The following is a 41,330-nucleotide window of genomic DNA, read 5'->3' on the forward strand; positions in this document are numbered from 1 at the left end:
CTCTTTTGTTCTTGCCTTCTTTCGGCACACAAACTCCTCCCCTTTCGGGGCACACCCCCACCCCCCCCGGGCCCCCCCCCTCAACAGGGGACCGCCCCCTCGGCCGTACGGGTCGAGACGGACCGGACGCGGCCTGAGTCAGCGGACCGGCATGCCCTGCTGCTGCGGCGGGGCGATGCCGAGCGCCGTCGTGTACTTGCCGAGCGCCAGCTTGCCGATCGCCGGGTACGGGCCGAGAGCCTCGGCGGCGGAGCACCCCGCCTCCGTCGCGGCGTCCTCGATCAGGGCGGCGTCGATCTCCGGCCCGATCAGGTACGGCGCGAGGGCGAGCTGCTGGGAGCCCGAGGAGCGCAGCTGCTCGGCCACCGAGGTGATGGAACCCTCCTGGTCGAGCGCGGCCGCCATCACCGGCACCGCGAGCCGCGCGGCCAGCAGCATGCCCGTGATACCGGCCGCCTGCACGGCCTCCTCGCCGCCCACGGAGGCGAGGATGATGCCGTCCGCGGCGGTGGCGACGGTGAACAGCCGGGCGCGGTCGGCACGCGCCAGACCCGCCTCGGACAGCCGCACGTGCAGCGCTTCGGCGAGCAGCGGGTGCGGGCCGAGGACATCGGTCAGCTCGGCCGCGATCCGGCTCTCCATGACGGCCTGGCGGATCTGGCGCAGCGTCGCGTTGTCCGGGCCGGCCAGCAGGGGCACGACGACGGCGACGGGGCCGTCCGGCTCCTTGACGTCCAGACCGGCGGCGCGCGCCTGCTCGTAGCGGGCGGTGCGCTGCTCGGCGGCGCCCGTGAGCACCGACTGCAGGGTGGGGAACTCGTCGTCGCCGCCGTCGACGTAACCGATGCGGGCGTCGAGACCGGGCAGCTCGGAGCGCGCGATGCTCACGACCTCCTCGGCGAGGCTGCGCGTGGCGGCGCTGGGCGTGCCCGGCACCGCGAGGAGCAGCGCGGGCGCGCCCTCGGGAGCCGCCAGGGGTTCCGGTCGGCGGTGCCGGCCGGGCTGGCGGGGTCGCGGCATTCGTACTGGCAGGCCGGACGCGGGCCCAGTGGGGGAGCTCATGGCGCCGCATGTTACTTGTTTCCGGGGTTCCCCTGTTCGGGGAGGGTGCAGGTGAGCGGTATCCGTCCGGATTTGTCTGATGAGTTACGTGTCGATCAGCCTGTTCGATTCCGCATTTATCTGCTGAGCAGTGCTCTTGACCGACCACGGTGGCGCTTGTCCGACAGGCTGCATTGGTCCGTATTTCAGATACTACTTTTCGGCCACGGCATACAACAGCTGCTCGTCGTACGGCACTCGGAGGCCGCCGGTGGCCAGATCGGTCGCGATCCGCACGGCCCCGTGCAGCGGATCGCCCTCCGCGGGCACCCTCCGCGCATGCGGCAGCCGCTCGGCCAACTCGGTCTCCAGCGGTACGAGAAGGGGTGCGCCCAGCTTGAACAGCCCACCCGTGAGCGCCACCAGGGGCTCGCCCGACGCCGGGCAGACGGCCGCCGCGGCGTCGGCCATGTGCCGGGCCGCCGCGCGCAGGATGTCCTCCGAGACCGGATCGCCGCCCACGCAGGCGGCCACTTCAGGGGCGAAGGAGGCCAGCACCGCCGGTCGGTCCGGCCGGGGGTAGAGCTGCGCCGGCAGCCTGTCCGGCGGGCCGAACACCGCCTCCGCACGCGCCAGGAGCGGCTCCGAGCCACCACTGCGCCCGTCATGGGCTCGCAGCGCCGCCTCCAGGCCCGCGCGCCCGATCCACGCCCCGCCGCCGCAGTCCCCGAGCAGATGGCCCCAGCCGTCCGCCCGGCGCCAGGACCGCAGATCGGTGCCGATCGCGATCAGTCCCGTACCGGCGGCGATCACGGCACCGGGCCGCGCGCCCAGCGCGCCGGTGTACGCGGTGACGGCGTCGGCCACCAGTGCGACGCGCCGGACTCCCAGTTCACGCCGGAACGCGGACGGCAGCTCGGCCCGCAACCGCTCCCCGAGCGTGGCGAATCCGGCCGCTCCCACGGTGACCGCGTCGGGACGCTCCCGTCCCGCCCCTGCGAGCAACTGCCGCGCCCTGGGGAGCACCAGCTCCAGCAGATGCCCGGCATCGATGCCCCGGTCGCCGGTGCGCACCGGCGACCCGGAAGCGAGTGCCTCTTTGACCACCGTGCCACCGACGGCGAGCGCCACCCGCAACCCGGACCCACCGGAGTCCACCGCGAGGACGACGGGGCCGTCCCCGTCGCTTCCCGAGGCGGACACCGATCCCGGCCGCTCCTCGGACGGCGCCCCGCCGGTCGTCATGGCAGTCGCCAGTCCACGGGGGTGCCGCCCTGCCGGGCAAGCAGGTCGTTGGCGCGGCTGAAGGGGCGCGAGCCGAAGAAACCGCGGTCGGCCGACATGGGGGAGGGGTGGGCCGACTCGATGGACGGCAGGTCGCCCAGCAGGGGCCGGAGGTTGCGGGCGTCGCGGCCCCAGAGGATCGACACCAGGGGGCGTCCGCGCGCGGCCAGCGCTCGTATCGCCTGCTCGGTGACCTCCTCCCAGCCCTTCCCCCGGTGCGCCGCCGGCTTGCGCGGGGCCGTGGTGAGTGCCCTGTTGAGCAGCAGGACGCCCTGCTCGGTCCAGGGCGTCAGATCGCCGTTGCCGGGCGGCGGCAGCCCCAGGTCGTTGCCGAGCTCCCGGTAGATGTTGATCAGGCTGCCCGGCAGGGGCCGCACCTCCGGGGCAACCGAGAAGGACAGCCCCACGGCGTGCCCCGGGGTCGGGTACGGGTCCTGGCCGACGATGAGGACACGGACGTCGTCGAAGGGCTGCTGGAAGGCGCGCAGGACGTTCGGTCCCGCCGGGAGATAGGTGCGTCCCGCGGCGATCTCCGCGCGCAGGAAGTCGCCCATGCGGGCGATCTGTCCGGCCACGGGCTCCAGCGCCTTCGCCCAGCCCGATTCGACGATTTCATGCAACGGTCGTGGTGCCACGGCGTCACCCTACTGCCGAGGCGGCGATGTCGATCAACCACCGGTCGCAGTGCGACCGGAGCTGACCGTTTCTATGCCGAACCACACGCAATTCGGGCCGAGTTGGCGGTCGGCAGGCGTGCGAGGACGACGAGGTGAGACCTGAGAACGACATGGACGATGCGCTTTCCCCCGTCCGTCCCCGGCCGTCAGCCGATCACCGCCGCCCGCACGCACAGCACATCCGGCAGATGGGACGCCAACTGCCGCCAGCTGTCCCCGTCGTCCGCCGACGCGTACACCTCGCCGTTGCGGTTGCCGAAGTACACGCCCGCCGGGTCGGCGTCGTCCGTGCACATCGCGTCGCGCAGCACCGTGCCGTAGTGGTCCTCCGTCGGCAGGCCGGTGGACAGCGGCTCCCAGCTCCTGCCCGCGTCCGCCGTGCGGAAGACGCGACAGCGGTGGTCGGCGGGGACACGGTCCGCGTCCGCGTTGATGGGGAACACATACGCGGTGTCCCCGCGGTGCGGGTGGGCCGCCGCTGCGAACCCGAAGGTGGAGGGCAGCCCCTCGCCGATGTCCGTCCAGTGCGCGCCGCCGTCGTCGCTGCGGTAGACGCCCCAGTGGTTCTGCAGATACAGCCGGTCGGGGGTCGCCGCGTCCCGCGTGACCTTGTGCACGCACTGACCGAACTCCGGGTCCGGGTCCGGCAGGAACACCGCGGAGACCCCGGAGTTGGACGGTGACCAGCTCGCTCCGCCGTCCTCGGTGCGGAACACCCCGGCGGCGGAGACGGCGACCGTCATCGCGCGCGGGTCGCGCCGGTCGGTGAGGATGGTGTGCAGCCCTTCGCCACCCCCGCCCGGCTGCCACTTGTCGCGGGTCGGGTGCTCCCACAGGGGCCGTACCAGCTCGAAGGTCTCGCCGCGGTCCTCGGAGCGGTACAGCGCGGCCGGCTCCGTGCCCGCGTACACCACGTCCGGTTCGGCGGCCGACGGGTGCAGCTGCCAGACCCGCTCCAGGGAGGCACCCGTGTCCTTGGGGAACTTCACGGCCGGGCGGGCCGGTTCGGTCCAGGTGCGCCCGAGATCGTCGGAGTGGAACACGGAGGGGCCCCAGTGCGCGCTGTCGCCCCCGACGAGCAGGCGGGGCGTGTCCGCGCGGGTGTCGATCGCGACCGCGTAGACGGCCTGCGCGTTGAAGTACGGGCTGTCGTCGAACTCCCAGGCACCGCCTCGCCGCCGCCCGATGAACAGGCCCTTGCGTGTGCCTACGGTGAGCAGTACCTCGGCCATCCCGGCCACCTCCTGGACATCGTCGTCTCAGTCACGGGCCAGTCTGCACCCAGCCACTGACAGTCACCCCTTGTGGCGGTATTTCCGCAGGTCAGACGGCATGTGGCGGGTGGGCGCGAGGGGTCGGACCGGGCCATGGGGCGGACGGGGTGACCCACGTCGCATGAGCAGCGCCGGGACCGGCGCCGTATGGGAGAGCGGTCCGGCTGTCCTGTGTGCGTGAGGGAGGGTGCCCCCGATGGTGGCATTCCGTGGTCCGAAGGTGTGGCTGTGGCGCTGGCGGCGGAACCCGCTCAAACGGCGCGCCGACCGGCTGGAGTCCTGGGTCGTGCTCGTCGCCTGGGCCCTCACCGTGTGCGGCGGCGTGGCCGCGGGACTGCTGTCCGCGGACTCCGTCGAGTCGGGTCTGGCCCGGCAGCGTGAGGAGTGGCGCCCTGTGGAGGCACGGCTCGTCGAGGACGCGCCGGAGCCGGGCGCCGGCAGCGGCGCGGGGGCCGAGAAGGTGTGGGCGAAGGTGCGCTGGGCGGCGCCGGACGGCTCCGCGCGTGAGGGTCAGGCCCGGGTCGACCCGGCCGACGTCACGGGCACCCCGGTCACGGTGTGGACGGACGCCGAAGGCCGGCTGGTGACCAGGCCCGCCGGACAGTCCCAGGCCCGGCTGCGGGCCACGCTGGTCGGCGGTCTGGCGGGGCTCTTCGTGGCGGCCGTGCCCTATGGGGGCGGCAGGCTCGTCCGCGGCCGCCTGGAGCGGCGGAGGATGGACCAGTGGGACGAGGCGTGGGAGCGCATCGCTCCCCTGTGGGAGCGCAAGATCTGGTGAGGGAGCCCCGGCCCCGTGCCGGCGCCCGGCGCGGTCGGCGGCGCCCGGCGCGGTCGGCGGCGGCCCGCGCGGTCGGCGCCCCGGTCGACGGCCGGGGGCCGGACGGGGCCCGTGGGGGGAGGCTCCGTCCGGCCGTGGGGAGTGGACTCACCGGTGGGTGGCGAGCGGCCTCACCTGTAGGTGATGTCCGAGCTGGAGTACAGGCAGTTGGTGCTGTCGGGTCCCGTACCGACGGCCGTGTTGTTGTTGTACTTCTGGCAGGGGACGACCTTGCGGCCGCTGTCGTTCAGGATCGTGATCCTGCGCAGTGTCGCCACGTCGCCCCGGTTGACGTTGATGCCGACGAGCCGGGCGGTGGAACCCGTTCCGGTGACCTCGATGTTGTTGAGGTTCACCTTGCGGGTGTACTGCGTGGAGCAGTCGCCGCAGGAGCGGTACAGCGTCTTGAACTCGCTGACGGCGAAGTTGGAGATGTTCAGGGTGCCCGGCCCGTTGTGCTGGAACACCTTGTCCGCGGCCTTCCTGGCGCCGCCGCCGGTCACCGTGTAGGTGGATCCGCCGCGGAAGGTCGCGGCGTCCTCGCCGACGTCCTCCCACCACACGTTCTGCAGGGTGCAGTTGCCCTCGCAGTGGATGCCGTCGGCGCCGGGCGCGCCGATGATGACGTTCTTCAGCGTCGCGCCGGCCGAGAGCTTGAAGATCGGGTCCTGGCCCTCCTCCTGCCCGTCGCCGGCCAGATCGCCGCTGCCGTAGTAGCGCTTCATGCCGCCGTCCCGGACGCCGGACACCGAGATGGTGGAGGACACCGGCTGGTTGCCGGAGGCCGTCGGCCAGGTGGCGGCGCTCGCCGGAGTGGCGCCACTAGTCATGATCATGCCAAACGATAGTCCGAAGGCGGTCATCGTCCCGGTCAGAGCGCGCGTGCGGGCGCGCGTACGTGCCGCAGAAGTCATGTCCCGATTCCTTCTGTCTCCGAGCGGATGGGGGGTGTCAGAGCTTTCCGGGGCCGCACCCGACGTCACCGAGGTGACGACGGACGAGGCGGGCACCGCTGTGTAGCCGTAGGGCGTGGATGTGAAGGTCCCCGTCCGTGACACCTCGGCGGCGGCCCCGCCGAGGTCGTTGCCGCGCAGATCGGCGTAGCCGTTCACGTCACTGCCGCGGTTCGTGGTGACGGCGACCTTCGTGTCGCGGAAGACGTTGTTCTCCACGAGCGTCTGGGCGCCCATGCGCGAGTGGCTGGCGGTGTCGGCGCCGTCCACGTCGAGCGGACGTCGTTGAAGTGGTTGTGGGTGGTACGTGACCTTCAAGTGGCCGGTGCCCTCGGAGGCGTTGTTGTCGCTGTGGCCGACGAGTGAGCCCTTGAAGGTGTTCTTGAAGGTGTTCCAGGACACCGTGACGTTGTCCGAGCCGTGGTTGACGTCCGGCAGGCCGTCGTAGTGGTCCTTGTCGTGATCGCGGTCGGCGGGGAAGGGGTTGTGGTCGATCCGTACCCTCGTCGACTCCTGGACGGTGACCCCGTCCGCGGGCGCGACCGGCTTGCTGAGGTTCAGGTTGCGGACGACGACGTCGGTCTCCTCCTTGATCCGCAGACCGCCCCCGGTGAACCCGGAGGACGAACCCACGCCCAGCACCGTCGTACGGGAGCCCGATGTCGACCTGGCCGCTGAGCGCCATCGGGCCGCTGACACGGACGGCCTTGGCCGCGTCACCGGTGACGGCGCTCTCGAAGGCGGCCAGGGTCGAGACGGTGACCGGGGAGGCGCCGGTGGCGCCGGCGCCGTAGCCGGTCGGCGAGGTCTCCGCCGCCCCCGCGGACTGCGGCAGGGCGACCACGGCGGCTGCCGCGAGAGCGGTCGCCGCGCCCGTCAGGGAAGTTCTGTGCGCCCGTGCATGTGGGGGGACGGTGCGCATGCGGATGCTTCCCTTCAGTCAGAACCGGCGAATCATGTACATGAATGCCGTACGTCATGGTGATCGCTATGGCCGGGTCGGGTGGCCGAGGTGGGGGACTCGGTCTCCCTTGAGGTGCCTCTTCTCGGGTGTACCAGGCTGCCGGTGCCCATCGTCTGCCATCTGGAGCCGAGGGTGTCCGGTTCACACTGCTGAACGGAACGTAGGGGGTAAGCGCTTTCTAGTCAATGTTTCGCGCACAAGGCCTTGCCGCGTCCCTGGTGAGGCGCGTGCCTGCCTCGCCGCGCGCGGTCAGGGGTTCCGGCGGGTGCGTCGAAAGCGAATTCTTTCGACGTGTGGGAGCGCTTCCAGGGGGACCATGTGCATGTCACGATGCTCGGCGGACGCTTCCCTCCCGGGCTCGCTGAAGGGACAACGACGTGCCCAGAACCCCCCACCGCACCGCGTGCCGACCACTCCGTACGGCCCTCGTCGCGCTGCTCACAGCCCTGGTGCCGTTACTCGCGGCCACGCTCCTCACCGCGCCGGCGGCCTCGGCCGCGCCGCCCCCGAACCCCTCGTCGCTCGCGCACGCCGCGCCCGGCGCGGACGTCGCGCGGGACACGAAGGCCGAGGCGGCGCCCCGCGCGGCGCTCACCGAGATCACCGGCTTCGGACAGAACCCGAGCAACCTCCGGATGTATCTGTACGTGCCGAACAACGTCGCCCGGAGACCGGCGATCGTCGTGGCCGTGCACTACTGCACCGGCTCCGGGCCCGCCATGTACAGCGGCACCGAGTACGCCTCCCTCGCCGACCGCTACGGCTTCATCGTGGTGTACCCGTCCGTCACCCGCAGCAGCAAGTGCTTCGACGTCGCCTCGCCGCAGGCGCTGCGCCGCGGCGGCGGCAGCGACCCCGTGGGCATCAAGTCGATGGTCGACTGGACGGTCCGCACCTACAACGCGGACACCAGCAGGATCTTCGCCACCGGCATCTCCTCCGGCGCGATGATGACCAACGTCCTGCTCGGCGACTACCCGGACGTGTTCGCCGCGGGGGCCGCCTTCGCGGGCGTCCCGTTCGCCTGCTTCGCCACCACCAACGGCTCCGAGTGGAACAGCGACTGCGCCAACGGCAGGATCATCCGCACCCCGCAGGCCTGGGGCGACCTGGTCCGCGGTGCCTACCCCGGTTACAACGGCCCCCGGCCGCGGATGCAGCTGTGGCACGGCACCCAGGACGACGTGCTGCGGTATCCGAACTTCGGGGAGGAGATCAAGCAGTGGACCAATGTGCGCGGCGTCGGCCAGACGCCGAGCGCCACCGACTCACCCCAGAACGGCTGGACCCGCACCCGCTACGGCGGCACCGGTGACCGCGCCCCCGTGGAGGCCATCAGCCTCCGGGGCGTCGGCCACAACGTGTACGCCTGGGGCATGGGCCAGCGCGTCCTCACCTTCTTCGGCATCACCGGCTCGTGAACCGTGCCCCAGCCCTCGGCGGGCCCTGAGCGGTGAAGGGCTGACCACCGGACCGTCATCAACGGCTGGGGCGCCACGTACGGCCCCGCGAGCGGCGCCGTGACCGCGACCGACGCCACCCCGCACAACGGCGCGATCGCGCCGGGTGCCGGCGTCGGACACCAGGCCCACCACTCCGGCAACGGCGCCGCACCCACCGCCTGGACCTTCAACGGCACAGCCTGCACCTGACCCGCCGGCCCCGCCGCACCATCGCCCACCGCCGGGCGCGTGCCACCCGGCGCGCGCCCGTCGACGGGTGCCGGACACCGCGCGCCTTCGCGCCGGACCCGCTGTCAGACCCCCTTCCGCCCAGCCCCCTCCCGGAGAAAGGCATCGCCCGTGCAGCCGTCCAAGACGCCGAGCAGAGCGTCGCTAGCACCCCTCGTCGCCGCATGCGTCCTCGCGCTGGCCCTCGTCGTGACGGCGTCCGCCGTGGTGGCGCTCGTCAGGAGCCCACAGCGGACCGCCGGCGCCGGTGACGCGGTCACCTCCGCCCGGCACTGGGTCAACACCTGGTCGGCGATGCCGCAGCTCACCGAGGCGCACAACATGCCGCCGGCGCCGTTCACCGGCGACCGGGCCGTGCTCGTCGACACCACCCTGCGGCAGACCGTTCGCGTCACCACCGGCGGCGACCGCGTCCGGCTGCGCTTCTCCAACGCCTTCGGCGGCACCGCGCTGCCGCTGACGGCGGTCACCGTCGCCCTCCCGAAGGGCGGGCAGGCCGGGGTCGGCGCGATCGAACCCGGCACCACCCGGACCGTGACGTTCGGCGGGCGGCAGGCCACGACCGTGCCGATCGGCGCCCAGGTCGTCTCCGACCCGCTCGACTTCACGGTGAAGCCCGGCTCCAACCTCACCGTGACCACGTATCTGGCCGACGGGCAGGCGTCCCTCGCCCTCACCTCGCACCCCGGCTCCCGCACCACCTCCTACCTCCAGCACGGCGACCGCACCCGCGACGAGGACCTCCCCGGCGCCACCCCCACCAACCACTGGTACCTGCTCAGCGACGTCGAGGTCCTCTCCCGGCCCGCCACCACCGCCGTCGCCGTCCTCGGCGACTCGCTCAGCGACGGCCGGGGCTCCACCACCAACGGCAACAACCGCTGGCCCGACCAGCTCTTCGACCGCCTCCGGCAGAAGCCCGCGACCCGGCACATCGCCGTGGTGAACCAGGCAGCCGGCGGCAACCGCGTCCTCAACGACGGCCTCGGTCCCAACGCGCTCGCCCGACTGGACCGCGACATCCTCGCCCACAGCGCCGTCGAACAGCTGATCGTCTTCGAGGGCATCAACGACATCGGAACGGCCGAGGCCACCCCTGCCGCCCAGCAGCGCGTCACCGCCGACCTCATCGCCGCCTACGACCAGATCATCGTCCGCGCCCGCGCCCAGGGCATCCGCGTCTACGGCGCGACCCTGCTGCCGTTCGACGGCAACACGCTGTACGACGACGCCGCCGGGCACCGCGAGGACGCACGGCAGGCGGTCAACACCTGGATCCGCACCAGCGGCCGCTTCGACGCCGTCCTCGACTTCGACCGCGCCGTCCGCGACCCGCAGAACCCGAGCCGACTGCTCCCGACCCTGCACGACGGCGACTGGCTCCACCTCAACCCCGAGGGCTACCGCGTCCTCGCCGAAACCGTCCCGGCCCGGCTGCTCCAGCGGAGGTGAGCCGGCCCGTATGCGTCCGGGAGGCGGTCCGCGGGCTGGAGGCCGACCGCCTCGGTGATCACACGCGCCGAACACCGCCTCATCGACCACATATGCATGGATGACGAGCGGATTCCCGGGAACCCGGCTCACCCGGAGGGCATCTGCGCGAGGGTGAGGGTGAGCCATGGCACGAGGTGGACGGTGGGGTGGTGCACAGGCGGAGCGGGGGCGCACCGGGACGCTCGGACTGCTGACACGTCCGACGACCGCCGCCACCGGGCTCGCGCTGGCCGGTCCCAGGCTGCTCGCCCGGGGCGCGGGGCCCGCCGTGGGCATGGCCGCCGGAGCCGTGGCCGGAACCGCACGGGCGGGCGTACGGGGCGCGGACACTGCCGCTCGGGTCGCGCGCGTCGCCCGCAACGCGGTGCCGGGCGGAGCGCGCCCCTGGCGCTCGGGCGCACGGGCACATCTCGCACTGCGCCCCGAGACAGCCGAACACGTTCACCGCGAGGGCGGCGCGGAACACGCGGCCCGCAAGGTGGCCGCCGCCCTGGCCGAGCGGCCGGACGTGGCGCTGGCCTACTGGGACCGGGGGCTGGCTCGGCTCGTGGTGTCCGCCGCGGAGGAGGCCCTCGGCGACAAGGTGGTGGACGAGGCGACCGAACTCGCCGCCCGGCACGGGCTCTCGCTGACCGACGAGGACGTCGAGGGGTTCGCCCACCCCGGCGACCCGGCTGGGATACGGGCCGCCACGATGGCTCTCGCCGCCGATGTCCTCGGCACCGGCATGGCCCTGGCCGGCTCCTTCCTGCGGCTGCCGCCCTCACCGCGTACGGTCACGGCGGCGGCGACGCTGCTCCGCGAGAACCCGCGCTTCCGCGGCTTCCTGCGTGACCGGCTCGGCGCGTCCCGCATGGACGTGCTGCTGGCCGCCGCCAACGCGGCCGTGCACGGCGCGGGCCAGACCCCGATCGCCCTGCTGCTCGACGGGGCGCTGCGCGCCTGCCAGCTGTGGGACACCCTGGCCCGCGCGACCGCCTTCGACACCGTCCACGACCAGGTGTGCACCCCGAAGCGGGTGGGCCTGCCCCCACGCCCCTCCGTGCGGCCGCCGCTGCGGTCCACCCCCGCTCAGGACTACGCCTCCCACGCCTCCACCGGCAGTGTGCTGGGCGCCGCGGCGACCCTGCTCGTCAAACACGACGGGAAGGAGGCCGCGGAGGCCGTCCTCGCGGGCTCGCCCAAGGCCGCCCGGTACGGACCCGCCGCCTTCCACCACGTCCTCAGCGCGGCCCTCGCCCGGACCGGAGTACTGATCCGCGACGCCGAACGGCTGCGGCGGCTGGAGACCGTCGACACCGTCGTGCTGCACCCCAGCGCGCTGCGCAGCCCCGGCGCGGGCGCCGACGCCTGGGCCGAGACCGTGCTCGACGCCGCCCGCCGGGCCGGGCTCGCCGTCGTCATGGTGGACGACCCGGCGCTGCGCGACTTCACGAGCCTCGCCGACCAGGTCGTGACCGGCGGCCGGCCGTTGCGCGAGGTGGTGCGGGACCTGCGCGACGACGGCGCCACCGTCCTGACGGTCGCCCGCTTCCCCTCCGCCGATCCCGAGGCGGGCGTGGAGGACACCCACGTACGGGACGACGCCACGCGTCCTCGGGACGGCGGCACCCGAGACCGGGACGAGAACACGGGGGGCGCACGGTCCGCGGCCACCCCGGCCCGTGACGGCATGGACGTCCTGGACGGCCTGCTCGGCGGTGATGTGGCCGTCGCCCTCGCGGACCGGGACTCCGCCGTCGTGTGGGGCGCGGACGTCCTCGCCCTGAACGGCCTCGCCGACGTGTGGCGGCTGCTGACCGCGGTGCCGGTGGCCCGCGCGGTGGGCCGCCGGTCGCAGACCCTCGCCCGGTCCGGTGCCGCCCTCTCCGGGCTGCTCGTGGCCATCGGCGAGTCCAACGGGTCGCGACGCCGTGCGCCCCTGCCCGGCCTGCGCCACGTCCCCGTCGATGTCGGGGCCGCGACGGCCCTGCTCAGCGGCGTGCGCAGCGCCCTCGGCGTGGCGCTGGCGCGGGCGCCTCACCCCCAGCCGCGCACGGCCTGGCACGCCCTCCCACCGGACGACGTCCTCGACCGGCTCGAACGCGTGGCCGGCGAGGAGCACGACATGACGGTGGTCGAGCAGGCGACCAGCCGGCTGCACGAGGTCGCCGACACGGTCGGCCACACTCCGGCCGGCACTCCGGTGCGCTGGACGATGGAGCTGGCGCAGGCCGTCCGGGGCGAACTGGACGATCCGCTCACCCCGGTCCTGGCGGTCGGATCGGCCGCCTCCGCGATCCTCGGCTCGGTCGTGGACGCCCTGCTCGTCTTCGGCGCGCTCGATCTGAACGCCCTCGTCGGCGGTCTGCAACGGCTGCGCGCCGAACGGGCCCTGTCCGGACTGCTCGCCGAGCAGCAGCGGAAGGCCCGCGTCGCGCCCCGGGACACGGCCGAGCCGACCAGCCCGCCCACCGAGGGCAAGTCGGCCGATGACTTGTCGGCCGAGACCGTGGACGCCGCCGTGCTCAGCCCCGGCGACGTGATCGAGCTGAAGGGCGACGACGTCGTCCCCGCCGACGCCCGGCTGCTGTGGGAGGACGGCCTGGAGGTGGACGAGTCGGCGCTCACCGGTGAGTCCCTGCCGGTGGACAAGCAGACGGCGCCGACGCCCCGCGCTCCGGTGGCCGACCGGAGCTGCATGGTCTTCGAGGGCACCACGGTCGTCGCGGGTCAGGCCAGGGCCGTCGTCGTGGGCACCGGCGACCGCACCGAGGCCGCCCGTGCCGTCGCCCTCGCCGCCCGGACGCCCCCGGCCGCCGGAGTCCAGGCCAAGATCCACGAACTCACCCGCAAGGCGCTGCCGTTGACCCTGGCCGGTGGTGCGGCGGTGACAGGGCTCTCGCTGCTGCGCGGCACCCCCATCAAGGAGGCGGTGAGCGGCGGCGTCGCGGTCGCCGTGGCCGCCGTTCCCGAGGGACTGCCCCTGGTCGCCACGGTCGCACAGCTCTCGGCCGCCCGTCGGCTGAGCCGCCGCGGCGTCCTCGTCCGCACCCCGCGCACCCTGGAGGCCCTGGGCCGCATGGACACCGTCTGCTTCGACAAGACGGGCACCCTCACCGAGAACCGCCTCCATCTGGTCCGCGTCACCGAGGCCGACGGCACGGTCCGCAGGCCCAAGGAAACGGCCGGCGACGATTCGCCCCGCACCCTGCGCGTCGCCGCCCGTGCCTGCCCCCGGCTGAACGGCGGCTCGCACCGCCCGATGCACGCCACGGACGAGGCGGTGCTGGACGCGGCGGGCGCCGACCCCGAGTGGGAGCAGACCGAGGGCCGGCCCTTCGAGGCGGCCCGCGGCTATGCCGCGGCCGTCGGCACGACCAGGGACGGCGCCGGCGTCCTGGTGGTCAAGGGTGCACCGGAGACGGTCCTGCCCGCCTGCGCCGACCTTCCGGACCACGCGTCCGGGACCGCCCAGTCGCTCGCCCGTGACGGGCTGCGCGTCCTCGCGGTCGCCGAACGCCCGCTGCGCGCGGGCGAGGACCCGGCCGCCGCCCTCGAAGAACCGCTGGCCGAGCTGGAGTTCACCGGTCTGCTCGCCCTGGCCGACGTACCGCGTGAGACGTCCACGCACCTCGTGCGCGGGCTGCGCGAGGCAGGCGTACGACCGGTCATGCTGACCGGCGACCACCCGCAGACCGCCCGCGCGATCGCCGCCGAACTGGGCTGGCCCGAGGACACGGCCGTCGTCACGGGCGACGAACTGGCCTCCGCCGACCGGTCCGTACGCTCCCGGATGCTCCGGGACGCGGGCGTCGTGGCGCGGGTCGCCCCCGAGCAGAAGCTCCAGGTCGTGGAGGCGCTGCGGGACGCGGGCCGGGTGGTCGGCATGGTCGGCGACGGCGCCAACGACGCCGCGGCCATCCGCGCCGCCGACATCGGCGTGGGCATCCAGGCCCGCGGCTCGGCCGCCGCCCGGAACGCGGCAGACCTGGTCCTGACCGACGAGGACCTGTCCGTGCTGATCGAGGCGGTCACCGAAGGCCGCTCCCTGTGGCACAGCGTCACCGATGCCATCGCCATCCTGATCGGCGGCAACGCGGGCGAGATCGGCTTCGGCATCCTCGGCACGCTGCTCGCCGGCCGCGCCCCGCTCTCCACCCGGCAGATGCTGCTGGTGAACCTGTTCACCGACCTGTTCCCGGCGATGGCGGTGGCGGTGACCCCCAAGGAGGAGCCGGACGGCGGGAACGACGACGACACGGAGGGCGCCGCCCCGGGCACGGAACCTTTGGGCACCGAACTCCTCGGCGCGCCCCTGATGCGGCAGATCCGCCATCGTGCCCTGACCACCTGTCTGGGCGCCACCATCGCCTGGCTGTTCGGCCGCTTCACACCCGGCACCGCGCGGCGCTCCACGACGATGGCCCTGTGCGGCGTGGTCGGAACCCAGCTGGCCCAGACCCTCGCCGACCGTCGGCACAGCCCACTGGTCCGCACCACGGCCCTCGGCTCCGCCGCGGCCCTCGTCGCCCTCGTCCAGATCCCGGCCGTCAGCCACTTCTTCGGCTGCACCCCGCTCGGCCCGTTCGCCTGGGCGGGCGTCGCCGCGGCGATCGCCCTCGCGGTGGCCGGCCAGCGAACCCTGCCCGACCTGGAGAAGACGGTCCAGCGGCTGGTGCGGACCCGCACCGCGGCCGAACCGGGCCCCGCCTGAGGCCCCGCCCCCGGAGCGCGCCCGAGGGGCGGGCGCCAGGGACGCCGGGATCGCCTTCTTCTTCGAGAAGCATCACCCTTGCGCGCTCCGTGTTCGCCCCGAAGGCCGGCGATCGTCCGGACGAACCGGCCAGGACTCGATCACGAGTACGGCGATCTCATGGACGGATCCGGAGACGTGCCGGGCAGCGGCGCAGCGCGGCACCGAACAGCGCGCCGCCGAGGAGGAAGTACCCGTCGACGGCGCGCATCGACCAGACCGTGTACGCCGACGGGTCGGCCTCGCCGTACACCTCGGCCACCGTCAGTCCGCTCACACCGTTGTCGAGCACACCGGTCGTCCTCAGCAGGTCGTCGACGACCCCGATGCCGCCGCGCAGGAGCAGCAGTCCCGCCGCGGCCCATGCCGCGCCGAGCAGGACCCACCTGGGCAGGAACGAGCGCCCGGCTCCCCGCCCCAGTTCCACCGCGACCACCGCCCCCGCCAGGCTCAACACCGCCACGACCAGGTCGTAGACGAGGAAGCCTCCGGAGACGCCTTCCTCGGAGACCTTCCCGTCGCCCAGTCCGAAACCGCCGCCCAGCGCCCAGTAGATGTGGAACGCGGCGAAGATCACTGACCAGATCGCGGCAGCTTCTGCGGCCCGAGCCCGCCCGGTCGCCGCCCACCGCTTCGTAGGCATATTCATGACACAAACATGTGTCCGGTCCCCCTCGCGGCACATCGAGCGGGATGCGGAGCCTCGTCGCGCGGCGTACTCCTCGCGGGGGACTCGGCCCTCCACCCGATGGCCGATGGCGAGGCTGGAGGGGACCTCGCCAGGCGCCCGCCCGTGGTGCGCGGCCAGGTCCTGAGAGCGGGTGCTGGTCGAGGATGCCGAGGGGCTGGTCGGGACGGCAGCGGGGGCATGGGCCCGTGGGCCCGCGGCGAGGAGGCGGCGGGCTTCGGCCTGGTCGATGGTGTGGTGCCGTCTGCCCGCGGCGTGGCAGTCGCGTGTGGAGTTCGGTGGACGGGGCGCCGACGCCGAATTCAACGAGCCGGTCGGGCCGTGGTGGCCGGCTGCGGCGCCCCTGCTCCTGCTGGGCCTGGCGCTCGGCGAGGGCGAGGGGACAGCCTGGGGGGTGTTGTGAACGTCCAGTGCGGTGCCCGCGGTGTCCGGCACGCACCCTCGCCGCACCGGCCAAAGACCCACGTAGCGCCACTACGAGGGCCTTCGTCCGGCACGCCGAGGCCACGCACCGGACACCGCGGGCACCGCACTGGACGTTCACAACACCCCCTAGACCGACCGGTGGTACTGCTCGGGGACATGCACCTCGCCCCCGAGCTCCCGGGCGGCCTGCCGGGCCCACGAAGGGTTGCGCAGCAGCTCACGGCCCAGCAGCACGGCGTCGGCCTCCCCGTTGGCGAGGATCTTCCCGGCCTGCTCGGCCTCGGTGATCAGACCCACCGCCGCGACGGGCATCGTCGTCTCGTTCCGGACGCGGGCGGCGAAGGGCACCTGGTAGCCGGGGCCGACGGGGATGCGGCCCCCGGGGGCGTTGCCGCCGGTGGACACGTCGAGGAGGTCCACGCCGTGGGCCTTCAGCTCGACCGCGAGCCGGACGGTGTCGTCGGCCGTCCATCCTCCCTCCTCCAGCCACTCGGTCGCGGAGACCCGGAAGAACAGCGGCTTGTCCTGCGGCCACACCTCCCGCACGGCGTCCACCACTTCGAGTGCGAAACGGATCCGGTTCTCGTACGACCCGCCGTAGGCGTCGGTACGGCGGTTGGAGTGGGGGGACAGGAACTCGTTGATCAGGTATCCGTGGGCACCGTGGATCTCGACGACCTCGAAACCGGCGGCGAGCGCGCGGCGGGCCCCCTCCGCGAACTTCCCGACGAGCGCCCGGATCTGCTCGACCGTCAACTCGTCCGGTACCGGGTGCTTCACGTCGAACGGCACCGGGCTGGGGGCGACCGGCTGCCAGCCGTGCGCGTCCGGGCCGACCGGGGCTCCGCCCTGCCAGGGCCGGTCGGTCGAGGCCTTGCGCCCCGCATGGGCGAGCTGCACCGCCGGCACCGTCCCCTGCCGCTTGAGGAAACCGGTGATCCGGCGGAACGCCTCCATCTGCGTGTCGTTCCAGAGGCCGAGGTCGTACGGGGAGATCCGGCCCTCGGGGGCCACGGCGGTCGCCTCCACGACGATCAGGCCCGTACCGCCGGTGGCGCGCGCCGCGTAGTGGGCGAAGTGCCAGTCGTTGGGCGCACCTGTCTCCGGGCCTTCCGGTGCGGCCGAGTACTGGCACATCGGGGGCATCCACACCCGGTTCGGGATGGTCAGTTCACGCAGGCGGTAGGGCTCGAAGAGCGCGCTCACGGCCGGACTCCAATCGTCAGGGATGCCGTCTCGGGACGGTGTGCGACCCGATGCCTCGTACGATAGCCATCGTAGTACGGCGAATGTCAAACTACGAGGGTTCTCGTACAATGGGACTCCCTGAAAGGCCCGACGCAGTGGAGCCGCCGTGACCTCGCCCGCCGTCAGCAGCCGTGATCTCCCGCACCCGGAGCCCGCGGAGATCCGGCTGGAGGCCGTGCTGCACGCGCTCTCCGACCCCATGCGGCTGCGCATCGTGCGAGAACTCGCCGCCGACGGCGACGAGCTCTCCTGTTCGTACTTCGACCTGCCGGTCACCAAGTCCACGACCACGCACCACTTCCGGGTGCTGCGCGAGAGCGGGGTGATCCGGCAGGTGTACCGGGGCACCGCCAAGATGAACGGCCTGCGCCGGGAGGACCTGGACGGTCTCTTCCCGGGGCTGCTGGACGCCCTCCTGGACGCCGCCGAACGGCAGGCCGCCCGCGTCGGGGACCCCGACGACGCCTGAACCGGGGCTCCGCCGGAAGGTGGTTGAACCGCTGGATGCGTGCTGCCCCGATGCGCCTGGGTAGGCCGTTTCGTTTGGATCAGTGGGCCGACCACAGGAAGATGCCGGCGATGTGGGGTCCGGCCAGGTAGATCATTGCGGTCTTCTCGTAGCGGGTGGCGATGCCTCGCCACTGCTTGAGGCGGTTGATGCACCGCTCGACGGTGTTGCGCTGCTTGGACGTAGACGGAAGTCGTGCGCTCGTCGACGAAAGGCGGATGCCCGGCGGTCGGCGGTCACTCTAGTGTCGACCGGACCGATGACGACCCGGACCGCTGAACCACCAACGCAGAGGATTCTCATGCCCGAACTGTCCGCCCCTGCCGCACTGCCGCGGTTTCGGCACCGCTGGGCGGCCGTGGCGGGCCTGCTGGTGCTGTCCCCGATCAGCGCGGAGTACCTCATCGGCTACGGCGAAAGCACTGGTCGGCCGCTGGAGCTGCTGGCGGGCCTGCTCATCCTCGCGCCGCTCTACGGAACCGTCGCGGTGCTCATCCGCGAGATCACTCGGCGCACCGGCCGCGGCTGGCCGACGGTCCTGCTGTTGAGCGCGGCCTTCGGGGTGCTCCAGGCCGGCTTGATCGACCAGACCCTGTTCGACAATGAGGTCGACGCCGATGGCCCCGACTGGGCGACCCAGGCGCTGGTCACCCTCATCCCAGGCCTGGGGGTCGATGCGGCGAGACTGCTGAACTATGTCGGAGGGCATGTGATCTGGAGTTTCGCCGCTCCGATCGCGGTGGTCGAATCCTGTGCCCCGCGCATCGCGAACCTGCGGTGGCTGGGTCCGGTCGGAGTCGGCGTCATGGTGGTGCTGTGGGCGCTGAGCGCCGCACTGATCTACAGCGACACGGCAGCGGACTCCCCCGTGCGCCCGGCACAGCTGATCGGCGCCGCAGTGGTCGCCATCGCCCTGATCGCCGCCGCGTTCACCGTCCGGCCTGTGAGGACCGAGTCGTCTGCGAAGGCGCCGTCGTGGTGGCTGGTCGGCGGTGTCACAGGGATCGCATGGTGTGCCAGTCAGCTGCTGCCGGCGACCTGGGCGGGCGTAGCGGTGAACGTCGTCGCGATGGTCGTACTCGGCTGGCTGCTGCTGCGCTGGTCGCGCCGCCGGGACTGGGGCCGTCGGCACGTACTGGCCGCCGCGGGTAGTGCTCTCGTCGTCCGTGCCGGGTTGTCCTTCCTGGTCGAACCGCTCGGCGACAACGTGGATCTCACGATGAAGTACGCGGTCAACGCCGCGATGCTCGGTGGAGTCGCCGCCCTTCTCCTCATGGCCGCCCACCGTCTGCGTCGACAGGAGCCGAGCGCATGCTGACCGTCCGCGGCATCTCCTACCTGGTCGGCGAGGCAAGCACCGATGACGTACGGCGGGACATGGAGGTCATCGTCCGGGACCTGCACTGCACCACGGTGATGCTCATCGGGGACGGGAAGCGGTTGATCGATACCGCCCGCATCTCCCTCCAGTCCGGTCTCGGCGTGTACATCCGGCCCGACGTTCCCGAGCTGCCTCAGCCGAAGCTGCTGGAACACCTGGACGCCGTCGCCGAGGCGGCCGAGGAACTTCGCCGGGAACACCCGGACCGGGTGACGCTCCTCGTCGGCAGCGAGTTCTCCCACACAGCGCCGGGCATCGTCCCCGGACCTCGGTCGTTCTTGCGCCTGAAGCTCATCCTGCGTTTCCGCCGCCTGCTGCGGCGCAGGATCGACCGGCGGCTCCACAGGCTGCTCACCATCGCCGTGACCACCGCGCGGCGCCGCTTTGGCGGGCCCGTCACCTACTCCGCGGGCGGGTGGGAACACGTCGACTGGTCGCTGTTCGACCTGGTCGGCGTCAGTCTCTACCGCTCCCGCCGTAACCACACCACCTACACAGACCGCCTGCGCAGCCTCGTTCGCGACCACGACAAGCCCGTGGTCATCACCGAGTTCGGGTGCGGTGCCTTCACCGGAGCCGACCAGCGGGGAGCCGGCGCCTTCTGGATCGTCAACTGGTTCGCCGTACCCCCGCACATCCGCGGCGACCACCCCCGCGACGAGACCGTCCAGGCCCGCTACCTCGGTGAACTCATCGACCAGTACGACGCGGAGGGCGTGCACGGCTGTTTCGTGTTCACCTTCGCCATGCCCGACTTCCCGCGTCACGACGCTCCTCGTCTCGATCTGGACAAGGCCGGCTTCGGGGTCGTGGCGGTGACCGGCGACGGTGTAGGCAGCCCCAAGGAGGCGTTCCATGAGGTCGCGCGGCACTACGGCGACATGGCCGCGGAGGAATGACCGAATGAGATGAGCGGCCAGGCATCCAACACGCCAATTCGGCCTCCGGATACCAACTTGCCCGGTGTGGCTAAGCTGTTTCGTTTGGATCAGCCCGTCGTTGTCCGGGTGTGCCGTGAACCGGCCTAGTCCTGCGCGCCGTTCTGAGCCGCCGTCAGCAATGACTCCCAGTCCGGGAGTTTCACCACGCCCCGTCCCAGGGACGCCCCCAGCTCCGCCTCCGCCCGTTCGATCGCCTGCCAGCCCGACCACTCCACGGGGCGGACACCCTCCGCCCGCAGGGCCGCCAGCGGGTCGGCCGGGACCGCGCGGCGTACGAGTGCGGGGGCGTCCTCCAGCAGGGAGGTCACCGTCTCCTTCGCACAGGGGCGGTTGGTGCCGATCACTCCGCTCGGGCCCCGCTTGATCCACCCGGCCACGTACTCGCCCGGTGCGGCCACGCCCTCCCGCACGACCCGGCCGGTGAGATGGGGGACTGTGCCCCGCTCCGGATCGAAGGGAAGTCCGTCGATCGGTACGCCGCGGTAGCCGACCGAGCGGAGGACCAGCTGGGCCTCGATCTCCTCGTACCGGCCGGTGCCGACGAGGCCGCCCCGGCCGTCCGGCTGCGTGCGCTCCAGACGGACGCCGCAGACGCGGTCGCCGTCGGCGAGGAGTTCGACCGGGCGGAGGAAGAACCGCAGCCGGATGCGGTGCCGGCCGCTCGGCGGTGGCGCGGTGGCCCAGCCGCGCAGCACCTCGATGTTCCGGCGCTGCGCGGCGGGCAGGGCCGACGGATCGACGTAGTCCGGGTCCATCTCCAGCTCCGCCGGGTTGACGGTGACCTGGGTGTCCGGAAGGGTGCCCAGCTCGCGCAGCTCCTTGGTGGTGAAGCGCGCCCGGGAGGGGCCGCGCCGGCCCACCATGTGGATCCGGGAGACCTCGCTGGCAGCCAGCGAGGCGAGCGCGGACTGCGGCATGTCGGTCGGGCTCAGTTCGGCCGTACCCCGCGCCAGCATGCGGGTCACGTCCACGGCCACGTTCCCGACGCCGATGACCACCGCCGTGCGGGCGCCGAGGAGGAAGGAGTCGGCGACGGCGTCCGGGTGCGCGCTGTACCAGGACACGAACTCGGTCGCCGACCAGCTGCCGAACAGATCCTCGCCCGGGATGCCGAGGCGGCGGTCGGTGGCGGCACCCACGCAGTACACGACCGCGTGGTACAGCTCCCGCAGCCGCGCCACCGGCACGCCGCGCGGGCCCACCTGGACCCCGCCGAGGAAACGCACCCGCTCGTCCTCCAGCACGGTGCGGAGGTTGTTCTGGAGCGACTTGATCTTCTCGTGGTCCGGCGCCACCCCGTAACGGACCAGACCGTACGGGCACGGCAGACGGTCGAGGACGTCGACCAGGACCCCGGGATCCTGCTGCACGAGGCTCTGTGCGGTGTAGCACCCGCTCGGCCCCGAACCCACGACGGCGACACGCAGCACGGCGGAACTCCTTACGCGAGGAGATCGCTGATGCCTCCAGGATCGCACCGCGGCGCCCGCCGGGGGAGGGGGCGCTCGGCGTGGCTGCCCAGAACGATTGTGATCACTCGCTTACGTTGCGTGTGTGCTGGAAGCATCCTTTCTCAACCTTTCTGATCGGCATGGGCAGGACGGTGCGGTCTCGGTGTGGCCCGCATGGCAGGTGCAGGAAGGCGAGGGCACCACGGCCTGGTTCAACGCCCGGCTGAGCTTCTCGGACGGGGCCCGGGTCGAGGTCCTCGCCGTGGTGGCCGGGGGGCGGCTGTCCCTGGAGGACGTCCGCGCCCAGCCGCCGTTGGCCCTGGAGGACCTGGCCGAGCTCGCCGACTGGATCGAGGGCCCGCTGTTCGAGGCGTGCGGCACCGCGCCCGGCCGGGTCGAGGACCGCGCGCCGGGCGGCCGGTCCGCGTCCGCCCGCCGGGCCAGGCCCGTCTGGCCGCGGGGCATGGAGGGGCGGCGGCTGGTGGCGGAGGAGTACCTCGCCGCGCAGTGGGACGGCTGTGACCCGGTGCTCGCGGTGATGTGCGCGACCGGGCACAGCCGCCGCAAGTCACTGCGGCTGATCGCCGGGGCGCGGGACGCTGGTTTGCTGGCGCCCCGGCACGCCCGGCGCTGAGACGCCCGTGAAGCCGGTGCCGTAACACCAGGTGTCACGGAGTCGGGGTCACGGAGTCGGGGTCGTGAAGCCGAGCCGGGACGACGATCCGTGAAAACGGCCCGTGAAAACGACCCGCGAAGGCGATAGTGCAGTCGGAGCCGTGCACAGGCCCGCAGCGGCTATGCCAGGAGGTCGCGCATCCTGCTGATCTCGGTCGTCTGCTGTGCGATCACGTCGTCGGCCATCTCCTCGATCAGGATGTTGTTGCCCTGGGTCTTGACGTCCGTGGCCATCGTGATCGCCCCCTCGTGGTGAGTGATCATCAGCTTCAGGAAGAGCCGGTCGAACGCCGCCCCGCCGAGGGTGCCGAGTTCCTTCAGTTGCGCCTCGGTCGCCATGCCCGGCATGTCCCCGTGGTCGTGCACTGCGCCCTTCTTGTCGCCGCCGTTGGTTTTCAGCCAGCCCTCCATGGCCTCGATCTCCGGCTTCTGGGCGGCCGAGATGCGCTCGGCGATCCGCTTCACCTGTGTCGACTTCGCGTGCTCCGGGGCGAGCTCGGTCATCTTCAGGGCCTGGCGGTGGTGCTTGATCATCATGCGCGCGTAGGCGAAGTCGGCGGAATTCGGCGAGTCGTCCTCGGCGCGCCGCTTCTCGGCCTCATCCGGTGACAGGGTACGGGCCGCCTCGCCGGGTTTTCCGGGAGCGATGACCGCGGGCCCGTCCGACTTGGCGGAAGCGCCGTCGGGGCCGGTGTCCGACCCCGAGTCACAGGCCGCGAGCGCGAGGAGAGCGGCCGTCAACGAGGCCGTGACCAGCGACGCGCGGGATCTGCGGCGAACGAGCACAGTTTCCTCCTGGGCAGAGCAACGGGCGTACACCTTGCGAGTGTTGACGAACGTTCCTAACACGCATTCAGGCGCCGCTGATCAAATTTGTTCGTTACAAGTACATTGCCATCTGTTGTTCTGTGCATGATGAAGACGATACTTCGGAGGTGCCTGAACCGTTCGACTGCGAACGGCTACGAGGGAGGACACAGTGACCCTGTTAAACAACCTTCGGACGCGCCGCAGACGGCTGGGGGTGGCCGCGACGGCGGCCGGACTCCTGGCCGCGCTGCTCACGGCAGGTCCGGCGGCCGCGACTCCCGACCCGGGGGACGCGCCCGCCGTGCGGGAGAAGGTCTCCAAGAGCGACGCGGCCGAGGCGCGGGAGGCGATCGCCGCCGGTGAGATACCCGGCAAGGACGAGATCGTCCACTCCGCCAACATCCAGCACCTGACCAACATCCCGAAGGAGGCGCTGCCGGGCACCAACTCCGACCTCGCCTTCCAGGGCAGGTACGCGTTCGCCGGCAACTACGACGGCTTCCGCATCTTCGACATCAGCAACCCCAAGGCCCCGAAGACGGTCGCCCAGGTCCTGTGCCCGGGCTCCCAGAACGACATCTCCGTCTCCGGGAACCTGCTCTTCCTGTCCACGGACTCCTCGCGCAGCGACAGCTCCTGCAACAGCACCACGCAGCCCGCGAGCGAGAAGTCGTCGTGGGAGGGCATGAAGATCTTCGACATCAGCGACAAGGCGAACCCGAAGTACGTCGCCGCCGTGGAGACCGCCTGCGGCTCGCACACCCACACGCTGCTGCCGAAGCGCAAGAACGTCTACGTCTACGTCTCCTCGTACTCGCCGAACGCCGCGTTCCCCGACTGCCAGCCGCCGCACGACGGCATCTCGGTCATCAAGGTGCCGCGCTGGGCCCCGGAGAAGGCGGCCGTCGTGGGCTTCCCCGTCCTCTTCCCCGGTGAGGGCCCGGACGGTGGCGGCAACCCGGGTTCGCCCACGAACCCCGGTGTCTCCAAGACCACCGGCTGCCACGACATCACGGTGCTGCCGTCGAAGGACCTGGCGGCCGGCGCCTGTATGGGTGACGGCATCCTGTTCTCCATCGAGGACCCGGAGAACCCGAAGATCATCGACCAGGTCCAGGACAACGTGAACTTCGCGTTCTGGCACTCGGCGACCTTCAACCAGAAGGCGAACAAGGTCGTCTTCACCGACGAGTTGGGCGGCGGCGGCGCTGCCACCTGCAACGCGGAGATCGGCCCGGACCGCGGTGCCGACGGCATCTACGACATCGTCGGCAGGGGCGACCACCGCAAGCTCGTCTTCAAGAGCTACTACAAGATCCCTCGCCACCAGGCGAACACCGAGAACTGCGTCGCCCACAACGGCTCACTGATCCCGGTCAGGGGCAAGGACATCATGGTCCAGGCCTGGTACCAGGGCGGTGTCTCCGTATGGGACTTCACCGACTCCGCGAACCCGACGGAGATCGCCTACTTCGAGCGCGGCCCCCTTTCCACGGACACCCTGGTCGGCGGCGGCGCCTGGTCGGCCTACTACTACAACGGCCACATCTACTCGAACGACATGGTCAAGGGATTCGACGTCCTGAAGATCGACGACCGGCGCACGGACCCCGCCCGGTGGGTCCATCAGCGTGAACTCAACGTGCAGACGCAGCCGGACTACTTCGGCTTCGACTGGTAGGACGCCGGGCCGACACCGTCAGGTGGCGAAGAACCGCGACAGATCCCTGTCGTACGTCCCGCCGGTCCCCTCGGGGGTCGGCGGGACACCCGACTCCCAGTCGAGCCCGTAGCGCCGGAACAGCTCCGCCCGCAGGGTGGTGACCGGCAGCGGCGCGTTCGGCAGCACCATCGCGTACACGGCACCCATCAACAGGGCCCGCAGCAGCGGGTAGTCGGCGTCCGGGTCCGCGGAGCCGTGCCGGGCGACCGTGTCGCGCAGCAGTTCGCCCAGCCGCCGCTGCTCGGGGCACTGCACCAACCCCTCGGCCGACTGGAGCAACCCCGCCATGTGCTGGCGCATCAACACGGGCCGGTCCCGGGCCAGTCCCAGGATCGCGTCGACCGCCCGTGCCATCCGCTCCCGGCCGTCCTCGCTGGGCGGTTCGCCCTCCAGCACCTCCTCCAGCGTCCGGTGCATCAGACGGTGCACCGCCGACTGCACCAACTGGCGCTTGCCGGGGAAGTAGTACGACACCAGGCCCCGCGCCGACCCCGCGCGGTCGGCGATGTCCCCGAGCGTCGTGGCCTCGTAGCCCCGCTCGTCCACCAACTCGACCGCGGCCTGCAGCAGTCGCTCCCGGGAACGCCGACGCAACTCTTCATTGACCGAGGCGCTGCGCGGGGACATCCTGTAACTCCTGCGTTGACTGGCTGCCAGCCAACTATACTCAGCGCTTCCGGGCGGCCACCCTGCGTGCACCCTCCCGGTCGCTGTCCGTCCCGGACCGCACGGGGGACGGTCCGGGACGGACGTCCAGTGGCCGGTGATGACGGTGACGGTGCATCGGACGCGGGACCCGCCCAACGGAGCCGCGAGGGGACGGTGTCTTCAGTCCACCAGGTCCAGCACGGGCCGCAGTCCGTCCGGCCGGCTGTGCGCGGGCAGGTGGTCCACGAAGTGCACCGCGCAGCCCAGGGCCGCCGCACCACCGTCCGCCCGCCGGTCGTCGCCGACCATCAGCGCATCGCTCGCGTCGACGCCGAGCGCCTCGCAGGCGAAGGCGAACAGCCGCGGATCCGGCTTCTGGATGCCGTGCTCGTACGACAGGACGTAGGCGTCCACGTACGGGTCGAGACCGTGCGCGCGGAAGACCGGCCGCAGATCCCAGCCGATGTTGCTCACCACTCCGACGGCCACCCCGCGCTCCCGCAGGCCGGTGAGCACCTCGGCCGCGTCCGGGTACGGGCGCCACGCGGACGGCGTCATATGGCGGTCGTACAGGGAGTCGTGGAGCGCGGGATCGGGCAGGTACACCTGCCGCGACAGACCCGTGAAGGCGGCCCGGTGCTCCTCGGCGCTCCGGTCCCGGACCGCCCACAGCTCACCCAGCTCGCCGGTCGGCAGCACTACGGGGGCCGGCCCGCCGGGCAGCGCGCCCGCCCGCTCCAGCGCCTCGGCGGCCCTGCCCACCTCCGGCTCGGGCAGGTCGACACCGGTGTCCGTCAGCACCGCGCGCAGCCAGGATTCGGTGGACTCGATGCGGAAGAGGGTTCCGGAGAAGTCGAACAGCACGCCTTTGATCGTCATGACGGCGATCCTTCGCGGCGGCCCCGACCCGGTCAAGTACCCCTCGGCGCATCCCGCTTCTCGTACGCCATGACCGCCAACGCCACGGTCAGCGCGCCCAGCAGCCAGCCGCCCACCACGTCCGACGCCCAGTGCACGCCCAGCCAGATCCTGGTCAGGCCCACGCCGAGGACGGACACCACGGACAGCGCCAGCGCGATCCGCATGACGACGCGTCCGGCGCCGTACAGGTGCAGGAGCCACAGCAGGAGACCGCACACCACGGTCGCCGTCATGGCGTGGCCCGACGGAAAGGCGGCGTAGTGGGCGGAGTCCACGGGGTCGGGCCACGCGGGCCGCTCCCGGCCGACCGCGGCCTTGAGACCCTGCTGGACCGCCGTCCCCACCGCACAGGTGATGGCCATCCAGATGGCGAGCCACCACTCTCTGTACCGCCACACCAGCCAGACAGCGGCGGCCGCGCAGACGAGGCGCATCGTCACCGGATCCCACACCCAGTCCGTCAGGATGCGGAAGGCGTGGGTGAGCCCGGACTCGGCGACGGCCCATCTGTGGGTGGTGTCCGCGATGCTGTCGTCCAGGGACATCAGCGGCGCCCAGGGGAGCGCGACCAGGACGAGCAGCAGGACGGAGGGCGCCGCGAAGGCCGCGGCGACGCGGGCGGTGCGGGTGGTCGACGGCCGGTGGGGCGGCGAGTCGACGGTGGGGGTGTGCATGGAGCGATCCTCGCCGACCCGTGGGGCTCCGTGCCAACGCCGGGGCGTGAGATCACTGTCACGCGCCGCGACCGGAGCGCAGGCCGTGCGTCGAGCGTTGTTCCTGGGTCGCCCTTTGTCGGTTCTTTGCCGGGTCACGGTTAACCGAGTGCCCGCAACCCCGGTACGAAAGCCACCAGAACAGGCAGGGCGGGCAGCAGGGCCGCGCACACGGTCAGCCGCAGCCGACGCACGGGCGTGAGCCGGTCCGGCGGAGCGAGAAGCCGGTGGACGCGCTGCGGCACATGGTCCTCGGGGGTCGAGCACGGCCCGAACACGCCCCGGTCCTCGTTCAGCCCCACGAGCGCGAGCGCGGTGGTCAGACGGCCGTGACGGCGTGAGGCGGTGTCGTCGGCGGCGAGTTCGACCAGGCGGTGCATCTCGTCGCGGAACGCGGCGAACACCGGCACCCTCGGGAAACCGCCCGCCAGCGCCGCCGAGCAGTGCAGCAGCCAGTCGTGGCGGGCCCGCGCGTGCCCCTGCTCGTGCGCGACCACCGCGTCCACCTGCCGCCCCTTCAACCGACGCAACGCGGCGGTGGTGATGACCAGTCGAGGCGTCGAGCCGGGCAGCCACCAGGCGTCCGGCCGCTCACCCTCCACCACCACGAGCCGGTCAGCCCCCTGTTCCTCACCGGGCAACAGCGGAGCTCGGCGCAGGATCTCCGCCTTGCGCCGCTGCCGGTGCCGCCGGGCCAGAGCGACCTCGCCGACCAGCATCGCCCCGGTCCACGCGCCGCCGCACGCGAGCGCGACCGCGGTGACCGCCGCCCACGAACCGCCGGTGCCCAGCGCGTACGCCTCGACCACGCCGTGCGGGGCGGGCGCGAACAGCGGCCCACGCACCGCCGTCCAGGCGGCGGCCGCGCTCAGCGCCATCGACAGTGCGCAGCACAGCAGGACGGCTGCCACGACGCACTGCCACACCCACAGCGCGACCACCGGTTCACGGTCCGGCCAGTCCGCCCGGGCCAGCAGCCGCGGAGCGACGACGGCGGTCAGGGCGCCGAGCAGCAACAACGCCGCGGGGACCATCATGGGCGAAGCCTATGAGCGGGACGGGGTGCGACGACATGGGCCGGGCGGTCCAAGTGACACAGACCACGGAGTGGATCAGACCGTGAGCAGCATGGCGAACATCCCGATGCCCATGGACAGCCGACACGCCCGCGCCAGCTCGGGCCGGTCACCCCAGCCGGTCGCCCGCCGCGCCGCGCCCCCGCCCCCGCGGACGGCCACCGGCATCAGGCGCACGCCCGCCCACAGCACATAACCGGCGAAGTACAGCAGAAGCACCCCGGTCAGCACGGGCGACCCGGTGCCGCCGTGGCCGCCGGGGGAGGCCGCCATCACCACCGCCATGTAGACCATCGCGACGGCACCCACCAGATGGTGCAGGTGGTGCGGACTCCTGCGGGCCGCCCACAGCGCGCGCAGCGCGGCGGCACCGAACACGACGGCATGGACGAACCAGGCCCACCGCGGGGGTACCGCCGTGGCGGCGGGAACGGCCATCGCGGCCATACCGAACCCCATGAGCGCCTCACCACCCGCTGCCCTGCGCTGCTCCTCGACGGTGCTGCGCATCCGCAGCAGGCAGTAACCACCGGTCATCGCGCACAGCGCGACCAGCAGCCAGCCGGGCGAAGCCGGTCCGTGCACCGTGCACCTCCACGCTCGACGGCGTCGAACAGTGATGACCGCGAGGTCGACCAGTCGGTCAGGGCATGCCCCTGCCCGGTGGCGCGCAGTCGAGCGCACGGGTGTACCCGGGGAGCGCGCGGGGTGCACCGCGCAGAGACCCGGGTTCCCCTGGGCAGGGGCACGGCGCGCCCGCCGGGGGAGCGGGTGACGACGTGGGGCGGGCCGGACACCGTACGCTCACGGCGACGGCACGACAGCACGGTTTCCACGCATCGGAGGACGCACCGGCATGACGGCAGGCAACGGGCGGACGGCGACGGGGAGCGGCGCCTCTCTCGGGGACACGGTCGCCAAGGTGGTGCGGCAGTGGCAGACGGTGCACCCCGGTCTCGACACCGGACCGATGGAGATCATCGGCCGGGTGAACCGCTGCGCCGCCCTCCTCCAGCAGGCCGAGGACGCCCCACTGCGCCGCGCCGGGCTCACCCGCCCCGAGTTCGACGTCCTCGGCACCCTGCGCCGCACCGGACACGAGCTGACGCCCAGTGAGATCGCCCGCGAGACGTTCGCCTCCGGCGCCGCCGTCACCAAACGCCTCAAGCTGCTGAGCGAGCGCGGACTGGTCGAGCGACGCGGCGACACCCGGGACCGCCGCGTCGCCCATGTCCGCCTCACCGACGCCGGCCGTGACCTCGTGGACAGCGTCCTGCCGGAGCAGCTGGCCTACGAGACGAATGTGCTGTCCGGTGTCGGCTCCGACGACCGGCGTGAACTGGCCGGACTGCTGGGCGAGTTGCTGATCCAGCTGGAGGGCCGGCTGGGTCTGCCGCGCGCCTGACCCAGGGGCACGTGCCCGGCAGGTGCCGCTGACCGGGACTCAGGGCTCCTCGTCCACCGGGTACACGCCGAACACGGCGCCCTGGGGATCGCGCAGCACGGCGATGCGCGGGCCGTCCGGCACGGTGGTCGGTTCCATGAGCATGGTGCCCCCGGCCTCGGTGGCGACCCGGGCGGTGTCGTTCACGTCTTCGACGGCGAAGTAGGGCAGCCAGTGCGAGGGCACCTCGTGCGGGAACTTCTCGTCCATGGTGACCATGCCGCCGAAGTCGGCGCCGTCGATGCCCCACCGCGTGTAGTGCCCGGAGGCGTGCACGCTCCAGCCGAACACGGTCGTGTAGAAGGTCTCGGCACCCTCCGGCGCACGGGTCAGCAGCTCGACCCAGCCGAGCGCGCCGGGCGCGTTGAACAGGCCGGCACCGGGGAAGGTGCGAGCCTCCCAGAGCTGGAAGGCCGCGCCGCCCGGGTCGAACGCCACCGCGAACCGTCCGATGTCGAAGGCGTCCATGGGCTCCAGGACGATGGATCCGCCGGCCGCCCGCACCGACTCCACCGCCGCGTCCGCGTCCCGCACCGCGAACGACACGTTCCAGGCCACCGGCTGCGATTCCTGGTACAGCGGCGCGAGGGCGGCGACAGCGGCCTCGCCCAGGTGCGCCACCGTGTACCCCCCGGCCTCCTGGCGCGAATCGGTCTCCGGACGCCAGCCGAACAGCTCGGTGTAGAACCGCTTCGCCGCCTCCAGATCACTGGTGCCCAGCTCGGTCCAGCAGGGCCCGCCGGTCACCGGCCTGTCGAGCTTCATGGCGCTCCTCGGTGGAAGGGACGGCCCCCTCACCAGCACGCTATGCCCGCACCCGGACCCCCGGCCACCGGGCGTACCAGCGGAACGATGGACCGGTGCGGGCAGTGGGCCGGCGGCCCGGGTCAGATGCCGGGCCGGTACCGCAGCGGATGGTCCGCGGGGATCTCCACCAGCACGATCTCCGTCCCGTCCGGGTCGGCGATCCACATCTCGATCAGTCCCCATGGCTCCTTCACCGGCGGCCGGCGCACCTCCACCCCGGCCGCCACCAGTTCCTCGTACGCCGCCGTCACGTCCGCCACCTGGAGCCACAGCTTCAACGCCGGCGAGGGCGGGGAGTCGGAGCGTCCGGCGACCTCCAGGAAACCGCCGCCGAGGAAGTACACGACGCCCCGGCGGTCACCCGTACCGAACTCGCGGTACACGGGAAGCCCCAGCTTCTCGCCGTAGAAGACCCGGGAGCGTTCCGGGTCGGTGGGACGCAGAAGGGTACGGCTGCTCAATACATGGACCATGCCGTCGGAGCCTAACTGTCCCCGTGACCCGCGGTGGATCACGGGACAGCCCTTGGTGGGCAAAGGACTACGCTTCAGGGTGCCCGCGCCGCAGCCAGATCCGTCAGGAGCGCCCATGGACACCGCCACCGGCCTGACCTTCCGTGATGCCACCGACGCCGACGTGGACACGATCGTCGCGCTGATCGAGTCGGCTTACCGGGGGGACTCCAGCCGGGCCGGCTGGACCACGGAGGCGGACATCCTCGAAGGGCAGCGCACCGATCCCCAGGGGGTCCTGGAGGTCATCAAGTCGCCCGACAGCCGGCTGCTCACGGTGGAGCGGGACGGCACGGTCGTCGCCTGCTGCCAGCTCGAACACCGCGGTGACCACGTCTACTTCGGGATGTTCGCGGTGAGCCCGGCGCTCCAGGGCGCCGGGCTCGGCAAGACGATCATCGCCGAGGCCGAGCGGATCGCGCGCGAGAGCTGGGGCGCCGAGGAGATGCACATGACCGTGATCTCCGTACGGAACGACCTCATCGCCTGGTACGAGCGGCGCGGCTACCGCCGTACGGGACGCATGACCCCGTTCCCGTACGGCGACGAGCGCTTCGGCATTCCGCTGCGGGACGACCTGCGGTTCGAGCTGCTGGTGAAGGAGCTGGCGCGGTCGGTCACGCCGTGAAGCGGCCGGTGCGTTTGATGTCCGGGTAGTCCGTGGTCGCGCCGTCCAGTTGCAGAGCGCGCACCAGCCGCAGATGGTCCTGGGTGTTGACCACCCAGCCGATGACGCGCAGATTCGCCTTGCGGGCGTGCTCCACGATCTCCAGGGTGAGCCGGCGGATGTTCAGGACGAGAGTGGAGGCGCCCACGGCCACCGCCCGGTCCACCACGTCCAGGCCGTAGCGGCTGGCGACCAGCGCGGTGCGCACGCCGGGGACGAGCCGGGCGATCTCGGCGACCGCCTCGTCGTGGAAGGACAGCACCTCGACCCGTCCCACCAGGTCGCGCCGGTGCATGACCTCGGCGAGGGCGCGGGCCGCCGCGGTGTCCTTGATCTCGGCCTGCAAGGGTGCCCGTACCGCGTCCAGCACCTCCTCGAAGGTGGGAATCCGCTCGCCGCGGCCCGCGTCCAGGGCACGCAGCTCGGCGAGGGTCTTGTCGGCGATGGGGCCCGTGCCGTCGGTCGTCCGGTCCACATCCGCGTCGTGCATGACGACGAGCGCGCCGTCCTTGCTCAGATGCAGATCGAGTTCGATGACGTCGAGGCCCGCGCGATCGGCGGCGACGAAGGAACGCAGGGTGTTCTCGGGTTCGACACCCATGACTCCGCGGTGACCGATGGTGAGGAAGTTCAAGGTGGACTCGCTTCCGTCGACGGCGGCTCGGGGACGCGTGACCGGGAGGGGGACGGCACACGGCTGGGCCGCAGCGTAGTCGTCCGGCCCCGTGATGCATCCGTACGTGCACAAGCCCTTTCGAGCCATCGCAGGCCGTGTCACGTCGGAGAATCGGGACCGTTTCCCCGCCTGTCCGCGCAAACCGGGTCATCCCTGAGTGGGCGAGTCCGGGGTGCGTTGACCCCGACCACCCTCGTGGGGGGTGACCTCACACAAATTGTGACCTGCGACGCGTGTGGCAGGAGATTCAGCGGTTAGGTACGGGGGGTGGCGGGAGGATTTCCGGCTCGGCCGTCTTGATCGGTCTTGCGGGAGGCGAGCTTCCCTACATACGGTGTCCCTACGAAAGGTTCTCCCGTGGAGGATGGGTCATGACGGAAATTCTTGTGCAGGTGGGTGCGGAGGGCGTTGTTCCTCCGGTCGGTAGGGTGGTGGAGCACCCGGCCTGGCCCGTGCTCAAGGATGCCGTGGAGCGGATCAGGCCCTGGCAGTCCAAGGACGGCTCCATCGATTTCGAGACCGAGGGCGCCCCCGGCCGCGCGGCCGCCGAGCAGGCCGTGCGGGACGTCGTCGGCGCCGTGGAGGAACTCTCCGGGCTGCTGCCGCACGACGCGGCGTACCACCAGGCGCTCGTCAAGGACCTGCTCCGGTGGGCCGAGGGCGGCTTCCAGGTGCCCGACTTCCTCGACTCGCTGCTGGCCTTCCAGCCGGCCGCCGACCGCCGTGACGGCCTCCAGCACCTGGTCGTCTTCCCGATGTACACGCAGAACGGCAACCCCGACCGCAACCTCGAAGCGGTCGTGCTGCGCATGGTCTGGCCAGACTGGCTGGCCGAACTCGAGCGCACCCGCTACGACAACCCGCTGTTCTGCGGCATCAAGTTCGAGGACTTCACGGCCGGCTACGACACCAACTCCGCCGTCCTCTTCCCCGAGACGATCGCCGTGCGCGAGGCGCCGGAACGATTCTCCTGGGGTGGCATCTTCTGCGACCGTGAGGCCGCCCGCTTCCGCCGGGTGACCGACGCCGCCGTCGACATCCTCGGCCTGGAGCTCCCCGCGGACATCGCCGCGATGGTCCACGACCAGAAGCGCTGCGAGGAGGCCTTCGTCCTGTGGGACATGGTCCACGACCGCACCCACAGCCACGGCGACCTGCCCTTCGACCCCTTCATGATCAAGCAGCGCCAGCCGTTCTGGATGTACGGCCTCGAAGAGCTGCGCTGCGACCTCACGGCCTTCAAGGAGGCCGTGAAGCTGGAGGCCGACGGCGTGCCGCAGGCTCGTGACGTGCAGTACGCGGTGCTGTTCGACCGGATGTTCCGCTTCCCGGTCACCGGCGAGCGCGTGCGCAACTACGACGGCCTCGGCGGCCAGCTCCTCTTCGCCTACCTGCACAAGCACGACGTCGTCCGCTGGACCGACAACAAGCTGTTCATCGACTGGCAGCGCGCCCCGCAGGTCACCAACGAGCTGTGCGCGGAGATCGAGAAGCTCTACCGCGACGGCATCGACCGCCCGAAGCTGGTCCACTGGTTCGCCGGCTACGAGCTGGTCTCCACCTACCTCGCCCCCCACCCCGGCTCCCGCTGGGCCAAGGGTCCCGACGCCCTGGATCTGACGCAGCCGCCGCGCAAGCTCGTCGACGACGTGCTTCCGGACGAGTTTCCGCTCAGCATGTTCTATGAGGCGCTCGCCAAGAAGCTCAAGAACGTGATCGCCTCCACCAAGGGCATCACGGCGGCGAACGCCGAGCGGGCCGCCGCGTGAGCGCCCGATCCGCAGAGGTCACAGTGGCTGCTCAGGAGGCGAAGACCATGGGGAACGGCAACGGAGCACTGAGCGGCGCGGTGATCGCGGTAGCGGGCGCGGGCGGGCCCGCGGGCCGGGCGACGCTGCTGCGGCTCGCCGAGGCGGGCGCGATCGTCGTCGGCTCCGACAACGACGCGGAGCGCCTCTCCGAGGCGGTGGACGCGGCCCGCTACGCGCACGGCGGCGCCACCGTCGTCGGCGACACGGTCGATCTGCTGGACCTCACGTCGACCCGCGACTGGGCGATGCGCGTCGAGAAGGACTTCGGCCGGGTCGACGGACTCGTCCACCTCGTCGGCGGCTGGCGCGGCAGCGAGACCTTCACCCGGACCAGCCTCGACGACTGGGACTTCCTGGAGATGCTGCTCATCCGCACCGTGCAGCACACCTCCCTCGCCTTCCACGAGGCGCTCCAGCGCAGCGACCGGGGCCGGTACCTCCTGATCAGCGCGGCCGGCGCGAGCAAGCCCACCGCGGGCAACGCCGCGTACGCCGCCGCCAAGGCCGCCGCCGAGGCGTGGACGCTCGCCATGGCGGACTACTTCCGCAAGGCCGGGGGACCGGAGGGGCCCACGTCCGCGGCTGCCATCCTGGTGGTCAAGGCATTGGTGCACGACGCGATGCGCGCCGACCGCCCCAACGCGAAGTTCGCGGGGTTCACCGACGTCAAGGAGTTGGCCGAGGCCATCGTCGACGTCTGGGAGAAGCCCGCCGCCGAAGTGAACGGGAACCGTCTGTGGCTCACCGAGAAGCCGTGAATCCACCCAGGACCGACGCACGGCGCCATCACGACCCGGAAGTCCGCGGCTTCGCCAGCGACAACTACGCGGGGGTCCACCCCGAGGTGCTCGCCGCCCTGGCCCTGGCCAACGGCGGGCACCAGGTCGCCTACGGCGAGGACGACTACACCGAGAACCTCCAGCGGATCATCCGCAGCCACTTCGGCGCCACCGCCGAGGCGTTCCCGGTCTTCAACGGCACCGGCGCCAACGTCGTCGCCCTCCAGTCGGTCACCGACCGCTGGGGCGCGGTGATCTGCGCCGAGAGCGCCCACATCAACGTCGACGAGTGCGGTGCGCCGGAGCGGATCGGCGGACTGAAGCTGCTCACCGTACCCACACCGGACGGCAAGCTCACACCCGAGCTGATCGACCGGCAGGCGTACGGCTGGGAGGACGAGCACCGGGCGATGCCGCAGGTCGTCTCGATCACCCAGAGCACCGAACTTGGCACCCTCTACACACCCGGCGAGATCCGCGCGATCTGCGAGCACGCCCACGCGCACGGCATGAAGGTGCACCTGGACGGCTCACGGATAGCCAACGCGGCCGCCTCGCTGGATGTGCCGATGCGCACCTTCACCGACGCCGTCGGCGTCGACATCCTCTCCCTGGGCGGCACCAAGAACGGTGCGATGTTCGGCGAGGCCGTCGTCGTCATCAACCAGGACGCGGTCCGGCGGATGAAGCACCTGCGGAAGCTGTCCATGCAACTCGCCTCCAAGATGCGTTTCGTCTCGGTGCAGTTGGAGGCGCTGCTCGCCAGGGATCTGTGGCTCCGCAACGCCCGGCACTCCAATGAGATGGCCCAGCGCCTCGCCGAGGGCGTCCGCGCGGTCCACGGCGTGGAGGTGCTGTATCCCGTGCAGGCCAACGCCGTCTTCGCCCGGCTGCCGCACGAGGTGAGCGAGCGCCTGCAGAAGCGGTTCCGCTTCTACTTCTGGAACGAGGCCGCGGGCGACGTCCGCTGGATGTGCTCCTTCGACACCACCGAGGACGACGTCGACCGGTTCGTGGCGGCACTCAAGGAGGAGATGGCCCGCTGAGGGCGCTCCACGGGAACGACCAGCGATTGCATAGATATACGGTCACCCGAAAATGCATTGACTCTCGTGTGATCGTATTTCTATGCTCTGCGGACATGGAGCTCATCCAGGAAACCCCTGACCTGTCCGCCTACTTGGCCGCTGACGACGTCATCGACCACCATCACGCGGTGGTGCGGGACGCTGCCGCGCGGTTGGTCCGACAGGCAGCTGACTCGTATGACTATGCGCGAATGGCCTTCGAATTCGTCCGAGACGCCATCCCGCACTCGGCGGACGCCGGTGATCCGCGCGTCACCTGGCGCGCCTCGGACGTCCTGGAGCAGGGCACGGGGATCTGCTACGCCAAAGCACACGCGCTGACCGCCCTGCTGCGGGCCGAGGACATCCCGACGGCCCTGTGCTACCAGCGGCTGACGCACGACGACGGCGGACACGCCGTGCACGGCCTGGTGGCCGTGCGCTTCAACGGGGGCTGGCACCGCCAGGACCCCCGGGGCAACAAGCCGGGCGTGAACGCCCGGTTCTCCCTCAGGGGCGAGCAGCTGGCCTGGGTGCCCGACCCGGAGGCCGGCGAGCGGGACTACCCCGTCCTCCACGCCCGGCCGCACCCGGACGTCATCGGCGCCCTCCAGGCCGCGCCCGACCGGACGCGGCTCTGGGAGACGCTCCCCACGACGCTGTAGGCCGGGTCAGCGGGCCTCGGCCTCGCGGACCTGCTCCGGGGTCGGGGCCGTGCCGCCGAGGTGGGCGGGCATCCACCAGGTGTCGTCCGGGCCCTTGGGGCGCACGGGGTAGGCGCGCTGCGCGGCCTCCAGCAACTCCTGGACGCGCTCGCGCAGTTGCCGGGTGATCGCACCCGCGTACTTGTCCTTGGAGGCCTCTATCGCCTCGCCGACCCGGATGGTGATCGGGATGTGGCTGCGCTTGAAGTTGCGCGGGTGGCCCTTGGTCCACAGCCGCTGCGTGCCCCACACCGCCATCGGAATCAGCGGGACACCGGCCTCCTGGGCCAGCCGGGCGGCGCCCGACTTGAAGCTCTTGAGGGTGAACGACTGCGAGATCGTGGCCTCGGGGAAGACGCCGACGATCTCGCCGGAGCGCAGCGAGTCGAGTGCGTGAGCGTAGGCCGCCTCACCCTGCGTACGGTCCACCGGGATGTGCCGCATGTTGCGCATCAGCGGGCCGGAGATCCGGTGCCGGAACACCGACTCCTTGGCCATGAAGCGCACCAGCCGCTTCTGCGGCAGAGCGGCCAGACCGTCGAAGATGAAGTCCAGATAGCTGATGTGATTGCTCACCAGCACGGCGCCGCCCGAGCGCGGGATGTTCTCCGAACCCTTGCAGTCGATCTTCAGGTCCCAGGCCTTGAACAGGGTGAGGGCGAGACCGATCGCGGGACGGTAGACAAGCTCTGCCATGGACGGAGTGGACCCTTCTCTCTGCCTGGGAAGGGGGCTCCCGGCGGAAAAGTTACGCAGCCGTAGGTTTACGGCATGTCGCAGATCGTGCCCCAAGAACGCACGAGTAGCCAGTCCTGTTGCCGGTGAAGGGCGAGATTCTCGTCACGTCAGGCATTCGGTCCACTGGCGCCTTCTCGTCTCTTCACTCGGCGCGTACCGTCACCCGGCGGACGAGCAGGTACATCTCGCAGCCCAGGCAGTACCCGAACACCGCGTTGAGGAAGGCCGCCGCGAGCGCCGCCCCGGTCGCCGCGAGCCCCAGCCACACGGGACCCAGCGTGAAACCGGCCAGCCCCATCAGCGCGAACACCAGCCCGACGGCCTGCGCGAACCGCGGCGGCTCCGGGGACTCGAACTCCGTCGGCGGCCCGATCCGCGGCCGGACGAGCCGGCGGAAGACCCAGCCGTACGGCGAACGGCCGACCCCGCCCGCCGCGCCCAGTGCGAAGGCGAACGTCTGCCAGGCCAGCAGCCAGGCGCTGCCACTGATCAGCACGACGGCCAGCACGACCGCCGTCACGGCCGCGCCGAAGCGCGGGCCTCTCACATCGATGTCCATGGGTCAAGCATTCCGCAAGCCAATCCCTTGGGGGAGTCGGGAATCTTTGCGGTCTCATGAACGCTGAAGCACCCTGTGACCGGACTGGTGGTGTGCGTACTGGTGCTTGCCGCGGCGAGCGCCTACGGAGTGCTGCAACGGCGGCGGAGCGGGAGGGTCGGAGTGCGTGTGCGGGACGGCGGGAAGCGGCTCGACGCCGCCGAGTTGGGGGAGGATCTCGGTGAACGGGCCACGCTCGTCCAGTTCTCCAGCGCCTTCTGCGCTCCCTGCCGGGCCACCCGCAGGGTGCTCGCCGAGGTCGCCGGGATGGTCCCGGGCGTCGCCCATGTGGAGATCGACGCCGAGCAACACCTCGACCTGGTCCGCCGGCTCGGCATCCTCAAGACCCCGACCGTGCTCGTGCTCGACGCGGACGGCCGGATCGTACGGCGGGCCGCGGGGCAGCCGCGCAAGGCGGATGTGATCGCCGCGCTCGGCGAGGCCGTGTGAGGAGGAACGGCGTGTGAGGTGCCTTCCGGATGACGGGACGCACTTGACTGTACGCGTCACGTATCGCCAGTCTGACGGCATGCCCCGGGAACTCCTTCTCTTCGAGCGTGTCCATGTGGATCTGGTCCGCACGGCGAGTTCGCGCTGTCCAGGTTGTTGAGCAGCTACGGACCCAGCTCGTCGACCTCAGCAGAAGGACACCTCCCATGACGGCCACCTCCGGCCTCGGTACCCCTCAGCTCGCCTCTCCCGATCTCCTGCGTTCCGTCTTCCGGCGGCACGCGGCCGGTGTCGCCGTGATCACTGCCCAGGGCGTCGCGGGCCCGGTCGGCTTCACCGCCACCTCCCTCACCTCGGTTTCCGCCGAGCCCCCGTTGCTCTCGTTCGGTATCGGCACCGGCGCCTCCAGCTGGCCGGCGGTCGCCGAGGCGGAATACGTGGGCGTGCACATACTCGGCGAGCACCAGCGGGAGCTGGCCGCCACCTTCGCCCGCAGCGGCGCCGACCGGTTCGGGGCGCCCACCGAATGGCGCAGTGGCCCGGAGGGGGTTCCCGTCCTCGACGACGTGCTCGCCTGGCTGGTGTGCCGGGTGGTGGCCCGGGTCCCGGCGGGCGATCACCGGATCGTCGTCGCCGAGGTGGTCCTCGGCGATCCCACCGGGGCGGGGCGGCCGCTGCTCTACCACCAGGGACGTTTCAGCGGTCTGCGCGACTGATCGGCGCGCGCGGACCGGGGCGCCTGGTTTCCAGCGGAATCCCGGCCGATTACGCAGGGTTGCCTACCTCACAGTTCAAAGCGCTTGCTTAGCGGGGATGAGATGCGGGACGGTAGGCGTCGTACTGGCGAGTAATATTCCGATCGGAGCGCAGGTCGCCCGGATCGGGATCGGCCGCTTCAGGCGCCTATGCTGCCTCCATAGCAGGCAGCCCAGAAATGACGATGCAGTAGGAGAGCCGGCGTGAGCTTGAGGATCGTTGTCACTGTGAAGTACGTGCCCGACGCCACTGGCGACCGGCACTTCGCCGATGACCTGACCGTCGACCGTGACGACGTGGACGGTCTGCTCTCCGAGCTGGACGAGTACGCGGTCGAGCAGGCCCTGCAGATCGCCGAGGACGCCGACGACGCCGAGATCACCGTGCTGACCGTGGGTCCGGAGGACGCCAAGGACGCGCTGCGCAAGGCGCTGTCGATGGGTGCGGACAAGGCGATCCACGTCGAGGACGACGACCTGCACGGCACCGACGCCATCGGTACCTCCCTGGTGCTGGCCAAGGCGATCGAGAAGGCCGGCTACGACCTGGTGATCTCCGGCATGGCCTCCACCGACGGCACCATGGGCGTCGTCCCGGCCCTGCTGGCCGAGCGTCTGGGCGTGCCGCAGGTGACCCTGCTGTCCGAGGTCTCCGTCGAGGACGGTGTGGTCAAGGGCCGCCGCGACGGCGACGCCGCCTCGGAGCAGCTTCAGGCGTCCCTGCCGGCCGTGGTCTCCGTCACCGACCAGTCGGGCGAGGCACGTTACCCGTCGTTCAAGGGCATCATGGCGGCGAAGAAGAAGCCGGTTCAGTCCTGGGACCTGTCCGACCTCGACCTGGAGGCCGAGGAAGTGGGTCTGGAGGGCGCCTGGACGGCCGTCGACTCCGCGGCCGAGCGTCCCGCGCGTACCGCCGGCACGATCGTGAAGGACGAGGGCGAGGGCGGCAAGCAGCTCGCTGAGTTCCTCGCGGGCCAGAAGTTCATCTAAGGCCCCTGCGGCCCGGCCAGGCCCCAACGGCCCGGTCGAGGCCCAACTCCCTTACGCCCCCTCAGACTTCGTAATTCCGCTAGGAGAACCATTCCCATGGCTGAAGTTCTCGTCTACGTCGACCACGTGGACGGCGCCGTCCGCAAGCCCACCCTGGAGCTGCTGACCCTGGCCCGCCGCATCGGCGAGCCCGTCGCGGTCGCCCTCGGTGCCGGTGCCGCCGACACCGCCGCCGCGCTCGCCGAGCACGGCGCGGTCCGGGTCCTCACCCACGACGCCGCCGAGTACGCCGACTACCTGGTCGTGCCGAAGGTCGACGCCCTCCAGGCCGCCGTCGCCGCCGTCTCCCCGGCCGCCGTACTGGTGCCGTCCTCCGCCGAGGGCAAGGAGATCGCCGCCCGCCTCGCGCTGCGCATCGGCTCCGGCATCATCACCGACGCCGTCGACCTGGAGGCCGGCGACGAGGGCCCGGTCGCGACGCAGTCGGTGTTCGCCGCGTCGTTCACCACCAAGTCCCGTGTCTCCAAGGGCACCCCGGTCATCACGGTCAAGCCGAACTCCGCCGCCGTGGAGGCCGCCCCGGCCGCCGGCGCGGTCGAGGCGCTGGACGTGACGTTCTCGGCGCAGGCGACCGGTACCAAGGTCACCGGCCGCACCCCGCGTGAGTCGACCGGTCGTCCGGAGCTGACCGAGGCCGCGATCGTGGTCTCCGGCGGCCGTGGCGTCAACGGCGCGGAGAACTTCGCGATCATCGAGGCCCTCGCCGACTCCCTCGGCGCGGCCGTCGGCGCCTCCCGTGCCGCGGTGGACGCCGGCTGGTACCCGCACACCAACCAGGTCGGCCAGACCGGCAAGTCGGTGTCGCCCCAGCTGTACATCGCCTCCGGCATCTCCGGCGCGATCCAGCACCGTGCCGGTATGCAGACCTCGAAGACCATCGTCGCGATCAACAAGGACTCCGAGGCGCCGATCTTCGACCTCGTGGACTACGGCGTCGTCGGCGACCTCTTCGACGTCGTCCCCCAGCTCACCGAGGAGATCAAGGTCCGCAAGGGCTGAGCCTCCCGGCGCTGAGAGGCCCCCGCGACCGCACGAACGGGACGCTGTTGGTTTATTCGGGGGCTGGTCCTACTTTGCCCCGTCGAGCATGAGCTCGGCGGGGCAAAGTGCTGCGAAGTGGCTGGTGCGGGTGC

At 71.6% G+C, this 41,330-nt stretch carries 38 protein-coding genes and 3 pseudogenes; 20 read left to right on the forward strand and 21 right to left on the reverse strand.

Features of this window, described 5'->3' with window-relative positions:
• Positions 1–138 precede the first annotated feature (138 nt).
• The 4 genes from ACZ43N_RS40550 to ACZ43N_RS40565 all read right to left on the reverse strand — a co-directional run bounded on the left by ACZ43N_RS40550 (position 139) and on the right by ACZ43N_RS40565 (position 4,234).
• Positions 139–1,062: a sirohydrochlorin chelatase gene (locus tag ACZ43N_RS40550; RefSeq protein WP_468104567.1), complete on the reverse strand. Its 924-nt coding sequence runs from the start codon at positions 1,060–1,062 to the stop codon at positions 139–141.
• A 192-nt stretch (positions 1,063–1,254) separates the two neighbouring features.
• The gene (locus ACZ43N_RS40555; protein ID WP_468104569.1) at positions 1,255–2,244 is read right to left on the reverse strand and encodes an N-acetylglucosamine kinase; all 990 of its coding nucleotides are present in this window, start codon (positions 2,242–2,244) and stop codon (positions 1,255–1,257) included.
• 38 nt (positions 2,245–2,282) lie between these two features.
• Complete coding sequence (locus ACZ43N_RS40560; RefSeq protein WP_468104571.1) at positions 2,283–2,960, reverse strand: uracil-DNA glycosylase; 678 nt, start codon at positions 2,958–2,960, stop codon at positions 2,283–2,285.
• 188 nt (positions 2,961–3,148) lie between these two features.
• Positions 3,149–4,234, reverse strand: a complete 1,086-nt coding sequence (locus ACZ43N_RS40565) for a WD40/YVTN/BNR-like repeat-containing protein (protein WP_468104572.1) — start codon at positions 4,232–4,234, stop codon at positions 3,149–3,151.
• A gap of 238 nt (positions 4,235–4,472) precedes the next feature.
• On the opposite strand from ACZ43N_RS40565, the gene ACZ43N_RS40570 reads away from it, so the two are divergent.
• Positions 4,473–5,054 (forward strand): Rv1733c family protein, encoded by a 582-nt coding sequence (locus ACZ43N_RS40570; protein WP_468104574.1) that lies wholly within the window; start codon positions 4,473–4,475, stop codon positions 5,052–5,054.
• Between the two features lie 170 nt (positions 5,055–5,224).
• On the opposite strand, the gene ACZ43N_RS40575 is transcribed toward ACZ43N_RS40570, so the two are convergent.
• Positions 5,225–6,007 carry a pectate lyase gene (locus tag ACZ43N_RS40575; RefSeq protein ID WP_468104621.1) on the reverse strand — a complete coding sequence of 261 codons (783 nt, stop codon included), beginning with the start codon at positions 6,005–6,007 and terminating at the stop codon, positions 5,225–5,227.
• Positions 6,008–6,061: 54 nt separating this feature from the next.
• Positions 6,062–6,968 (reverse strand): annotated as a pseudogene (locus tag ACZ43N_RS40580) (pectate lyase family protein); the annotation flags it as partial.
• 419 nt (positions 6,969–7,387) lie between these two features.
• Between ACZ43N_RS40580 and ACZ43N_RS40585 the strand changes: the two are divergent.
• From ACZ43N_RS40585 to ACZ43N_RS40600, 4 genes and pseudogenes are all read left to right on the forward strand, one after another.
• Positions 7,388–8,428: pseudogene (locus ACZ43N_RS40585) on the forward strand (extracellular catalytic domain type 1 short-chain-length polyhydroxyalkanoate depolymerase); the annotation flags it as partial.
• A 102-nt stretch (positions 8,429–8,530) separates the two neighbouring features.
• Positions 8,531–8,662 (forward strand): hypothetical protein, encoded by a 132-nt coding sequence (locus ACZ43N_RS40590; protein ID WP_468104576.1) that lies wholly within the window; start codon positions 8,531–8,533, stop codon positions 8,660–8,662.
• Between the two features lie 150 nt (positions 8,663–8,812).
• A complete protein-coding gene (locus tag ACZ43N_RS40595; RefSeq protein WP_468104577.1) occupies positions 8,813–10,153 on the forward strand; it encodes an SGNH/GDSL hydrolase family protein in 1,341 nt (446 codons plus the stop codon).
• Positions 10,154–10,319: 166 nt separating this feature from the next.
• Positions 10,320–14,891 (forward strand): HAD-IC family P-type ATPase, encoded by a 4,572-nt coding sequence (locus ACZ43N_RS40600; protein WP_468104578.1) that lies wholly within the window; start codon positions 10,320–10,322, stop codon positions 14,889–14,891.
• 157 nt (positions 14,892–15,048) lie between these two features.
• Here the strand turns inward: ACZ43N_RS40600 and ACZ43N_RS40605 are convergent, their stop codons facing one another.
• A complete protein-coding gene (locus ACZ43N_RS40605; protein ID WP_468104579.1) occupies positions 15,049–15,579 on the reverse strand; it encodes a DUF3995 domain-containing protein in 531 nt (176 codons plus the stop codon).
• A gap of 591 nt (positions 15,580–16,170) precedes the next feature.
• Positions 16,171–17,250: an NADH:flavin oxidoreductase/NADH oxidase gene (locus ACZ43N_RS40610; protein ID WP_468104580.1), complete on the reverse strand. Its 1,080-nt coding sequence runs from the start codon at positions 17,248–17,250 to the stop codon at positions 16,171–16,173.
• A gap of 148 nt (positions 17,251–17,398) precedes the next feature.
• Between ACZ43N_RS40610 and ACZ43N_RS40615 the strand changes: the two genes are divergently transcribed.
• A complete protein-coding gene (locus ACZ43N_RS40615; RefSeq protein ID WP_468104581.1) occupies positions 17,399–17,761 on the forward strand; it encodes an ArsR/SmtB family transcription factor in 363 nt (120 codons plus the stop codon).
• A gap of 79 nt (positions 17,762–17,840) precedes the next feature.
• On the opposite strand, the pseudogene ACZ43N_RS40620 reads toward ACZ43N_RS40615, so the two are convergent.
• A pseudogene (locus ACZ43N_RS40620) lies at positions 17,841–17,972 on the reverse strand (IS5/IS1182 family transposase); the annotation flags it as partial.
• Between the two features lie 129 nt (positions 17,973–18,101).
• Here ACZ43N_RS40620 and ACZ43N_RS40625 point away from each other — a divergent pair.
• Positions 18,102–19,118 carry a hypothetical protein gene (locus ACZ43N_RS40625; RefSeq protein WP_468104582.1) on the forward strand — a complete coding sequence of 339 codons (1,017 nt, stop codon included), beginning with the start codon at positions 18,102–18,104 and terminating at the stop codon, positions 19,116–19,118.
• Entirely contained in the window at positions 19,112–20,080 is a 969-nt protein-coding gene (locus ACZ43N_RS40630) for a glycoside hydrolase family 113 (protein WP_468104583.1), read from the forward strand. The genes ACZ43N_RS40625 and ACZ43N_RS40630 overlap by 7 nt, the downstream gene beginning before the upstream one ends.
• 125 nt (positions 20,081–20,205) lie before the next feature.
• Here ACZ43N_RS40630 and ACZ43N_RS40635 read toward each other — a convergent pair whose 3' ends face one another.
• Entirely contained in the window at positions 20,206–21,552 is a 1,347-nt protein-coding gene (locus ACZ43N_RS40635; RefSeq protein ID WP_468104584.1) for an FAD-dependent oxidoreductase, read from the reverse strand.
• 124 nt (positions 21,553–21,676) lie between these two features.
• Here ACZ43N_RS40635 and ACZ43N_RS40640 point away from each other — a divergent pair, with 124 nt between their 5' ends.
• Entirely contained in the window at positions 21,677–22,207 is a 531-nt protein-coding gene (locus tag ACZ43N_RS40640; protein ID WP_468104585.1) for a DUF6214 family protein, read from the forward strand.
• Between the two features lie 161 nt (positions 22,208–22,368).
• On the opposite strand, the gene ACZ43N_RS40645 is transcribed toward ACZ43N_RS40640, so the two are convergent.
• Complete coding sequence (locus tag ACZ43N_RS40645) at positions 22,369–23,034, reverse strand: DUF305 domain-containing protein (RefSeq protein WP_468104586.1); 666 nt, start codon at positions 23,032–23,034, stop codon at positions 22,369–22,371.
• A 193-nt stretch (positions 23,035–23,227) separates the two neighbouring features.
• On the opposite strand from ACZ43N_RS40645, the gene ACZ43N_RS40650 reads away from it, so the two are divergent.
• On the forward strand, positions 23,228–24,739 hold the full coding sequence (locus ACZ43N_RS40650; protein ID WP_468104587.1) for an LVIVD repeat-containing protein: 1,512 nt from the start codon (positions 23,228–23,230) through the stop codon (positions 24,737–24,739).
• Positions 24,740–24,757: 18 nt separating this feature from the next.
• Here ACZ43N_RS40650 and ACZ43N_RS40655 read toward each other — a convergent pair whose 3' ends face one another.
• The 5 genes from ACZ43N_RS40655 to ACZ43N_RS40675 form a co-directional block, all read right to left on the reverse strand.
• The gene (locus ACZ43N_RS40655; RefSeq protein ID WP_468104588.1) at positions 24,758–25,408 is read right to left on the reverse strand and encodes a TetR/AcrR family transcriptional regulator; all 651 of its coding nucleotides are present in this window, start codon (positions 25,406–25,408) and stop codon (positions 24,758–24,760) included.
• A gap of 201 nt (positions 25,409–25,609) precedes the next feature.
• Entirely contained in the window at positions 25,610–26,308 is a 699-nt protein-coding gene (locus ACZ43N_RS40660; RefSeq protein ID WP_468104589.1) for an HAD family hydrolase, read from the reverse strand.
• A gap of 32 nt (positions 26,309–26,340) precedes the next feature.
• Positions 26,341–27,024: a phosphatase PAP2 family protein gene (locus ACZ43N_RS40665; protein WP_468104590.1), complete on the reverse strand. Its 684-nt coding sequence runs from the start codon at positions 27,022–27,024 to the stop codon at positions 26,341–26,343.
• Positions 27,025–27,164: 140 nt separating this feature from the next.
• A complete protein-coding gene (locus ACZ43N_RS40670) occupies positions 27,165–28,100 on the reverse strand; it encodes a M56 family metallopeptidase (protein WP_468104591.1) in 936 nt (311 codons plus the stop codon).
• 75 nt (positions 28,101–28,175) lie between these two features.
• A complete protein-coding gene (locus ACZ43N_RS40675) occupies positions 28,176–28,724 on the reverse strand; it encodes a DUF5134 domain-containing protein (RefSeq protein WP_468104592.1) in 549 nt (182 codons plus the stop codon).
• Between the two features lie 271 nt (positions 28,725–28,995).
• Between ACZ43N_RS40675 and ACZ43N_RS40680 the strand changes: the two genes are divergently transcribed.
• Positions 28,996–29,544, forward strand: a complete 549-nt coding sequence (locus tag ACZ43N_RS40680) for a MarR family winged helix-turn-helix transcriptional regulator (RefSeq protein ID WP_468104593.1) — start codon at positions 28,996–28,998, stop codon at positions 29,542–29,544.
• Positions 29,545–29,583: 39 nt separating this feature from the next.
• Here the strand turns inward: ACZ43N_RS40680 and ACZ43N_RS40685 are convergent, their stop codons facing one another.
• Positions 29,584–30,348, reverse strand: coding sequence for a VOC family protein (locus tag ACZ43N_RS40685; RefSeq protein WP_468104594.1), 765 nt, complete (start codon positions 30,346–30,348; stop codon positions 29,584–29,586).
• 122 nt (positions 30,349–30,470) lie between these two features.
• Positions 30,471–30,863 carry a VOC family protein gene (locus tag ACZ43N_RS40690; RefSeq protein WP_468104596.1) on the reverse strand — a complete coding sequence of 131 codons (393 nt, stop codon included), beginning with the start codon at positions 30,861–30,863 and terminating at the stop codon, positions 30,471–30,473.
• Positions 30,864–30,978: 115 nt separating this feature from the next.
• Between ACZ43N_RS40690 and ACZ43N_RS40695 the strand changes: the two genes are divergently transcribed.
• Entirely contained in the window at positions 30,979–31,530 is a 552-nt protein-coding gene (locus ACZ43N_RS40695; RefSeq protein ID WP_468104598.1) for a GNAT family N-acetyltransferase, read from the forward strand.
• Here the strand turns inward: ACZ43N_RS40695 and ACZ43N_RS40700 are convergent.
• Positions 31,520–32,203: a glycerophosphodiester phosphodiesterase gene (locus ACZ43N_RS40700; RefSeq protein WP_468104600.1), complete on the reverse strand. Its 684-nt coding sequence runs from the start codon at positions 32,201–32,203 to the stop codon at positions 31,520–31,522. The two genes, ACZ43N_RS40695 and ACZ43N_RS40700, sit on opposite strands and share 11 nt — an antisense overlap.
• 413 nt (positions 32,204–32,616) lie before the next feature.
• Between ACZ43N_RS40700 and ACZ43N_RS40705 the strand changes: the two genes are divergently transcribed.
• The 4 genes from ACZ43N_RS40705 to ACZ43N_RS40720 all read left to right on the forward strand — a co-directional run bounded on the left by ACZ43N_RS40705 (position 32,617) and on the right by ACZ43N_RS40720 (position 36,567).
• Entirely contained in the window at positions 32,617–34,014 is a 1,398-nt protein-coding gene (locus ACZ43N_RS40705; RefSeq protein ID WP_468104602.1) for a DUF6421 family protein, read from the forward strand.
• A 47-nt stretch (positions 34,015–34,061) separates the two neighbouring features.
• Complete coding sequence (locus tag ACZ43N_RS40710) at positions 34,062–34,814, forward strand: SDR family NAD(P)-dependent oxidoreductase (protein ID WP_468104604.1); 753 nt, start codon at positions 34,062–34,064, stop codon at positions 34,812–34,814.
• A complete protein-coding gene (locus tag ACZ43N_RS40715; protein WP_468104606.1) occupies positions 34,811–35,881 on the forward strand; it encodes a threonine aldolase family protein in 1,071 nt (356 codons plus the stop codon). Before ACZ43N_RS40710 ends, ACZ43N_RS40715 begins: the two co-directional genes overlap by 4 nt.
• Positions 35,882–35,976: 95 nt before the next feature.
• Entirely contained in the window at positions 35,977–36,567 is a 591-nt protein-coding gene (locus ACZ43N_RS40720) for a transglutaminase-like domain-containing protein (RefSeq protein WP_468104607.1), read from the forward strand.
• Between the two features lie 6 nt (positions 36,568–36,573).
• On the opposite strand, the gene ACZ43N_RS40725 is transcribed toward ACZ43N_RS40720, so the two are convergent.
• Both ACZ43N_RS40725 and ACZ43N_RS40730 read right to left on the reverse strand, forming a co-directional pair.
• Positions 36,574–37,302, reverse strand: coding sequence for a lysophospholipid acyltransferase family protein (locus tag ACZ43N_RS40725; RefSeq protein ID WP_468104609.1), 729 nt, complete (start codon positions 37,300–37,302; stop codon positions 36,574–36,576).
• A gap of 184 nt (positions 37,303–37,486) precedes the next feature.
• Positions 37,487–37,903: a DUF4395 domain-containing protein gene (locus ACZ43N_RS40730; protein ID WP_468104611.1), complete on the reverse strand. Its 417-nt coding sequence runs from the start codon at positions 37,901–37,903 to the stop codon at positions 37,487–37,489.
• 75 nt (positions 37,904–37,978) lie between these two features.
• Here ACZ43N_RS40730 and ACZ43N_RS40735 point away from each other — a divergent pair, with 75 nt between their 5' ends.
• The 4 genes from ACZ43N_RS40735 (at position 37,979) to ACZ43N_RS40750 (ending at position 41,196) form a co-directional block, all read left to right on the forward strand.
• A complete protein-coding gene (locus tag ACZ43N_RS40735) occupies positions 37,979–38,392 on the forward strand; it encodes a TlpA family protein disulfide reductase (RefSeq protein WP_468104612.1) in 414 nt (137 codons plus the stop codon).
• Between the two features lie 206 nt (positions 38,393–38,598).
• Positions 38,599–39,108, forward strand: coding sequence for a flavin reductase family protein (locus ACZ43N_RS40740; protein ID WP_468104614.1), 510 nt, complete (start codon positions 38,599–38,601; stop codon positions 39,106–39,108).
• A gap of 243 nt (positions 39,109–39,351) precedes the next feature.
• Positions 39,352–40,137, forward strand: coding sequence for an electron transfer flavoprotein subunit beta/FixA family protein (locus ACZ43N_RS40745; RefSeq protein ID WP_055714519.1), 786 nt, complete (start codon positions 39,352–39,354; stop codon positions 40,135–40,137).
• A gap of 96 nt (positions 40,138–40,233) precedes the next feature.
• Positions 40,234–41,196 (forward strand): electron transfer flavoprotein subunit alpha/FixB family protein, encoded by a 963-nt coding sequence (locus tag ACZ43N_RS40750; RefSeq protein ID WP_468104616.1) that lies wholly within the window; start codon positions 40,234–40,236, stop codon positions 41,194–41,196.
• Positions 41,197–41,330: the final 134 nt, after the last annotated feature.

It is taken from the genome of Streptomyces sp. NPDC030814, assembly GCF_055572155.1.

Coding starts and splice junctions, on each gene's coding strand:
- ACZ43N_RS40550 (WP_468104567.1), bottom strand. CDS start 1,062: ATGAGCTCCCCCACTGGGCCCGCGTCCGGCCTGCCAGTACGAATGCCG.
- ACZ43N_RS40565 (WP_468104572.1), bottom strand. CDS start 4,234: ATGGCCGAGGTACTGCTCACCGTAGGCACACGCAAGGGCCTGTTCATC.
- ACZ43N_RS40570 (WP_468104574.1), top strand. CDS start 4,473: ATGGTGGCATTCCGTGGTCCGAAGGTGTGGCTGTGGCGCTGGCGGCGG.
- ACZ43N_RS40575 (WP_468104621.1), bottom strand. CDS start 6,007: ATGACTTCTGCGGCACGTACGCGCGCCCGCACGCGCGCTCTGACCGGG.
- ACZ43N_RS40600 (WP_468104578.1), top strand. CDS start 10,320: ATGGCACGAGGTGGACGGTGGGGTGGTGCACAGGCGGAGCGGGGGCGC.
- ACZ43N_RS40605 (WP_468104579.1), bottom strand. CDS start 15,579: ATGAATATGCCTACGAAGCGGTGGGCGGCGACCGGGCGGGCTCGGGCC.
- ACZ43N_RS40625 (WP_468104582.1), top strand. CDS start 18,102: ATGCCCGAACTGTCCGCCCCTGCCGCACTGCCGCGGTTTCGGCACCGC.
- ACZ43N_RS40630 (WP_468104583.1), top strand. CDS start 19,112: ATGCTGACCGTCCGCGGCATCTCCTACCTGGTCGGCGAGGCAAGCACC.
- ACZ43N_RS40655 (WP_468104588.1), bottom strand. CDS start 25,408: ATGTCCCCGCGCAGCGCCTCGGTCAATGAAGAGTTGCGTCGGCGTTCC.
- ACZ43N_RS40660 (WP_468104589.1), bottom strand. CDS start 26,308: ATGACGATCAAAGGCGTGCTGTTCGACTTCTCCGGAACCCTCTTCCGC.
- ACZ43N_RS40665 (WP_468104590.1), bottom strand. CDS start 27,024: ATGCACACCCCCACCGTCGACTCGCCGCCCCACCGGCCGTCGACCACC.
- ACZ43N_RS40670 (WP_468104591.1), bottom strand. CDS start 28,100: ATGATGGTCCCCGCGGCGTTGTTGCTGCTCGGCGCCCTGACCGCCGTC.
- ACZ43N_RS40680 (WP_468104593.1), top strand. CDS start 28,996: ATGACGGCAGGCAACGGGCGGACGGCGACGGGGAGCGGCGCCTCTCTC.
- ACZ43N_RS40685 (WP_468104594.1), bottom strand. CDS start 30,348: ATGAAGCTCGACAGGCCGGTGACCGGCGGGCCCTGCTGGACCGAGCTG.
- ACZ43N_RS40690 (WP_468104596.1), bottom strand. CDS start 30,863: ATGGTCCATGTATTGAGCAGCCGTACCCTTCTGCGTCCCACCGACCCG.
- ACZ43N_RS40695 (WP_468104598.1), top strand. CDS start 30,979: ATGGACACCGCCACCGGCCTGACCTTCCGTGATGCCACCGACGCCGAC.
- ACZ43N_RS40705 (WP_468104602.1), top strand. CDS start 32,617: ATGACGGAAATTCTTGTGCAGGTGGGTGCGGAGGGCGTTGTTCCTCCG.
- ACZ43N_RS40710 (WP_468104604.1), top strand. CDS start 34,062: ATGGGGAACGGCAACGGAGCACTGAGCGGCGCGGTGATCGCGGTAGCG.
- ACZ43N_RS40720 (WP_468104607.1), top strand. CDS start 35,977: ATGGAGCTCATCCAGGAAACCCCTGACCTGTCCGCCTACTTGGCCGCT.
- ACZ43N_RS40725 (WP_468104609.1), bottom strand. CDS start 37,302: ATGGCAGAGCTTGTCTACCGTCCCGCGATCGGTCTCGCCCTCACCCTG.
- ACZ43N_RS40730 (WP_468104611.1), bottom strand. CDS start 37,903: ATGGACATCGATGTGAGAGGCCCGCGCTTCGGCGCGGCCGTGACGGCG.
- ACZ43N_RS40740 (WP_468104614.1), top strand. CDS start 38,599: ATGACGGCCACCTCCGGCCTCGGTACCCCTCAGCTCGCCTCTCCCGAT.
- ACZ43N_RS40750 (WP_468104616.1), top strand. CDS start 40,234: ATGGCTGAAGTTCTCGTCTACGTCGACCACGTGGACGGCGCCGTCCGC.